Below are 48,821 nucleotides of genomic sequence, written 5' to 3' on the forward strand. Positions count from 1 at the left end.
GAGGTGGTCGGCAAGCATCGCACCGGAAAGTTAACAGCCCGGCGCTCCGTTTACAACCACTTCTCACCCCATAAACAAAAATGCCGTTCAGCGCTAACTGAACGGCATTACCGCACGAGGCGGGGCAAACATCCTTGAGAGACGTAGCAAGGACAGAGACAACCTTCGCTACGCCAGAGAGAATAAGCCGCGACACGCATCGACCAAATCAGACCGGTCCGAATACTGTTGCCTTGTGTCAATTATCAACCGATCCCTCACGTGTTCTACGGCGACTCCACCGCGATGCAGCAGGCCGACACCCTGGCCCCCGCTTTCAGAAGAGCAGTTAGTTCGAGCCGTCTTTCGGACACTTCAGATTGCAGCCGTTGGGATCGCCCTCGTCGCCCCGGCGGCGCATCGCCGATTTCCCCTTTTGATACTTATCCGAAGGCTCTGAGGCCGCGAACTGCATCTGCGGATGCTCATTGAAGCGGAACTGGTCTTGCAGGACGCCGCCCGGCAGGCCCGGCGAATTCTGGGCAAAGGCGACAGGAACCAGATACGCCGCGCCAGCGATCAGCGCGGCGGAGGAACAGACGAGCAACGAAAGTTTCATGGCGGTATATCGCGCGAAGAGATTACGCGCAGAGCAGAGAAGTCGACAGCAAAGCGTTAGGTTATCCCAATTCGCCCCCGACGGCAGTTTTACGCCCGCCCCGCTCTCTTACCGCGCGTTTCCGAAATTCCTCACGCGCTCACTTCAGCCGCGCAAGCCGTCGTCGATATCGACGAGCAAGCCGCAGTGCGCCGGATCGTACCCTTCCAGATGAGCGACGCTGTCCGTGAAGCCCGCGCTGCGCAAGATACGCAACACAGAAGCAAGCCGCGCCTCGTCGAGCCGCGCGCGTTCGCACGCGAAAAAGTAGTCCTCGTCGATGATCGGTATGAAATCGAGTGCGAAATGCTGCGCCGCGGGCTGCACGCCGAAGCCCAGGTCGGCCATGCCACTGGCGACGAATGCGGCGATCGCCGAATGCGTGAGTTCAGTCGTCGCGTATCCATTGATCTGGTCCGGATCGACACCCACGCGACGCAACGACAAATCGAGCAGCATGCGCGTGCCCGAGCCTGCCTGACGATTGACGAAGCGCACGTCGCTGCGCGCGAGATCACGCAAGCCGCAAATACCCTTCGGATTGCCTTTGGGCAGAAAAAGGCCCTGCGTGCGACGCGTGAGCCGGATCAACTGATGCTTGTTCCGGTCCAGAAACGGCCGGTAAATCTCCGCGCAAGTCGAGCGAAACTCGCCGATCGGCAAGTGAAACCCCGCCAGTTCGCACTCGCCGCGTGCGAGCGCGCTCACCGCTTCGGCGCTCTCCCGATACTTGATGTCGACCGGCACGCGCTGATCGCCGAGCGCGCGCACGAGCGTCGCGACTGCATAACCGTGCGACGCGTGAATCCGCACCTGCGTGATGCCGCCCGCGAGACGCCGGTTCAGTTCCACGGCGACATCGTTCGCCACCGCCTGCAGAGGCGCTTCGAGCCGTTCGCCGCACACACGTTGCGCGCGCAGAACCGATTCGCCCAGTTCGGAAAGCACCGAGCCCCGCCCGCGCGATTTCGTGATCAGCGCGCCGCCGAGACGTGCTTCGATTTCGCGCAACAAACCCCACGCGTGCCGATAGGACAAACCCTTAGCGCTCGCGGCGTTCGCGATACTGCCCGTCTGCGCGACGAGTTGTAAAAGCGGCACAACCGCGCTGAGACTGGTTTCCCGGCCATCGGCATCCCGCAGGACCAGTTCGGCGCGGCATTCGACGTCCACCATATGCAATCCTCCATCCTATTGCCAAGATATATCACGGCGCCTATTGTTCTTATTCAGGCTCGGCACCCGTAATTATATCGACGCAAATATGTACCGACAAAACATATGCCGAGTGTTGGAGGAGCCCCATGACACATCCGCAGCTATCCGCCGCTGCATCCGCTGAACTCGTGCGTCGCCACGCGGTACAAGAGGCGACGTTGATGACCATTCTTCACGCCATCCAGGACGAGGTCGGCTATGTGCCTGACACGGCCATCGCGCCGCTCGCGCAGGCGCTTTCGCTGTCGCGTGCGGAAGTGCACGGTGTGATCACCTACTACCATCACTTCCGCTCCGCCCCGCCGGCGCGCGTGACCGTGCAGCTTTGCCGCGCGGAAGCGTGCCGCAGCATGGGCACGGAAGCGTTGAAGGACCATATCGAAGGGCACACGGGTTGCCGCTTCGACAGCGGTCATGCCGAAGACACCGAGCTGGAATCCGTGTTTTGTCTCGGTCAATGCGCGCTCTCTCCGTCGATGATGATCAACGGCGAATTGCACGCGCGCGTGACCCCGGCGAAGTTCGACCGCCTGTACGCCGCGGCGCAAACGAAGGTGGCGGAGGTGACGGCATGACGCGCATTTACGTTCCCATCGATTCCGCTGCGCTCGCGCTGGGCGCGGACGCCGTCGCTCGGGCCATCGAAGGCGAAGCACAGAAACGCGGCGTGGACGTGCAACTCGTGCGCAACGGTTCGCGCGGGCTCTTCTATCTCGAACCGCTCGTCGAAGTCGAGACGGCGGAGGGGCGCATCGGCTATTCGAATGTCGAAGCCGACGATGTCGCCGCGCTCTTCGATGCCGGTTTTCACGAGGGCAAGGCGCACGACAAGAACGTCGGCATCGTGGATGAGATTCCTTATCTCAAGAACCAGCAGCGCCTGACGTTCGCGCGCATCGGCATCACGGACCCGCTGTCGATCGACGATTACACCGCGCTCGGCGGCCTTCAGGGATTACGCCAGGTGCTCGACATGAACGGCGACGCAGTCTGTGAAGCGCTGCTCGATTCCGGCCTGCGTGGACGCGGCGGCGCGGCATTCCCCGCGGGCATCAAGTGGAAGACGGTGCGCGCGGCGCACGCCGATCAGAAGTACATCGTCTGCAATGCGGACGAAGGCGATTCCGGCACCTTCTCCGACCGTCTCGTCATGGAAAGCGATCCGTACATGCTGATCGAAGGCATGATCATCGCGGGCGTGGCGGTGGGCGCGACCAAGGGCTACATCTACGTGCGCAGCGAGTATCCGCATTCGATCGCCACGCTGAACCGCGCGATCGACAAGGCACGCGATGCCGGCTGGCTCGGCGCGAGCGTGCTCGGCACGTCGCATGCGTTCGAGTTGTATGTGGCGAAGGGCGCGGGCGCGTATGTGTGCGGCGAGGAAACCGCGCTGCTCGAATCGCTCGAAGGCAAGCGCGGCATCGTGCGCGCGAAACCGCCTGTGCCGGCGCTCACCGGACTGTACGGGAAACCCACGGTCATCAACAACGTCATCACGCTCGCGACCGTACCGATCATCTTCGCGAAGGGCGCGGCCTTCTATCGCGACTTCGGCATGGGCCGCTCACGCGGCACGCTGCCGTTCCAGATCGCGGGCAATGTGAAGCAGGGCGGACTCGTCGAACTGGCGTTCGGCGTGACGCTGCGCGAACTGCTCTACACCTACGGCGGCGGCACCGCGAGCGGCCGTCCGGCGCGCGCGGTGCAAGTGGGCGGGCCGCTCGGCACTTATCTGCCGGAAAGCCAGTGGGACATTCCGCTCGACTACGAGGAATACGCGAAGGTCGGCGCGGTGGTCGGTCACGGCGGGCTCGTGGTTCACGACGACACCTCGAACCTCGCCGAACTCGCGCAATACGCGATGCACTTCTGCGCGCTCGAATCGTGCGGCAAGTGCACGCCCTGCCGCATCGGCTCGACGCGCGGCGAGGAAGTCATCGCGAAGATCCGTGAAGGCGATACATCGGTGAAGCAGATCACGCTGTTGCGCGAGTTGTGCGACACCATGGTGTCGGGCTCGCTCTGCGCGATGGGCGGCATGACGCCGTTCCCGGTGATGTCCGCGCTCGATCACTTCCCCGAGGACTTCGGGCTGCCCCGCACGCCCGCACAGAAAGCGGCATAGAACAAGGAGACGACAATGTCCAACACCATCAACGGCTGCGGCTCCGGCAACTGCGCGTGCAAGAGCGCGGCGTCCGTGCAGCGCCGCGATCCGCTCGATGAAACCGACTACGGCACGCCGCTGCGTCACGCCGATATCGACGTGACGCTCGAAATCGACGGTGAATCCGTCACCGTGCCCGCGGGCACGTCTGTCATGCGCGCCGCCATCGAAGCCGGCGTCAACGTGCCGAAACTCTGCGCGACGGATTCGCTCGAGCCGTGGGGTTCGTGCCGCTTGTGCCTCGTCGAGATCGAGGGCAAGCGCGGCTATCCGGCGTCGTGCACGACGCCCGTCGAAGCGGGCATGAAAGTGCGCACGCAAACCGACAAGCTGCAATCGCTGCGCCGCAACGTGATGGAGCTGTATATATCCGATCACCCGCTCGACTGCCTCACCTGCCCGGCCAACGGCGACTGCGAATTGCAGGACATGGCGGGCGTCGTCGGCTTGCGTGAAGTGCGCTACGGCTATGAAGGCGCGAACCATCTGAAGGACAAGAAGGACGAGTCGAATCCGTACTTCACTTACGATCCGTCGAAGTGCATCGTCTGCAATCGATGCGTGCGGGCATGCGAGGAAACGCAGGGCACGTTCGCGCTGACCATCGCCGGACGCGGCTTCGAATCGCGCGTCGCGGCGAGCGAGAACGTGCCGTTCATGGAATCGGAATGCGTGTCGTGTGGCGCATGCGTCGCCGCGTGCCCGACCGCGACGCTGCAGGAAAAGACCGTCATCATGCTCGGCCAGGCCGAGCATTCGGCCATCACGACGTGCGCGTACTGCGGCGTCGGCTGCTCGCTGAAGGCGGAGATGAAGGGCAACACAGTCGTGCGCATGACGCCGAACAAGAACGGCCAGGCGAACGAAGGCCACGCGTGCGTGAAGGGCCGCTTCGCGTGGGGTTACGCGACGCACAAGGATCGCATCAAGAAGCCGATGATCCGCGCGAAGATCACCGATCCGTGGCGCGAAGTGTCGTGGGACGAAGCGATCGACTACGCGGCGAGCGAGTTCCGCCGCATCCAGGACAAGTACGGCCGCGACTCGATCGGCGGCATCACGTCGTCGCGCTGCACGAACGAAGAGACGTATCTCGTGCAGAAACTCGTGCGCGCGGCGTTCGGCAACAACAACGTCGATACCTGCGCGCGCGTCTGCCACTCGCCGACTGGCTACGGCCTCAAGACGACGCTCGGCGAATCGGCGGGCACGCAGACCTTCGCATCGGTCGAGCAATCGGATGTGATCATCGTGATGGGCGCGAATCCGACCGACGGCCATCCGGTCTTCGGCTCGCGTTTGAAGCGCCGCGTGCGTGAAGGCGCGAAGCTGATCGTGATCGATCCGCGCCGCATCGATATCGTCGATACGCCGCACGTGAAGGCGCAGTATCACCTGCAATTGCGCCCCGGCACGAATGTGGCGATGGTCAATTCGCTCGCGCACGTCATCGTCACCGAAGGCTTGCTGAAGGAAGATTTCATCGCTGAACGCTGCGAGGCGCGCGCCTTCGGGCAATGGCGCGATTTCGTCGCGAAGGAAGAAAACTCGCCCGAAGCCATGGAAGCCATCACCGGCGTGCCCGCGCAACAGGTCCGCGAAGCCGCGCGCGTCTACGCGCTGGGCGGCAACGGCGCGATCTATTACGGCCTCGGCGTGACCGAGCATGCGCAAGGCTCGACCGCCGTCATGGGCATCGCGAATCTCGCGATGGCGACAGGCAACGTCGGCCGCGAAGGCGTCGGCGTGAATCCGCTGCGCGGCCAGAACAACGTGCAGGGCTCGTGCGACATGGGCTCGTTCCCGCACGAGTTGCCGGGCTATCGCCATATCGGCGATGCGGCCGTGCGCTCGCTCTTCGAGGAAGCATGGGACGTGAAGCTCCAGCCGGAGCCGGGCCTGCGCATCCCGAACATGTTCGATGCCGCGATGCACGGCACGTTCATGGGCCTCTACTGCCAGGGCGAGGACATCGTCCAGTCGGACCCGAACACGCAGCACGTGGCGGACGCGTTGTCGTCGATGGAATGCATCGTCGTGCAGGACATCTTCCTGAACGAAACGGCGAAGTACGCGCACGTCCTCTTGCCCGGCTCGACCTTCCTCGAAAAGGACGGCACCTTCACCAACGCCGAGCGCCGCATCTCGCGCGTGCGCAAGGTGATGCCGCCGCTCGCGGGCTACTCCGACTGGGAAGTGACGATCAAGCTCTCGCGCGCGCTCGGCTATGAGATGAACTACGCGAACCCGTCCGAAATCATGGACGAGATCGCGCGCCTCACGCCGACTTTCCACGGCGTCTCGTACGACCGGCTCGACGAGCTCGGCAGCATTCAGTGGCCTTGCAACGAGAAGGCGCCGGACGGCACGCCGACCATGCACATCGACGAATTCGTGCGCGGCAAGGGACGTTTCGTCATCACGAAGTTCATCGCGACGCCGGAGAAGGTCACGCGCAAGTATCCGCTGCTGCTCACGACCGGGCGCATTCTGTCGCAATACAACGTCGGCGCGCAGACGCGCCGCACCGAGAACTCGCAATGGCACGACGAGGATCGTCTGGAAATTCATCCGGTCGATGCGCAAGATCGCGGCATCAAGATGGACGACTGGGTCGGCATCGAGTCGCGCGCCGGACAGACGGTGTTGCGCGCGAAGATCTCCGAGCGCATGCAGCCGGGCGTCGTGTATACGACGTTCCACTTCCCGGAATCGGGCGCGAACGTCATCACGACGGACTCATCCGACTGGGCGACCAACTGTCCGGAGTACAAGGTGACGGCGGTGCAGGTGATGCCGGTGGAGCAGCCGTCGCAATGGCAGAAGGACTACTCGCGCTTCAACACGCAGCAGCTCGAGCTACTCAACCTCGCCACGACCACTTCTTCAGGAAAATAACGAATGGATGTCGATAACCTGATCGAGATGGCGAACCGCATCGGACAGTTTTTCGATTCGATGCCCGACCGCGCCGAAGCCGTCGACAGCGTCGCGGATCATATCCGCCGCTTCTGGGAGCCGCGCATGCGGCTCGCGATTCTCGCCGCGCTCGACAATCCGGAAGCGAGCGCGTCGATGGAGCCGATCGTGCGCGAGGCGCTCAGTCTGCACAAGGCCGATTTGCAGCCGAAGACGGCGCCCGCCTGACGTCGTTCACGACTCAAGCGCGGATCACACCAGGCCCTGCAATGCAGGGCTTTTTTCAGTCTTCGCGGTATTCGCGTTCCGCCTGTCGCTCGGCGTTCGCGTCCTGTGCGCCGAACCAGATTTCGCAGTGACGCAGGAGCGCATGCACATCCGACGGCGCGCGACCGCGCGCGGCGATATAGCCATCGGGACGCACGAGATAGAACGCGGGACGCGTGCGGCCGTAGTTGTCGGTGAGCGAATTCGCGCCCTCGCCGCGCGTATCGGTGATGCGCCAGACGCGCACCGCGTTCGGCATGATGTTGTCGAGCGCTTTCACGAAGCCGTCGAGGTCCGGATCGCGCATCGCGTGCGCGATGGTGATCGTCGCGGGCGCAAGCGCGATGTCGTCCTCGCCGGACGGGTTCAGGAGCAGGAAAAGCGAGAAGCAGCCGGGATCGTGCAAATCGTAAAGACAGCCGACGCCGGGAAGCCGCCCGAGCGGCCCGTCGACGACATGCACGCGCGCATCGGGCGCGCGCTCGCCCGCGCGCGGGCCGCCGTCGAGCAGACGCTCAAGCGTGAGCGGGCTCTTGCGATAGTTGATCGACAGTTCGCTCACCGTGCGCCGCATCGCGTCGCGCAGCGGGCCGATCGCGGCGAGCGCGGGCATTACGTGATCGCGCATCAGTTTCATCGGGCCGTGCTCGGCGCCTGCCATCTGCGTAAGCATGCTCGTCTGGCGCAGCACGTCGCGTTCGATCGGATGCCGCTCCGTGTGATAGCTGTCGAGCAGCCGCTCGGGCGCGCCGCCCGCGAGCATCCGCGCGATCTTCCAGCCGAGATTGAACGCCTCCTGAATGCCCGTGTTCATGCCCTGCGCGCCGGCCGGACTATGCACGTGCGCCGAATCGCCCGCGAGGAACACGCGCTCGACACGCAGCCTGTCGACCATGCGGCTGTTCAGGTGAAAGTACGACGACCACGTCAGGTTCGACAGCGCGATCTTGTGATGCACGCGACGCTCGATGAGCGCACGGCATTCATCGAGCGTCGGGCCGGTTTTCGCTTCGGCCGCGTTGACGGCGCTCGCCACCGGCGCCGGCAGATCCGCGATCAGGCGCGCGCGGTCGCCGCCCATCGGGAAAAGCGCGGCGAGGCCCTCGCCCGACGCGAAGATGTGGAATTCGTCATCGGGCCAGTCGGAGTCCGCCTGGAGATCGGCGAGCAGATACGTTTGATCGAAAGTCTTGCCATCGAAACCGATGCCGAGCCGATGCCGCACGAAACTATGCGCGCCGTCCGCCGCGATCAGATACGAAGGCCGCAACAGTTCATCACGTCCGTTCGGATGGCGCAGCGTCGCCTGCAAGCCTGCCGAACCCTGCGAGAAATCGACCACTTCGACGCCGCGCTCGACATCGACGTGATAGCCCTTCAGATGCTGCGCGAGCACGCGTTCGGTCTGCGATTGCTCGAGAAAGAGCAGATACGGATAACGCGTCTGCAGCGGATCGAAGTCGAGGCGAGCGAGGCGCTGCCCGTTCGAATAGAGATTCGCGACGCGCGCGCGATGGCCGAGTTCGAGAAACGGCTTGACCACGCGATGCTGCTCGAAGAGTTCCAGCGTGCGCGCCTGAATGCCGATCGCGCGTGAATGCGGCGACGGCTCGCGCGCCTTGTCGACGAGCCTGACCGGGACGTGCGCGCGCGCGAGGCTCATCGCGGCGGCGAGGCCCGTTGGACCGGCGCCTACGATCAGAACGGGCGCCACATCCAGCTTGTCGTTCGGATTCAGCTTTGGCGCGAACATGCAGTCCTCTCCCAAACGTCACGGCGTCTAGTGTACGCCCGTACCCTCCGCTTTTAGCACGTGCGCCGGCCGCATCGGACTCAGTGCGCGTGCCCGCGCTCGCTCAGCACGCACGCGTGGCAGGCCTCGCCGAACTCCACCTGCACGGTCGCATGATGCATCGAATATTCGCGGCGCAGCGTCGTGACGACGCCCTGCACGAAGTCATCGCCGGGGTGGCCCTGAGGCATCACGAGATGGACCGTGAGCGCGTTTTCGGTCGTCGAGAGCGCCCACACGTGCAGGTCGTGCACGTCGCGCACGCCGGGAAGCTGCTTCAGATATTGCTCGACGCGCGGCATGTCGACCGAGGACGGGACCGCGGCCATCGCGAGGCGCATCGCGTCGCGCCCGAGTCCCCACGTGCCGTAGACGATGACCGAGACGACGATCAGGCTCATCAGCGGATCGAGCCAGCTCGCGCCCGTGAACAGGATGACGAGACCGCTGACCGCGACGGCGGCGGAGATGGCGGCATCGGCGGCCATGTGCAGGAAGGCGCCGCGCACGTTGAGGTCCTCCTTGCTGCCGCGCATGAAGAGCCACGCGGAGAAACCGTTCACGATCATGCCGAGCGTCGCGACGATGAACACGTCGAGCCCCGCGACGGGCGCCGGATTGAGCAGACGCTGAATCGCTTCGAGCACGATCGCGCCGCATGCGAAGAGCAGCAGCGCCGCATTGGCGAGCGAAGCAAGAATCGACGAGCTGCCGAGGCCGAAGGTATAGCGCGAACTCGGCTGGCGCTTGCCGAGCCACACGGCGCCCCATGCGAGCAGGAGGCCGAGCACGTCGGAGAGATTGTGGCCGGCATCGGCGAGCAGCGCGGTCGAATGGGCGAGAAAGCCATAGACGGCCTGCACGATCACGATCAGCACGTTCAGGCCGACCGCGAGCGCGAACGTTCGGCCCTGCCCTTCCTGCGGCGCGCCGTGATGGTGATGGCCATGCCCGCCGTGTCCGTGCGAATGCCCATGCTCGTGGCCGTGTGCGTGGCCGTCGTGATGTTCGTGTTCTTCGTGCTGATGCGTGCTCATGGGAGGTACTCGTGTTCCGGTAGCTGTCATTCGATGTCTGTGGCGTCGGCCTGCGGCTCCGCGATGTGCTCCAGCAACTCGCCCAGCATCGCGCTGATGTGGCGATCCGCCGCCACGTAGAACACCTGCTTGCCCTGGCGCTCGGCCCGCACGATCCGCGCCGCGCGCAAGAGCCGCAAGTGGTGGCTCACGAGCGACGCCGACAGCCCGAGCAACTCGGCGATCGCCCCGACCGCGCGCCGCTGTTCGACACACGCGAGCACGATGCGCAGGCGCGTCGGGTCGCCGAGCAGGCGAAACAGATCGGCGAGCGGGACGACGCGGTCGTCGGACGTGCTCGTGCTGGCAGTGGTGGACGGATCGGAAGCCACAGTCATCGCTAACATATGAATAGGTGTTCACATGTTAAGTGCCATCGCCGCAACATGTCAACGCGCTTCTCCGGAAGCGCGGCGACGGTGTGGGAAAATGCGGGGTTTGCTTTTCCCGGCCAGAAGTCTTCCCCGTCATGGACACCGTATTCGCCCGCGGTTTCGCGGCCCATCGCGATGGCCGCCTGACCGACGCGGAGCGCGACTACCAGGCCGCGCTCGCCGCCGAACCCCGACACGTCGACGCACTGCATTACCTCGGCGTGCTGCGCCATCAACAGGGCCAGCACGCGGAGGCGGCCGAGCTCGTGCGCCGCGCCGTCGAGCTGCGCCCGACCGACGCCGGCCTGCAGCTCAACCTCGGCAACGCGCTGAAAGCGCTCGGCCGCCTCGACGACGCGATCGAACGCTTTCGCAACGCACTGACGCTCGCGCCGGGTTTTCCGCTCGCGCAGTACAACCTCGGCAACGCCTACACGGCAGCCGGTCGACACGAAGACGCCGCCGATGCCTTCGAAAAGGCCTTGCGCCTGCGGCCCGACGATCCGGCCGCATGGAACAACTTCGGCAATGCGCTCTCCGCGCTGCGCCGTTTCAAGGACGCCGCGCACGCGTTCAAGCGCACGCTCGCGCTGCGCCCGCGCCATGCCGGCGCGCACAACAATCTCGGCATGGCGCTGAACGCGCTCGGCGATACGCTCGGCGCGATCGCGCATTTTCGCGCCGCGCTCGATGCCGAGCCGAATTACGTCGCCGCGCATTTCAATCTCGGCAATCTGCTCGACACGAACGGCCACCCCGAAGATGCGCTGCCGGTGCTGCGAAAGGCCGTCGCGTTGCAGCCGCACTTCGCACCAGGGTATTTCGGGCTGGGACACGCGCTCGCGAAGCTCGGGCGCCACGAAGAAGCCGTGCCGCATTTCGAGCGGGCGATAGGTCTCGATCCGAAATATGGCGTCGCATGGCTCTGCCTCGGCAACGCGCATCTCGCGCTCGGCGCACATCGCGCGGCGCTGCGCGCGTTCGACGAGGCATTGCGCATCGATCCCTCGATGCCCGCCGCGCATCTGAACCGCGCGCTCGCCCTGCTCACGACCGGCGATTACGCGCGCGGACTGCCCGCCTACGAATGGCGTTTGCAGACGCCCGGCAGCGAACCCTCGCCGCGCTTGCCGCGCTGGAATGGCGAGCCGATGCCGGGCCGCACGCTGCTCGTGCGCGCCGAGCAGGGCTTCGGCGACACCTTGCAGTTCGCGCGCTTCGTGCCTTTTGCGGCGAAGCTCGTCGGCAAGCTGGTGCTGGAAGTGCAGCCCGCGCTCGTGCCACTGCTCGCGCCGGCCGCGCATGCCGCGCGCGTCGAATTGAAGAGCAAGTCGGATGGCGCCCCGGCGCACGCGGACGCTTTCTGCCCGCTGCTCAGCCTGCCGCTCGCGCTCGGCATGACCTCGCCCGATGCAATTCCGGCCCGCGCCCCCTATCTCGTCGTGCCCGCCGATTACCGGCGCAAGTGGCGCGGCTCGATCGGCGGCCAGGCGCGGCGCAAGATCGGCATTGCGTGGTCCGGGCGGATGCAGCCAGGCGAGACGCGCGCGGTGCCGGTCGGCGAGCTCGCGCCGCTCTTTGCGCTCGAGGGCATCGACTGGGTCGTGCTCCAACCGTTCGTGACAGGCCGCGAGCATGACGTGCTGAACGCGCATCCGAACGCGAAGTCGATTCACACGCTCGAAGGCCGTCTCGAGAACTTCGCCGACACCGGCGCGATCGTCGATCGGCTGGACGGCGTCGTATCCGTGGATACGTCCGTCGCGCACCTCGCGGGCGCGCTCGGCAAGCCGCTCTGGGTGATGCTGCCTTTCGCCGCCGACTGGCGCTGGGGTATCGGCGCCGCCGACAACCCGTGGTATCCGGAGGCGCATCTCGTGCGCCAGCACGCGCCGGGCCGATGGCGCGAAGTGATCGAGGCGACGACGGCCGCGCTGGCGTTGCTGCCTGCATAAGAAGACCCCGCCGGAGCGGGGATCTTTTCGACGTTCGCGAATGCGTCAGGCCGTCTTGTACTGATTGCGCGCCTCGGGCGAGCGATACAGCACGAGCGTCGCGATCAGCCCGCAAATGGCGGCAAGGCCCATCCACAGTCCGGGCGCGGCCTTGTTTCCGGTGACATGGATCAGATACGTCGAGATCGCCGGCGTGAATCCGCCGATGGTCGTCGCGAGGCTATAGGCCATCGAGAATCCGGTCGTGCGCACATCGACGGGCATCACTTCGGTCAGCGCGACCACCATCGCCCCGTTGTAGCTGCCGTACAGGAACGACAGCCACAGTTCGCACATGAGCAGGCGCGCGAACGACGGCTCCGCGACGAGCCATTGCACCACCGGATACGACGTCAGAATGGTCAGGATCGTGAACACGAGCAGCACCGGACGGCGCCCCACCCGATCCGACACCGCGCCCATCACCGGCAGCCAGACCAGGTTGGAGATGCCGACGCACACCGTGACCACGAGCGCATCGATGGCGGAGAGCTTCAGCACTTCCTTGCCGAAGGTCGGCGTATAGGCGGTGATCATGTAGAACGACACGGTCGTCATGATGACCATGCCCATCCCGGCAAGCACGATGCCCCAGTTCTGCGCGATCGAGCGCGCGATCTCGCTCATGCTCGGGCGATGCTTCCTCGCCAGGAACTCGTCGGTTTCACGCAGCGAGCGGCGGATGATGAAGAGGAACGGCACGATCAGGCAGCCGATCAGGAACGGCACGCGCCAGCCCCAGGCGGTCATCTGCTCAGGCGGCAAGAGGCGGTTCATGATCACGCCGATTAGCGCCGCGAACACGACGGCGACTTGCTGGCTGCCGGACTGCCATGAACAATAAAAGCCCTTGTTGCCCCGCGTCGCGATCTCGGACAGATACACCGACACGCCACCCAGTTCCACGCCGGCCGAGAAGCCCTGCAGCAGCCGCCCGCCCAGCACGATGATCGGCGCGAGCGCACCGATGGTCGCGTAGCCCGGCACCAGCGCGACGCACGCGGTGCCGACCGCCATCAGCCCGAGCGTGAGGATAAGGCCCTTGCGCCGCCCGTGGTGGTCGATGTACGCGCCGAGCACGATGGCGCCGACCGGCCGCATCAGGAAGCCCGCGCCGAATACGGACAGCGCGAGCATCAGCGAGGCGAACTCGTCGCCGCTCGGAAAATAGGTCTTGGCGATCGCCGAAGCGTAATAGCCGTAGACCATGAAGTCGTACATTTCCAGGAAGTTTCCGCTGACGACGCGAAATACCGTCTTGAATTTGGATTCGTTGGCAGGTGCTATATGGGTCGTGGACATGACTTTCTCGGGAGCTGTGGGCCGCACTTCGGTTCTGCGCGATCGCAAAACCGTACACGGCCGTCCGGACGTGACCGGCCGCAAGACTGAGGCGGATTCTGTTTCGGTTCTTGTAAATGCGAACGCCCTCGATCTTAACGCCGCGCCACCGATGACTGCACGCAACTTCGCTCAATTTCACGCAAACAATATTAAAATACGGTTACGTACGCCTAACTTAAACATTACAAGCAGCCCATTCATGAATACGGAAATCTCGCTACGCGTCGCTACGACGAACGACACGGCGCTCATCGCCTCGATGCACGCCCGCAGTTGGGCGTCGGCATATCGCGGCATCCTGCCGGACACGTATCTCGATCGCGATCTTCAGGCCGAGCGCGTCGCGCACTGGGACGCGCGCATGAAGGATGTCGCGGCCGGCACGGCGAGCGTGTTCATCGCGGAGCATGCAGGCGAACCGGTCGGCTTCATTTGTCTCGTCGAGCCGGACGAGACAGGCAGCGTGCTCGTCGACAATCTGCACGCGCTGCCCGGGCATCGCGGCCTCGGCACAGGCACCGTGATGCTCGACGAAGCGGCGCGCTGGGCTCGCTCGCGAGGCGCACGGCAACTGTATCTCTCCGTGCTGGAGCAGAACGCTGCGGCAATCGGCTTCTATGAATCGCGCGGCTGGACGTTCGCCGAACGCGAAGCGGATCACATGGCAGGCATCGACGTCTTCTCACTGCGCTATGTGTTTGCGCTCGACTGAGCATAAGGAAATCACACCTGTCAATAAGCATTCCTGTCAAAAACAGACAATAGGAATCTTCTGGTCGTCGGGCACGTAACCGTTTCGTATGATCGCGGGTCAAATTTCGGCCATCCTCGCGCCGAACCCGCGGTGCTATCTCCTTGCGCCCCGAAGGTCCGGGCGGACCGTCTCGTTTGCCCGCGCCCGGGCGCATGCATGTGGAAACTTCATGTCCGAACCCTTGATCGTAGTGGAAGGCAATCTGCGTCTGCCGACGACGCGCTCGCCGGCGGATCCGTCCTTGAGCTTCGGTTTCGAATGGTCACCTATGCGCTCGCGCCCGGTTCAGTCGCAGTCCGAAACTGCGCTTTTCGCGGCACGCTTCGTCACCGCCTATGTGCCGGCCCTCAGTCTGTCCGACATCCACTCGCCTTACCGCGCCACGAGCCTCTGGGGCGTCTTCTCCAAGGAAGAGATTCCGCGCGCGATGCTGCACCTGACCGAAGGCTCGGACACTCCAGACCAGGCCGGCGAAACCCGCGCCGCTCCCGTTCATCTCGCGGTCAACGCGCCGTCGGACGCCGGCAAGCATGGCTTCAGCAAGCCGATCGTCGCTACTATCGCTGCGGCTTGCGGCGTGCTCATCGTATGGTTGCTGTTCAGTCACGCACCGGTCTCGCGAAGCACTATGCGCACCGCGCCGGCCGAAGAAGTCAGGATTCGCACGCAGCCGGGCCAGCCCGCAGCCGCTACGGCAGCGCTCACGGCCACTGCGGCACCCACGCGCGGCCAGATCGCGCAACCATCGGAAGCGCTGGCTTCATCGGCAGTCGCCGCGCCGGTGAGCGCGGACAGCCGCACCATCGCAGCCGTGGACCCGGCCGCGACTGACACGAAAGCTGCGCCTGCCGCGACGACGCCGGAAAAGACACGCGTGCGTTTCATCGCGCCAACGGAGGACCGCAAGCACAACGTTCGCGTGAGAGCCGTGCTGACGCCGCACACGAAGCGCGCGGCATTGCGTGCTCACACGGTTGGCGAGCGCGTCGTGAAGCAAGAGGCGCCGCGGCGCGCGCACGCGACATCGGTCGAAAGAGTCGCAAGCCAGCCGACGAAGGTTGCCGTGTCGATGGACCCGACCACGCTCTATTCGATGCTCCAGCATTCACCGACCCTCGACAGCAACGCGGCCTCCTACGGCCGCGGCGCTGCGAACGGCGCGCGTTAGCCGCGCTACATGCACCGCCAGCCCGATCAACCATTCCGGCCCCGACGCCAACATGATGCAACTACGTTATCTCCGTTACGCGACGCTCACGCTCGCCTTATCCCTCTGTGGCCTCCTCGCGCCGTTCACGAGCACGTTCGCGGCACCCGCGACGGCAAAAGCCGCCGCGACGACGGCTCAAGTTGCGGCTCCCGCAAACGAGCCCGCACAGTCCGCACTCATGGATCTGTCCGATCTGAACGCCGATTCGAACGCGCCGCGCGTCGAAGGCAACATCGCTGAATTGCAGAATCTCGCGCAGGCGGGCAGCCTCACGGAACTGCGCGCGACGCACAACGGCAGCTACGGCGCGAAGCTCTTCTTCCTCGCGCAAGAGATGCTGTACTACGTCGCGCTCTCGCAGGACGCGCGCTGGTGGCGCGTCGTCAAGACACAGGACGCTGCCCGCGCCGAATCGATCTATGCGCAGTTCTCGCGCAAGAGCTTCGAACTCGCCGATGGCGAAATCCGCCGCACGCAATTGCAGGCGCAGAAGGCGTTGCTCGAGCGCGTGATCGCGAAATCGGCTGACCGTGCGAACCGGCTCACCGCCGACCTCCAACTCGCGCAGCAGCAGGATTCGCAAGTGTCGCAGCGTCAGCAGCAATTGCAGGCCGAATCCGCCGTGCTGCAGACGGACAAGCTGGAAGCCGAACGCAAGCTGCGCGCGCTGCAATTGCAGGTCGAACAGCTTCAGAAGCAGACGGAAGCGGGACTCGCACCGGTGAGCGTGACGCCATCGCGGTGAGATCGGCTGCACGCATCTGAAAACGAAGAAGGTCCGCTCGAATCGAGGGGGCCTTCTCGTTTTGCGACATGCCGAAACGCGAATTCGGCTCAGAAATTCGGCTCAAAAGCGCGTTTCGCGGGCGACGCGCAGGAACGTATCGAGCAGCGGCGTGCAATCGAGCAGTTCCGCGCCGCCCGCCCGATGAAACTCCGGATGCCATTGCACGCCGACGACGAACGGAGCCTTCCGATAACGCACCGCCTCGATGATCCCGTCCGCCGCCGACACCGCCTCGATGTTCAGATCGCGCCCGATCGACTTCACCGCCTGATGGTGGATCGAGTTGACGATCGCCTCGCGCTGGTTCGGGAACATGTTGGCGAGCGTGGAACCATCGGGGAAGCGAATCGAATGGCGATGCTGGTCGTAGTGTTCGTTGACGTGGATGCCGGCCGTCGGCACATCGGTGGCGATGTCGCCGTAGAGCGTGCCGCCGAACGCCACGTTGATCAGCTGACAGCCACGGCACACGCCGAGCACGGGCTTGCCCGACTCAACGAACTCATGCAGTAGTTCCAGCTCATACATGTCGCGCACGCGGTCGCCCGGCCATTCGGGACGCGTCGTCGCTTCCTCGTAGGACTGCGGAGAAACGTCGGCGCCGCCCTGGAGCAGCAGGCCGTCGAGATGCTTCGCATAGTCACGCAGACGGATGTTGCTCGGATGCAGCATCCCTTGATGGCCGACCGTCGGAATCATGAACACGAGCACGTCGCGCGACATGACCCAGTGCGCGATCGACTCCTCGAGATATTGCAGCGTCTTGCCGCGCAGCCCTTTCGCCCCCGGCTCGGGATGAAAGATGCGCGCCGATACGCCGATACGCAACGTACGTTGCGTGATGCGCTGGCCCGCGCGGTCGAAAATCTGACGCGCACGCGCGGCGATGATCCGGCCGAACACGGACCACGCCGAATCCGAGTGCTTGAGATATGCGGGCTGTGCCGGCGCTGCCGCCTCTTCGGACAACGGCAGCGGCGGCGGATTGAGCTTGCTGAAGTCCGGCGCCTCCGTCAATTCGGGCGGCAGGACGGTCGCGCGGCCGGTCGGCGAATCGGACGCCGCGGAGTGCGCACTGGCCGTGCTCGCGGCTTCCGCTTCGGTCGCGGCTTCGAAATTCTCGGCGAGACTCGCCTTGGGCTTGCCGGATGCGCGCGGTGTTTCGCGCACCGTGGCTTCCTGCGCCGCAGCCGCGCTCGCCGCCGATGCGCGCGCGTCGCGGGCGGCCTGCTGCGCTTCGTCGCGGCGGGCCTGCGCCGTGTCGACCGGTTCGACGTTCGATGCGCTGGAAGGCGCATCCGTCGCTGCCCGCTCGGTCGCGCTCGCCTTCAGGCCGGGCGCCGAGGCCGCTGCCGCCGCTTCGGGCGGCGCCGTGGGATTCGCGCTGTGCGGAGCGGCTTGAGAGTCGGCGGCGCTTGCGCGCGCGGCGGTGCTGCTTGCGTCGTTGGACGTTTTGTTATCGCTCATTCCGGATTCAGGCGCTCGAACGCCATAAGGAGAATGCACAGACTCCGATTATCCGCCTCAGACCGGCACGGGGCAAACCAGCAAACATTTGGTCACATCGGCTCACATTATCGCGGGGAACCCTTCAGCCGCTGTAAGGGCAATCCCGTGAAGAAAGCCGTCAATGGTCGCGCGGTTCCTCGAAAGTCTCGCGCAAGGCGATCTGCATCGTCGCGTGGATTTTCACGCACCAGCGCCACAACACCGTCAGCAGGAGCGCCGCGCACAGCAGCACGCCGACCATCAGGCCGAACGGCGGCAGGATGCCGCCCGACAGCGCCGCGACGAGCAGAAAGACGCCGAACATCGCGACGATCGGAATGAGCCCGGAGATCGCCGAGCGGATCGCGCGCGTGAAGCGCCCCGCTTTCGCGGGCTGCACGCTCACTTCGGCGAGCAGCAGCGCGAGCGATTCGAGCTTGCGATACACCGCGACCAGAAACGGCAGCGCGATCACGAGCGCCGCGCTCCACAGCACGACGCGCCGCGCGTTGTCGGTGTCGAGCCAGCGCGCCAGATAGCCCGACGCGAAAGGCGCCGAATACGACGCGCCGAGGAAAATCGCCGCGACGAGCGCGAGATTCACCGCGATCTGCAGGACGATGCGCCGCGTCATCGAGAAGAGCGTCGGGCCGCCGGAGACGGGCGTGAGGCTCGCGAGCCACTGCGAATAGAGTCCGAAGGTATGCGCGAGCGGCGCGGGCATCGCACGGGCGAGGCGCATCGTGAGCGGATCGGCGGCGCGGATCAGATACGGCGTGAAGAGCGTCGTGAGCGCGGACACGGCCACCGCGATCGGATAGAGAAAGCTGCTCGTGACCTTGAGCGACAGCCCGAGCGAGGCGATGATGAAAGAGAACTCGCCGATCTGCGAGACGCTCATGCCGACACGCATCGACGTGCGCCCGTCCTTGCCCGCGAGGAACGTGCCGAGCCCGCACGAGACGATCTTGCCGAGCACCACGGCGAAGGTGATGACTGCGATTGGCCACGCGTAATCGACGAGCACGGACGGATTCAGCAGCAGGCCGATGGTCACGAAGAAGATCGCCGAAAACATGTCGCGCACGGGCGCGATCAGATGCTCGATGCGCGCGAGATGCTTCGATTCCGCCATGATCGCGCCGATCAGGAACGCGCCGAGCGCAATCGAATAGTCGAGCTTCACGACGAGCAGGCAGAAGCCGAAGCAGAAGCCGAGCACGGTGACGAGCAGCATCTCGTCGCTCTTCGCGCGCGCCACGTAATTGAGCGCGCGCGGCACCGTCAGAATGCCCACGACGAGCGAAACCGTCATGAAGAGCAACAGCTTGCCGAGCGTGACGACGGCGACGCCCGCGCTCACCGAGCCCGTCTGCGCGATCCCGGAGAGCAGCACGAGCATCGCGATAGCGAGGATATCCTCGACGATCAGAATGCCGAACACGATCTGCGCGAAGTGCTCGCCCTTCATGCCGAGTTCGGAGAGCGCCTTTACGATGATCGTCGTCGACGAGATCGCGAGCATCGCGCCGAGAAAGAGCGAGTCCATCGCGGTCCAGCCGAACCATCGCCCGATCTCGTAGCCGACCCAGATCATCAGCACGATCTCCGAGAGCGCCGCGACGAACGCCGTCGCGCCGACCTCGAAGAGCTTGCGCAGGCTGAATTCGAGCCCGAGCGAGAACATCAGGAACACGACACCGAGTTCGCCGAGCGTCTGGATCGTCGCTTCGTCGTGAATGAGATTGAACGGCGGGGTGTACGGCCCGATGATCACGCCCGCGGCGATATAGCCCAGGACGACCGGCTGCCGCAGACGGTGGAACAGCACTGTCACGACGCCCGCGATAGCCATGATCACCGCGAGATCCTGAATGAAGCCTATCGCGTGATGCATCAAACAATTCCTTACAAAAATATAACCAGGAATTCGATGTTACAGCACGGATGGGACAATCCTGCGCCCAGGCAATAATGCCGGCTCAAAAAAGTCCGGAGCGAGGAGGCGCATCGCGCTGGTGCATGCACGAAGCGAAAGAAGAAAAAGAAAGCCCGCGCGAACGGCGGGCCGGGATGGCGCGATCGACGTGACGAAACGCGGCGCTCAGACCGCCGCTTCGTTTTCCTCGCCGGTGCGGATACGGATCACGCGCTCGACATCGGCGACGAAGATCTTGCCGTCGCCGATCTTGCCGGTGCGCGCAGCGCCGATGATTGCGTCGATGACCTGATCTGTTTGATCGTTTGCGACGACGACTTCGATCTTCACCTTCGGCAGAAAATCGACGACATACTCTGCACCACGATAAAGCTCGGTGTGCCCTTTCTGGCGGCCAAAGCCCTTCACTTCCGTGACCGTGAGGCCCGTGAGACCCACTTCGGCGAGCGCTTCGCGGACTTCGTCGAGCTTGAACGGTTTGATGATGGCGGTGATGCGTTTCATGGCGTGCCTCGCGTAAAGATCGATTCAAGGGTTCGAAAAAAACGTCGTGCCCCGCGTGGGGCAGATGGTTTCGATTCTAGCCGCGTTTCATCGAGCAAGCCGTCCGGAAAATCGCGAGGTGGCCATGTAATGACGGAATTTCGCGCGCCATCACTCTTTCGCAGGAACGCGTTCGAGGTCCTTGAGCCATACCGTTGCCTGTGCGTCGCTCGGCGCACGCCAGTCGCCGCGCGGAGAAAGCGAGCCGCCCGAGCCGACCTTCGGCGCGTTCGGTATGCATGACCGCTTGAACTGGCTCGTGCGGAAGAACCGATCGAGAAATATCCGCAGATTCTTGCGGATCTCGCCGAGGTCGTACTGATTCCGCGCGACTGTCGGACCTTCCGGCCACGCGCCCGCATCGCGGTTGCGCCATGCATGCAGCGCGAGGAACGCGACCTTCGTTGGTGCAAATCCGAAGCGCAACGTGTAGTAGAGGTTGAAGTCCTGCAGTTCGTACGGACCGATGACGCTCTCCGTCTTCTGCTCGACCACGCCGCTCGTCTTGCCGGGAATGAGTTCCGGACTGATGTCGGTGCTCAGGATGTTTTCGAGCACATCGGTTCCGGCGCCGCCGATCTGCCCCGACTCCGCGACCCAGCGCACCAGATGCGTGATCAAGGTCTTCGGCACGCTCGCGTTGACGTTGTAGTGGGACATGTGATCGCCCACGCCGTAGGTGCACCAGCCGAGTGCGAGCTCGCTCAGGTCGCCCGTGCCGATGACGATCGCGTTGTTCAGATTCGCGAGCCTGAACAGATGGCTCGTGCGCTCGCCGGCCTGAACGTTTTCATACGTGATGTCGTACTGCTCTGCGCCCGAACTGTGCGGATGGCCGATGTCCGAGAGCATCTGCACGCAACTCGGCCGGATGTCGATCTCGCTTGCCGTGCAGCCGACGACTTCCATCAGCTCGCGCGCCTGCCGCAGCGTGCGATCGCTCGTTGCGAAGCCCGGCATCGTGTAGGCGAGGATATTGGCGCGCGGCAAGCCGAGACGGTCCATCGCCTTCGCGCACACGAGCAGTGCATGCGTCGAGTCGAGCCCGCCCGAAATGCCGATGACGACCTTCGACATGCCCGACGACTGAAGCCGCTGCAACAGCGCCTGCACCTGAATGTTGTACACCTCGTTGCATCGCTCGTCGCGGCGCGCGGCGTCGGCGGGTACGTAGGGAAAGCGCGCGACGCGACGTTCGAGCGGCAGCTTCTCGTCGGCCGGCACCGCCAGCGGAAATTCGACGACATCGAATTGTTCGACTTCGTGTGCGTGCCGGTGCGTCGAGCGGCCGAACGTGGTTTGTCTCATGCGTTCGCGCGAGAGCCGTTCGAGATCGACATCCGCGAAGATCAGATGTGACTGATCCGAGAAGCGCTCGGACTCCGCGAGCAGTTCGCCGTTCTCGTAGATGAGGCCCTGCCCGTCCCAGGCCAGATCGGTGGACGATTCGCCATTGCCCGCCGAGGTGTACAGATACGCCGCGACGCAACGCGCGGACTGCTGCCCGACGAGCTGATGCCGATACGCCGACTTGCCCACGACGATATTCGACGCCGACAGATTCACGAGCACGGTGGCGCCGGCGAGCGCCGCGAACGACGACGGCGGAATCGGCACCCACACGTCCTCGCAAATCTCGACGTGAAATCTGAAGAGCGGAAGATCCTTGATCTGAAACAGCAGCGATGCGCCGAACGGCACGTCCTGACCGCAGAGCGTGAGCGTGTTCGTCGCCGCGGCATCGGCGGGGCTGAACTGACGCGCCTCGTAAAACTCGCCGTAGTTCGGCAGATAACTCTTCGGCACGACGCCGCGAATGAATCCGTCGGCGATGACGATCGCGCAATTGAAGAGCTTGTGCTCCGCCTTGATCGGCGCGCCGACGATCATCGCGATATTCAGTCCCTTCGACGCGTCCAGAATGCTTTGCAGTGCGTCTTCGCAGGCATCGAGCAACGCGCGCTGATGGAAGAGATCGTCGCACGTGTAGGCGGAAATGCCGAGCTCGGGAAACGCGACGAGCACCGCGCCGCGCGCGGCGGCCTCTCTCGCCAGCTCGATCGTCTGCGCCGCATTGAACGCCGGATCGGCCACTTTGCAGGCCGCAACGCCGACCGCGACGCGCGCGAAGTCGTGGCTGTACAGGTTGAAGAAGTTTCTGTTCATGGTCGACATGGATGTGCGCGTATTGCAACGAAAGGTCCCGTCGATTATCGCATCACGTCTTCTTCCTGAACGGCGTATGCGCTTCGAGTTCCTCGATATGCTGATCCATTGCCTGCGTCTCGGCATCGAGAAACTCGGCGATCGCGTGCGCGAAACGCTGGTCGGCGATCCAGTGAGCGGACCATGTCGGCGTCGGCAGGAGACCGCGCGACATCTTGTGCACGCCCTGCGCGCCGCCCTCGAAGCGCGCGAGCCCGTGCTCGATGCAATACGCGATGCCCTGCATGTAGCACGTCTCGAAGTGCAGCCCCGAGATGAATTCGCGGGTGCCCCAGTAACGGCCGTACATCGTGTCGCCGCCGATCATGTTGAGCGCGCACGCGAGCCGCTCGCCGTCTGCTTCGGCGATCACGAGCAGCATGCTGTCGGGCGCGCTGGCGTGAATCTGGCCGAAGAATTCGCGCGACAGATATGGCGCGTTCCAGTGCTCGCGATACGTGTTGTCGTAGCAATCGTAGAAGAAGTCGAGCGCGCTTTCGTCGATCTGCGCGCCGCGCAGCCACGTGTACGTCACGCCCGCTTGCGTCACGCGCCGGCGGTCCTGCTTCACTTTCTTGCGCTTGTCGTGGCTCATCGTCGCGAGAAAGGCGTCGAAGTTCGCGTAGCCGTCGCCGGGCAGGTTTTCCCAGTGAAACTGCACGCCTTCGCGCAGCATGTAGCCCGCGTCGGTCAGCGCCTCGACGTCCTGCGCGTGCGGAAACAGCACATGCAGCGACGACAGTTCGAGACGCCGCGTCAATTCGATGGCGCCACGCGCGAGCAACACGCGATCCTCGTGATGCGCGGCGATGAGGCGCGGCCCCGTCACCGGCGAAAACGGCACGGCGGACAGCGCCTTCGGGTAATAGCGCAAGCCGTGGCGCTCGAAGGCGTCGGCCCAGGCGTGATCGAACACATACTCGCCGCGCGAATGCGATTTCAGATAGAGCGGCATTGCGCCGGCGAATTCGCCGCCGCGCTTCAATATCAGATGATGCGCGCGCCAGCCGGTGCGCTTGACGGCGCAGCCCGTTTCCTGCAACGCCGAGAGAAACGCGTGACGCACGAACGGGTTATCGCCGGCGAGCCGGTTCCAGTCGTCGGCCGGAATTTCGTCCAGCGCATCGACTACATGAATTTCGACCTCGCGATTCAACAGGCTACCTCGCTGAAATATCGATGAGCGCGAGCCGTGCAAAAGCGGCGCCCGAAAGCGGCTATTCTCGCGCAAGTCGAAGCAGCACGCCGAAGCGGACAAAAGCGCCCCGACGCGGTGCTTTCGGCGATAATGCGCGGCAAATCATTCATCGAGCGCCGGCCCAACGCAATGCCGTGGTTCCTCTATCTGATCGAATGCGCCGACGGCAGCCTCTATACGGGGATCGCGACGGACGTCGAAGCGCGCTTCTGCGCGCATGCGAGCGGCAAGGGCGCGCGCTATACGCGTGCAAGGAAACCTCTCCGAGTGCTGGCGTCGTTCGAATTGGCAGGGAGATCGGAGGCGTTGCGCGCCGAATATCGTGTGAAGCGTCTGAGCGTGCAGCAGAAGCGCGCGTTGATCGCGGGAGAGCGGACGCTCGAATCGTTGCTGCCCCAGACCGAAGCAAGCGAAGAAGAATAAAAAACGCCGCCGCGTTTCGGCAACGCGGCGGCGTTTCGTCAAAAAGCGCGCTTACTTCTTGAAGTTCGCGACGCCTTCAGAGATTTCCTTGTGCGCGGCGTCGATGCCCGCCCAGCCTTCGACCTTCACCCACTTGCCCTTTTCGAGCGCCTTGTAGTTCTCGAAGAAGTGCTTGATCTGGTCCTTCAGGTATTCGGGCACGTCGTCGATCGACTTGATGTTCGCCGTCATCGGGCAGATCTTGTCGTGCGGCACCGCGACGAGCTTCGCATCCACGCCGGATTCATCGGTCATCTGCAGCATGCCGAGCGCACGCGCGCGCACGACCGAACCTGCGAGCAGCGGAAACGGCGTGATGACGAGCACGTCGACCGGGTCGCCGTCACCGGAGAGCGTTTGCGGAATGAAGCCATAGTTGGCCGGATAGCGCATGCCGGTGCCGATGAAGCGGTCGACGACGAGCAGGCCCATGTCCTTGTCCGCTTCGTATTTGACCGGATCGCTTTGCGCGGGAATCTCGATGATGACGTTGAAATCCTGGGGGAGATCACGGCCGGGAGGTACGTTGTTGAAGCTCATGAGCACTCTCTGGAGAAGTTGAGGTCGGAGATGGAATCGCACGGGCGGACGGTCCCTGGACGAACCGCGCAACCCTCGCGCGTGTGGATGCTTGATTGCGTCATTATAGCCAATCGGTTTGCGCGTCCTTTGCACGCACGGCGCGCGCCGGGCGTTGGCGCGATAATCGGATTCAGCATCGAATTCCAGCAGCAGAAACCCGATTTCAGGAGACGTGCATGGAAGACGCGAAGCATTTCATCAACAACCGATGGGTCGCGCCATCGGGCAGGGAGACGATCCCCGTCGTCGATCCGTCGGACGGGCAGATCTTCGCGCAGATCGCGCGCGGCTCGGCGGCCGACATCGACCTCGCCGTCGCCGCCGCCCGCGCCGCGTTCGAAGGCGACTGGGGCGCGATGAGCGCCGCCGAGCGCGGACGCATCCTCGCGCGCCTGTCGATGCTGATTGGCGCGTGCCACGAGGAAATCGCGCAGATCGAGGCGCGCGACACCGGCAAGCCGCTCAGACAGGCGCGCGCCGACGCCACCGGCATCGCGCGCTACTTCGAGTTCTACGCGGGCGCCGCCGACAAGCTGCACGGCGAAACCCTGCCCTATCAATCCGGCTATACCGTGCTCACGATCCGCGAGCCGCACGGCGTGACGGGCCATATCGTGCCGTGGAACTATCCGCTGCAGATTTTCGGGCGCAGCGTCGGCGCCGCGCTCGCAACCGGCAATGCGTGCGTCGCGAAGCCGGCCGAAGACGCGTGCCTGTCGCTGTTGCGCATCGCCGAACTGGCGGCGGAAGCGGGCCTGCCCGACGGCGCGCTCAATATCGTCACCGGCTACGGGCACGAAGCGGGAGCGGCGCTCGCGCGGCATCCGGGCATCGACCACATCTCGTTTACGGGTTCGCCCGCGACGGGCGCGGCCGTCACCAAGATGGCCGCCGATAACCACGTCCCCGTGACACTCGAACTGGGCGGCAAGTCGCCGCAGATCGTGTTCGCCGATGCCGATTTCGACGCCGCGCTGCCCGTGCTCGTCGCCGCGATCGTGCAGAACGCGGGGCAGACATGCTCGGCGGGCAGCCGCGTGCTGATCGAACGCGCGGCCTACGAGCCGCTGCTCGAGCGGCTGTCGCAGGCGTTCGCGGCGCTGAAGGTCGGTCCGAGCAAGCTCGATCTCGACTGCGGCCCGCTCATCAGCGCGAAGCAGCAGCAGCGCGTGTGGGACTTTCTATCCGATGCGCAGCACGACGGCATCCCGATGGCCGCGCACGGCGAAGTCGTGGGCGATGCGCCCGAAGCGGGCTTCTATCAGGCGCCCACGTTGCTGCGCGACGTCCCGCCGACGCACCGTCTCGCGCGCGAGGAAGTGTTCGGCCCGGTGCTCGCCGCGATGCCCTTCGACGACGAAGCCGATGCGCTGAAACTCGCCAATGGCACCGACTACGGCCTCGTAGCCGGAATCTGGACACGCGACGGCGCGCGGCAGATGCGCCTCGCGCGCCGCGTGCGCTCGGGGCAGGTGTTCATCAACAACTACGGCGCGGGCGGCGGCATCGAATTGCCGTTCGGCGGCGTGAAGCATTCCGGGCATGGACGCGAGAAAGGTTTCGAAGCGCTGTACGGCTTCACGACGCTGAAGACCATCGCCATCAAACATGGGTAAATAACGGAGACAGGCATGCGACTGCAAGGCAAAACCGTGATCGTGACGGGCGGCGGCTCGGGCTTCGGCGAAGGCATCGCGAAGACCTTCGCGCGCGAGGGGGCGAACGTCGTCGTCAACGATCTCAACGGCCCGGCGGCCGAACGTGTGGCGAGCGAAATCGCGCTCGCGTCGTCGCCGGAAGTGAAGCACGGCCGCGCGATCGCCGTGGCGGGCGACGTCACCCGGCGCGCCGACTGGCAAACGCTCTTCGACGCGGCCATCCAGGACTTCGGCAGCGTGCAGGTCGTCGTCAACAACGCGGGCACGACGCATCGCAACAAGCCCGTACTCGACGTGACCGAAGCCGAATTCGACCGCGTCTATGCGGTGAACGTGAAGAGCATCTACTGGAGCGTCGAGCAGTTCGTGCCGTACTTCCGCGAGCAGGGCGGCGGCGCGTTCATCAATATCGCGTCGACGGCGGGCGTGCGGCCGCGCCCGGGACTCGTCTGGTACAACGGCAGCAAGGCGGCGGTGATCATCGCGAGCAAGGCGCTCGCGGTGGAGCTGGGCCCGGATCGCATCCGCGTGAACTGCATCAATCCGGTGATGGGCGAAACCGCCCTGCTCTCCGAGTTCATGGGCATGGAAGACACGCCCGAGAACCGCCGCAAGTTCCTCGCGACGATTCCGCTCGGCCGCTTCTCGACGCCGCAGGACATCGCCAACGCGGCGCTCTACCTCGCCTCCGACGACGCCGAGTTCATCACGGGCGTCGCCCTCGAAGTGGACGGCGGCCGCTGCGTCTGAGCGATGCGCGCACGCCGCGCGACGATGCGGCGTGCGCCCGGACATCCGTGCTTTCCCTAGCAATAACAAGCGTTTGGCGTGAATGTCGACGGGCTAGAATCCTTACGCGTCTGTAATCGCGAGCGGGCCCATCCGCTCGACGCCGAACGCTAAAAAACTAGAGGAGACGAGCAACATGGCCAGCACCGCCAACCCCATGCCCCGCCCCGGCGCGGGTGCGCCATCGGCCTTCGAGGAGGCCACGTATCGCAAGGTCGCGTGGCGGCTCTCGCCGCTTTTGCTGATCTGCTACGTGGTCGCGTATCTGGACCGCGTGAATGTCGGCTTCGCGAAACTGCAGATGGCCGCAGACCTGCAGCTCTCGGACGCCGTGTACGGCTTCGGCGCGGGCATCTTCTTCTTCGGCTACTTCATCTTCGAGATACCGAGCAACGTGATCCTGCATCGCGTGGGTGCGCGGGTGTGGATCGCGCGGATCATGATTTCGTGGGGCATCATTTCCGCGCTCACGATGTTCATCACGACGCCGATGATGTTCTACGTGATGCGCTTCCTGCTCGGCGCGGCGGAAGCGGGCTTCTTCCCCGGCATCATTCTTTATCTGACGTACTGGTTTCCGGCGCGCAGGCGCGGGCGCATGACGACGCTTTTCATGACGGCCATCGCGTTGTCCGGTCTGATCGGCGGTCCGATCAGCGGCTGGATCATGAAGAGTTTCGACGGCGTGCATGGCTGGCACGGCTGGCAATGGCTGCTCTTGCTCGAAGGCATCCCGTCGGTCGTGGTCGGTCTTGTCGTGCTCGCGATGCTCGACGACCGCATCGCGAAAGCGAAGTGGCTCACGCAGGAAGAACGCGAACTGCTCGAGCGCAATATCGCGGCGGATAACGTCGAGAAGGAAGATCTGCCGCTCGGCAAGATCCTGTCGAGCCCGAAGGTCTGGCTGATGAGCCTCATCTACTTCTCGTTCGTGATGGGTCTTTACGGCGTGAGCTTCTGGCTGCCGACGATCATCAAGTCGATGGGCGTCTCCGATGCATTGCAGGTCGGCCTGCTGTCCGCGATTCCGTATGGCGCGGCGGTGATCGGCATGCTGTACGCGGCGCGCAGCGCGGACCGGACCGGCGAGCGCCGCTGGCATATCGCGATTCCGGCGTTCATCGGCGCGATCGGGCTGGTGCTGTCGGTGGTGTGGGCGTCGAACACGACGCTCGCGATGATCGGCCTCACGCTTGCGACGATGGGCATTCTCACTACGTTGCCTTTGTTCTGGAGTCTGCCGACGGCGTTTCTCGCTGGGACGGGCGCGGCGGCGGGGATTGCGATGATCAATTCTTTGGGTAACCTGGCCGGGTTTTTGAGTCCCTATCTCGTCGGGTGGCTCAAGCAGGTGACCGCTTCTACTGCGAGCGGCATGTATATGCTTGCGGGGTTTCTCGTGCTTGGCGCGGTGCTCGCGTTGAGCGTGCCGGCGCGAATGGTTAATCGGTAGGGTTTTTTGATTGGGGCTTTGTGCTATTAGCTTTCGTGGAATCCTGATTTCGCGTCGGTCTATTAGCACTGCCCCTGTGCGGGGCTGCAGTCACTTTCTTTGCTGCTGCAAAGAAAGCAGCTCGTCTAGGCCCGCGGCCACACGCAGTTTGACCATGCTTGCCAACCGCGAGTGGCACCCGCCTAAGTATCGCCCTTGTAGGCCCAACCAAGCTTGGCTCGCGCACGGTCTGCCACCTCGCGCCGCTTGCTTCACTGGTTCAGCGCCAAATGGCTCCGGCCCGCTTCGCGGCCGACGGGTCAATCGGTCGGCGTGCAGCCCCCTCAGTTGTACACATCCCAGCTTCGGAATAACTCACTAGCACGGCTTGGTGACGCGCTGCCATTCGAGTATCAGCCGGATTCATTGGTTGACAATGCGACCGAATTGGCCGCGCGTGGAGTCAGCGAGGCAGAAGAGGCTGTGGAAGAATGCCAAGTCGCGCGAGCGACGTTTCAAGATTCATGCACTTACCTACTATATAAGGAACGAGCTTTTGAGAACTACCAGCGATGCCGAGGGTATTGAGATGAAAGACCGCCGCCGAGCCTGTTCATCGAGACGCCGTGCAATCAGCCATTGCAGAGCGAGCGGCCGCAGGATTCGTTTTCAACGTGCCTCCCTGATCGCGCCGATCAATGCGGCGAACCAGTGACGAACGAACACGCACGACTTATCGGATGTATGGCAATTCTTAGTCAGGCGCAAGCGCATCCAGAACTTCGCCCTCGTTTGCAAATCACTACTGCAAACTCGATGAATTGGGAACCGATCGAACGTCCCGATCAATAGCAGGGAGACATGGTTGGCACATGTGCGAAGAAAGCGACAGCCGCCCCGGGGAGAGGCAGTGCCAATAGACCGACACGATAACGGGATCGCGCAATAAGCAAAAACAAAGCGCACCCGCACCGCAACGATGCACGCAACCTCCGATGTGCACCAAAACCCCGCCCCACAACATGACCACGCAGCAGTAAAACCTTCCACGAACCACCCGCAAACCCAAGCGATCCGGGCATTCCACCCTCATTGGCATAACCCTTGCAGAACGATGCGAGCAATCGTCATTGCTCAAACAAACACATCGGCAAGGGGAACATTCATCATGAAACGACGCAGTCTGCTGAAGTTCGGCTCCATGTCGGGGGCGCTCGCCCTCGCGGGTCAGCTTCCGTTCACGAAGGCCCAGGCCGCCGATACGGGTCCGATCAAGGTCGGCGTCCTGCATTCGCTGTCGGGCACGATGGCGATCTCCGAGACGTCGCTGAAGGACACGGCGCTCATGACCATCGCCGATATAAACAAGAGCGGCGGCGTCATGGGCCGACAGCTCGAACCCGTCGTCGTCGATCCGGCTTCGAACTGGCCGCTCTTCGCCGAGAAAGCGCGTCAGCTTCTCACGCAGGACAAGTGCGCCGTCGTGTTCGGCTGCTGGACGTCCGTCTCGCGCAAGTCCGTGCTGCCGGTCTTCGAGGAACTCAACGGCCTGCTGTTCTACCCCGTGCAGTACGAAGGCGAAGAGATGTCGCGCAACGTGTTCTATACGGGCGCGGCGCCGAATCAGCAGGCAATCCCCGCCGTCGAATATCTGATGGGTCCGGAAGGCGGCAGCGCCAAGCGCTTCTTCCTGCTCGGCACCGACTACGTGTATCCGCGCACGACCAACAAGATCCTGCGCGCGTTCCTACATTCCAAGGGCGTCAAGGATGCGGACATACAAGAGGTCTACACACCATTCGGACATAGCGACTATCAAACCATCGTCGCGAACATCAAGACCTTTGCCCAAGGGGGAAAGACAACTGTCATCTCTACGATCAACGGCGATTCCAACGTACCGTTCTACAAGGAGCTCGGCAACCAGGGCCTGAAAGCGACCGACGTGCCCGTCGTCGCATTCTCGGTCGGTGAAGAAGAATTGCGCGGCATCGATACGAAGCCGCTCGTCGGCCATCTCGCCGCATGGAACTACTTCATGTCGGTAAAGAACACGAACAACTCGAAGTTCGAGAAGCAATTCTTCGAGTACGTGAAAGCGCAAAACCTGCCGGGCGGCGACAAGCGCGTGACGAACGATCCGATGGAAGCGACCTTTGTCGGCATCCACATGTGGAAGCAGGCCGTCGAAAAAGCCAAGAGCGCCGACGTCGACAAGGTGCGCACCGCGATGATCGGCCAGACCTTCGCCGCACCCTCGGGATTCACGCTGTCGATGGACGGCAATCACCATCTGCACAAGCCGGTGATGATCGGCGAAATTCGCGGCGACGGGCAGTTCAACGTCGTGTGGAAGACGAAGACGGCGGTGCGCGCGCAGCCGTGGAGTCCGTATATCGCTGGCAATCAGGGCAAGCCGGATATCGTCAGCTCCATTCCCGCGTTCCTGCGCCGTCAGCGCGTGCGTGTCGCGTGATGCCGTGATGGTTTGAAGCAGTGAGGCCGCGCGCGCCTTCCTGATTCGCGCGGCCGTCCATGTCTCATCAGAAAGGCCATCATGACCGGTTCCTTCATGCGCGTATTGCTCGCGCTCTTCATCGCGATCGCGCCGCTCAGCGCCCGCGCACTCACCAGCGACGACCTCGCCCCGCTCGCCGGAGACGACTTCGAAGCCAGATCCGCCGCCATCGACAAGCTCATCGCCAACGCCGATTCGCCATCGGTCGCCGTGCTGACCGCGCTGTCCGATGGCTCGCTCGTCGCGACCGACAACGGCCACGTCTACATTCAGACCGACGACGGCACGAAGGACCCGATCACCGGCAAGACCGTCGAAGCACCCGATGCGCAGCAGATCACGTTGAGCAACATCCTGCGCACGAAGGTCGCCGGCGCGTTGTCGGGCCTGCAGCTCGCCTCCGCCGATACCGCCAAACGCCGCGAAGCGATCGCAGCGCTCCTCAAGAACCCCGACGCCTCGATGAAGCCGTTGATCGACCGCGCGCGCGCCATCGAGAAAGATCCCGAACTGAAGAAGCGCCTCGACACGCTCTGGGCGATGACCGCCCTTCACGATCCCGACGTCGGCAAGCGCCTTGAAGCGGCGCAACTCGTCGCGGCGCGGCACGATCTGGACATGTACGAGCTGCTGCGCCCCATCGTCGCGAAGAAAGCCGACGGCTCCTTCGACGAACCCGATGAACGCGTGCGCAACGCGGCGCAGGAAGGCCTCTACGCGCTCGATTCGATTCAGCGCCGCAGCGAGATCTTCGGCACGATCTTCGCGGGCCTCTCGCTCGGCAGCGTGCTGTTGCTCGCGGCGCTCGGCCTCGCGATCACGTATGGCCTGATCGGCGTCATCAACATGGCGCACGGCGAGTTCCTGATGATCGGCGCGTACGCGACATATGTCGTGCAGAACCTCGTGCAGCATTACGCGCCCGCCGCGTTCAACTGGTATCCGCTGTTCGCGGTGCCCGCATCGTTCATCGCGGCGGCGCTGGTCGGCATCGTGCTGGAAAGGCTCGTGCTCAAACATCTCTATGGACGTCCGCTCGAAACACTGCTGACGACCTTCGGCATCAGCCTGATCCTGATTCAGGCGACGCGCACGCTCTTCGGCGCGCAGAACGTGCAGGTGACGAATCCTTCGTGGATGAGCGGCGGCGTCACGGTGATGCAGAACCTCATCCTGCCGTACAACCGTCTGACGATCCTCGCGTTCTCGCTCGCGGTGGTCGCGATCGCGTGGGGCGTGCTCACGAAGACGCGTCTTGGCCTCTTCGTGCGCGCGGTGACGCAGAACCGCCGCATGGCCGCGTGCGTCGGCGTGAAGACCGCGCGCGTCGATTCGTATGCGTTTGCGTTCGGTGCGGGCATCGCAGGACTCGGCGGCTGCGCGCTCTCGCAGATCGGCAACGTCGGGCCGGATCTCGGCCAGAGCTACATCATCGATTCGTTCATGGCGGTGGTGCTCGGCGGCGTCGGCCAGCTTGCGGGCACGGTGATCGGCGGCTTCGGGCTCGGGCTCGTGAGCAAGGCCGTCGAGCCGTTCTGGGGCGCGGTGCTCGCGAAGATCGCGGTGCTCGTGCTCATCGTGTTGTTCATTCAGAAGCGTCCGCAGGGCATGTTCGCCCTGAAGGGCCGCAGCGCGGAGGCCTGAGCCATGACCGCCTCGACCAACATCGGCGCGAATCTCGACGTCGCGCCGCAACCCGATGCGGGCGCCGCGCGCGCGGGGTTCGCGCTCGGCCTGCCGCCGCGCGCCGCGCTCCTGCCGCGTAACGGATGGCTCGCGCTGATCGCGCTCATCATCGCGATGTGCATCTTCGTGCCGGTCAGCGCGCTCGTGCTGCCCGAGACGAGCACGTTCCATCTGTCCGCCTATGCGATGACGCTCATCGGCAAGCTCATGTGCTATGCGATCGGCGCGCTCGCGCTCGATCTCGTGTGGGGTTACTGCGGCATCCTGAGCCTCGGCCATGCGCTCTTTTTCGCGCTCGGCGGCTACGCGATGGGCATGTACCTGATGCGCTCGATCGGCCGCGAAGGCACGTATCAGAGCGACCTGCCCGACTTCATGGTGTTCCTCGACTGGCACAAGCTGCCGTGGTACTGGGAAGGCACGGAGCATCTCTGGTACGCGTTGCTGCTCGTCGTGCTCGTGCCCGGCGTGCTCGCGTGGCTGTTCGGTTTCTTCACGTTCCGCTCGCGCGTGAAAGGCGTCTATCTGTCGATCATCACGCAGGCCATGACCTTCGCCGCGATGCTGCTCTTCTATCGCAATGAAACGGGCTTCGGCGGCAACAACGGCTTCACGGATTTCAAGCGCATCGCGGGCTTCTCCGTCACGCATCCGGGTACGCGCACGGCGTTGTTTCTCATCACGTTCGCCGTGCTCGTGCTCGCGTTTCTCGCGGCGCGCTGGATCGTCACGTCGAAGCTCGGGCGCGTCGTCACCGGCGTGCGCGACGGCGAAGCGCGTCTGATGTTTCTCGGCTACAGCCCGCTCGCGTACAAGCTCTTCATCTGGACCGTGTCGGCCGTGCTGTGCGGCATCGCGGGGGCGTTGTACGTGCCGCAGGTCGGCATCATCAATCCGAGCGAGATGTCGCCGGCAAATTCGATAGAAATGGCCATCTGGGTAGCGGTCGGCGGACGCGGCACGTTGATCGGCCCGATCATCGGCGCGTTTGCGGTGAACGGCGCGAAGAGCTTTTTCACCGCATACTTCGCGGAATACTGGCTGTTCTTCCTCGGCCTCATCTTCACGCTCGTGCCCTTGCTTTTGCCGAACGGCATCATGGGTCTCATCGATCTCGCGCGCCGCAAGAAGACCGCTGGAGATTGCGCAGAATGACCGCACACCATGCTTTGATCGTCGACCTTCCGCCGATTCCGCCCGCGCCGGATTCGCCCGAATCGAATCACAAGAACATCAACGTCATCTCGGGGCTGGGCCATGTGCTCGCGCCCGGTGAGATCGACGTATCGCACGGCACGATTCTCTATCTCGAGGACGTCACCGTGAGCTTCGATGGCTTTCGCGCATTGAACAAGCTGGCGTTGTCCATCGACGTGGGCGAGTTGCGCTGCGTGATCGGCCCGAACGGCGCGGGCAAGACGACGATGATGGACGTCATCACCGGCAAGACGCGCCCCGATGACGGCAAGGTCTTTCTCGGCCAGACGCTCGATCTCACGCGCATGTCGGAGCCGGTGATCGCTCGCACGGGCATCGGCCGCAAATTCCAGAAGCCGACTGTGTTCGAGAACCATCCCGTGTGGGAAAACCTCGAACTCGCGATGAAGACCGACAAGCGCTGGTTTGCATCTCTGCGCGCGCGGCTGGATCGGCAGGCACAGGCGCGCATCGAGGAAACACTGGAGCTGATTCGATTGCAGCATCAGGCGACGCGGCTCGCGGGGGAGCTTTCGCATGGACAGAAGCAGCGGCTCGAAATCGGCATGTTGCTGATGCAGCAGCCTGCTCTTTTGCTCCTCGATGAGCCTGCCGCAGGCATGACCGATCACGAGACGATGGAACTCGCCGAGCTTCTGAACAAGCTGCGGGGATCGTGTTCGATGATGGTCGTCGAGCATGATATGGAGTTCGTTGCTGCGCTTGCTGGCGACAGTGGCAAGGTCACTGTGATGGCTGAAGGACGGGTTCTCGCTGAAGGAACGTTGGATGATGTCAAGCGGGACGAGGCCGTTATTGAGTCTTATCTCGGGCGGTGATTTGTTTGTTGCCGCGGGCTTTCGTTTCGCGCAAGCCCGGGACGCTAACGGGATCCGGCGCAACGAAACCCCAACAGAAAGCAGGCCAAAATGCTAGAAGTCGAAAACCTGAACCAGTACTACGGCGGCAGCCACATCCTCCGCGATGTGAAGATGACCGTGCCCGACGGCGAGCTCACGGTGCTGCTCGGCCGCAACGGCGTCGGCAAGACGACACTGCTGCGCTGTCTGATGGGCGTCGTGCCGACCAAAAGCGGCACCATCAACTGGCGCGGCAACAAGATCTCGTCGATGCCAACTCACGCGCGTGTCGCGAACGGCCTCGCCTACGTGCCGCAGGGACGCGACATCTTCGGGCGTCTCACCGTGGAAGAGAACCTGCTGGTCGGCGCAGCGAGCCGAAAAGCGCCATCGAAGATTCCTGATCGCATCTACGATCTCTTCCCCGTCCTCAGAGACATGAAAAACCGCAGAGGCGGCGATCTCTCGGGCGGTCAGCAACAACAGCTCGCAATCGGCCGCGCGCTGATGAGCGAGCCGCAACTGCTCATCCTCGATGAACCGACCGAGGGCATCCAGCCGTCTATCATCCGCGACATCGGCCGCACGCTGCGACAGCTCGTCGATGAAATGGGCATGACCGTGCTGCTCGTCGAGCAGTATTACGACTTCGCACGCGAGCTCGCCGATCGCTACTGGGTGATGAGTCGCGGCGAAATCGTCGCGGGCGGCGCGGGCTCCGAGATGGACGAGCATGGAGTGCGCGAGCTGATCGCCGTATGATGACGATTCCCTCTCCATCGCGCATATCGCTTCTTTTTCATGCTTCATGAATCGCACGCGACGCTCGTCGATCCGAACACATGGCGCGGCTCGCTCGAACTCGGCTACGCGCATCAGCATGGCCGCACCGTTTGCGTTCATCGCAAGCACGAAGGACCGTTGAGGCTGCAACGGCCGCTCTATCCCGAAGGCGATATCTGTCACTCGGTGATCGTGCATCCGCCGGGCGGCGTGGCGGGCGGCGACCGCCTGTCCATCGACGTGCGCCTTCAGGAGCACACGCACGCCGTCATCACGACGCCCGGCGCGACCAAATGGTACAAGGCCAACGGCAAGCTCGCGACGCAGCGCATCGATATAGCTCTCGCGGCGCACGCGAAGCTCGACTGGCTACCGCAAAACAACATCGTGTTCGAGTCGTCGAACGTGGAACTCGAATTCAATCTCACACTCGATGAAGGCGCGAGCGCGATCGGCTGGGACGCGATGCTGCTCGGCCGCGCCGCCGCCGGCGAAAAGTGGACGCAAGGACACATCAAGGCGATATCGCGCATTACGCGGCGTGACGGCTCGACGCTCTGGTTCGAGCGCACGCTGCTCGATGCAAACGATCCGCTGCGCGATGCCGCGCAAGGACTCGCCGGCTTTCCCGCCTACGGCACGCTGTGGGCGATCGGCCCCGCTTGCGACGATGCCCTCGCCGAAGCCCTCACCGCGCAACTGCCCTTCGACGATGAACTGCGCGCCGGCGCATCGTGCGTCGGACCGGGCGTCTTGATCGTGCGCGCGATCAGCCGCTCGATGGAGCCGCTCCAGAACACGCTCACCGATTGCTGGACGCGCCTTCGTCCCGTCGTGCATGGCGTCGATGCGCGGCCTTTGCGTTTGTGGACTACCTAGTACGCACCAGCGCAGCGCATCGGATTGCACACCCGTTGTGCGCGACGACAGGCTTGCAACCGGCAAACGCAGGCGATACAACGAATAGACATCGATGGCACGACTCTCGCTTTAAGCCTCGGCTCGAGAGCCGCGCCTTCCAATGCGGCCGTTCAAGACCGAAGGATCATCGATGCTCACCACGTTTTCCCGCGCGCGACGCACCGCACTCGTCGCGTTGCTGCTTTCCCTCGCGCCCTTCGCCGCGCACGCCGACGCCCTCGACACCATCGCCAGGAACGGCACATTGCGCGTCGCCGTGCCCGAGGACTATCCGCCTTTCGGCTCGGTCGGCGCGGACATGAAGCCGCAAGGCTACGACGTCGACATGGCCGCGTTGCTCGCCAAATCGATGAACGTGAAGCTCGAGCTCGTGCCCGTGAACAGCGCGAACCGCATTCCGTATCTCACGACCAACAAGGTCGATCTCGTGATCTCGTCGCTCGGCAAGACGCCGGAACGCGAGAAGGTGCTCGATTTCTCCACCCCTTATGCGCCCTACTTCCAGGGCGTGTTCGGCCCCGCCGACATCAAGGTGAGCAGCCCCGCCGATCTCACCGGCAAGACCGTCGGCGCGACGCGCGGCGCGCTGGAAGAAATCGCGCTGTCGCAGATGGCACCGAACGCGACCATCAAGCGCTTCGAGGACAACAACGCGACCATCTCCGCGTTTCTCTCGGGACAGGTGCAACTGATCGCGGCGGGCAACATCGTCGCGGCCGCGATCCTTGCGAAGAATCCGCCGCGCCGGCCGGAAGCGAAGTTCATCATCAAGGATTCGCCCTGCTTCGTCGGCATGAACAAGAACGAGCCGCGCCTGATGACCAAGGTCGACGACACCATCGCGCAGGCAAAAAAGGACGGCACGCTCAACACGATGTCGAAGAAGTGGTTCAACCAGCCGCTGCCCGCGAGCCTTTGATCAAGAGCGCGGCAACGTATGGCCTATGAACTTCAATTCGCCGATCTCGCGCAGTACGCGGGCATGTTCGCGAGCGGCGCGGCGACGACGCTCGCATTGACCGCCGTGTCGACGGCGCTCGGCGTGTCGGTCGGCGTGCTCGGTGCCGCCGCGCGCGACAGCCGGCAAGCGTGGCTCGCCGCGATCGTCGGCGGTTATGTCGAGGCGGTGCGCAATACGCCGTTCATCGTGCAACTGTTCTTCGTGTTCTTCGGCCTGCCCGCGCTCGGCATTCACCTGAGCGAATACGTCGCGGCCATTCTTGCGATGACGCTCAATCTCGGCGCGTACTCGATCGAAATCATCCGCGCAGGCATCGCGGCCGTGCCGAAGGGGCATCACGAAGCGGCGGCGTCGCTGGCGATGTCGCGCGGCGAGACGTTTCGCCATGTCGTGCTGCCGCAGGCGCTCGCGAAGGTGTTTCCCGCGCTCACCAGCCAGATCGTCATCACGATGCTCGGCTCCGCCGTGGTATCGCAGATCTCGGTGCCGGACCTCACCTACGCCGCGAGCTATATTCAGTCACGCAACTTCCGCGCCTTCGAAACGTGCTTCTTCATTACGGCTGCGTATCTCGTGATGGCGCTCGTGTTGCGCACCGCGTTGAACGCGGCGGGCAAGCGCTTTCTGATGAGCAACCGGAGCGCAGCGCGATGATCGAGTTCACCCTCGCGCAAATTGTCGAGAACCTGTTGCTCGCGGCGCGCTGGACCGTCGTGCTGTCGATCGTGTCGTTCGTGCTGGGCGGCATCGTCGGCTTCGCGCTGCTCGTGATGCGCGTCTCGGGTTCGCACCTGCTGCGCACGCTCGTCAAGGCGTATATCCAGATCTTTCAGGGCACGCCCCTGCTGATGCAACTGTTCCTCGTGTTCTTCGGCCTGCCGCTGCTCGGCATCGAGGTTTCGCCGTGGCTCGCCGCGACGGTCGGTCTCACGCTCTTCACGAGCGCCTATCTCGCGGAAATCTGGCGCGGCGCGGTCGAAGCGGTGCCGAAGGGACAATGGGAAGCGTCATCCAGTCTCGCGATGAGCTACTTCGAGCAGCTTCGACACGTGGTCCTGCCGCAGGCGACACGCATCGCGGTCGGTCCGACGGTCGGCTTCGCGGTGCAGGCGGTGAAGGACACGGCGCTCGTATCGATCATCGGCTTCACGGAACTCACGAAGGCCGGCACGATGATTTCGAACGCGACTTTCCGGCCGTTCCTCGTCTATGGGCTCGTCGCCATCATCTACTTCGTGCTTTGCTATCCGTTGACGCGCTATGCGCGCACGCTCGAAAGGAAATGGAATGCCGCTCGTTGAAACCCGCAATCTTCACAAGCAGTTCGGCGCGAATCAGGTGCTGAAGGGAATCGACTTTGCCGTCGAGCGCGGTCAGGTCGTGTCGATCATCGGGCGCAGCGGCTCGGGAAAGAGCACGCTGTTGCGCACGTTGAACGGGCTCGAAAGCATCGACGAAGGTTCGATCGAAATCGACGGCGAGCATATCGATGCGCGTCATGCCGACCTGCGCGCGCTGCGTCTGAAGGTCGGCATGGTGTTTCAGCAATACAACCTCTTTCCGCATCTGACCGCGGGAGAGAACGTGATGCTCGCGCAGACCGTGGTCAGGAAGATCCACAAGGCGAAGGCGCGCGCGACCGCGCATACTGTGCTCGAGCGCGTCGGTCTCGGCGACAAGTTCGACGCCTATCCCGATCAGCTTTCCGGCGGCCAGCAGCAGCGCGTGGCGATCGCGCGCGCGCTCGCGATGAAGCCGACCGTCCTGCTCTGCGACGAGATCACGTCGGCGCTCGATCCGGAACTCGTCGGCGAAGTGCTCGCGGTCGTCGAAGATCTCGCGCGCGACGGCATGACGCTCATCATGGTCACGCACGAGATGCGCTTCGCACGCAAGGTGAGCGACAAGGTCGTGTTCATGCATCAGGGACGCGTGTGGGAATCGGGGGCGCCGGAAGCCATTTTCGAAAAGCCCTCGAGCGTCGAGCTGCAGCGCTTCATCCAGTGACATGCAAGCTCTCCGAAAGCCCGTCCGATGCTAGCATTGCAAGGCCCGAAACGCCTTTCTCCGTAAAAGAAGCTCATGAAACTCACGCCCCGAGAAAAGGACAAGCTGCTGATCTTCACCGCAGCATTGCTCGCCGAACGCCGCCGCGCGCGCGGCCTCAAGCTCAATCATCCGGAAGCGGTCGCATTCATTTCGGCCGCATTGATGGAAGCCGCGCGCGACGGCAGGACGGTCGCCGAAGTCATGCACTACGGCACCACGCTTCTCACGCGCGACGACGTGATGGAAGGGGTGCCGGAGATGATTCCCGACATCCAGATCGAAGCGACTTTCCCCGATGGCACGAAGCTCGTGACGGTTCATCATCCGATCCCTTAAGAACATGATCCCCGGCGAATACTTCATCGACGATGGCGAGCACGAACTCAACGCGGGACGCGAGACCGTGACGGTCGTCGTCGCGAATCATGGCGACCGTCCCGTGCAGGTCGGCTCGCATTTTCACTTCTACGAAGTCAACGCGGCACTGAAGTTCGAACGCGAGAAGGCGCGCGGCTTTCGGCTGAACATCGCGGCGGGCACGGCCGTGCGCTTCGAGCCGGGACAGGAGCGCACCGTCGAGCTCGTCGCGCTCGCAGGCGACCGGCACGTCTACGGCTTCAATGGCCTCGTGATGGGCCCACTCTGAACAGGACATCGAAAACATGACGCTACGCATCGGCCGCCGCGCTTATGCTGAAATGTTCGGCCCGACCACCGGCGACCGCGTGCGCCTCGCCGACACCGATCTCATCATCGAAGTCGAGCGCGACTTCACCACCTACGGCGAAGAAGTGAAATTCGGCGGCGGCAAGGTGATTCGCGACGGCATGGGCCAGTCGCAACGCCCCGCCGCCGAGGTCGTCGATACGGTCGTGACGAACGCGCTGATCCTCGATCACTGGGGCATCGTGAAAGCCGATATCGGCATCAAGGGCGGACGCGTCTTCGCGATCGGCAAGGCGGGCAATCCCGACATCCAGCCGAACGTGAGCATCGCGATCGGCGCGGCGACCGAAGTGATCGCGGGCGAAGGCATGATCGTCACCGCGGGCGGCGTCGATACGCATATCCACTTCATCAGCCCGCAGCAGATCGACGAAGCGCTCGCGAGCGGCGTGACGACGATGCTCGGCGGGGGCACCGGACCCGCGACCGGCACCAACGCGACGACCTGCACGCCGGGCCCCTGGCACATGGAGCGCATGCTGCAGGCCGCCGATGGCTGGCCGGTCAATCTAGGCTTTCTCGGCAAGGGCAACGCGAGCCTGCCCGGGCCGCTGATCGAACAGGTGAAAGCGGGCGCGATCGGCCTGAAGCTGCACGAGGACTGGGGCACGACGCCCGCCGCGATCGACAATTGCCTGTCGGTGGCCGACGACACCGACACGCAAGTCGCCATCCACACCGACACGCTCAACGAAGCGGGCTTCGTCGAGACGACCATCGCCGCGTTCAAGGGCCGCACGATCCACACGTATCACACCGAAGGCGCGGGCGGCGGCCATGCGCCGGACATCATCAAGGTGGCGGGCGAATCGAACGTGCTGCCCTCTTCCACCAATCCGACCCGCCCCTACACCGTCAACACGCTCGACGAGCATCTCGACATGCTGATGGTGTGCCATCACCTCGATCCGTCGATCGCGGAGGACATCGCGTTCGCGGAATCGCGCATTCGCCGCGAGACGATCGCGGCCGAAGACATCCTGCACGATCTCGGCGCGTTGTCGATGCTGTCGTCCGATTCGCAGGCGATGGGCCGCGTCGGCGAAGTCATCATTCGCACCTGGCAGACGGCGCACAAGATGAAGGTGCAGCGCGGCGCGCTCGCCGAAGACAATGCGCGCAACGACAATTTCCGCGCGAAGCGATATGTGGCGAAGTACACGATCAATCCGGCGATCACGCATGGCATCGCGCATGAAGTCGGTTCCATCGAGCCGGGCAAATGGGCCGATCTCGTATTCTGGGAGCCCGCGTTCTTCGGCGTGAAGCCCGCGATGATCGTCAAGGGCGGCATGATCGCGGTCGCGCAGATGGGCGACCCGAACGCGTCCATTCCGACGCCGCAGCCGGTGCATTACCGCGAGATGTTCGCGACGCGCGGCGGCGCGCTCGGCAAGACGTCGCTGACCTTCGTGTCGCAGCTCGCGGCGGAATCGCGCATCGCGGATCGTTACGGCCTCAACAAGCAGATCGTCGCGGTGAAGAACTGCCGCAATGTGACCAAGGCCGACATGATTCACAATGCATGGCAGCCGTCCATCAGCGTCGATCCGCAGACCTATCAGGTGATCGCCGATGGGCAATTGCTCACATGCGATCCCGCCACCGTTCTGCCGATGGCGCAGCGCTATTTTCTGTTCTGAGTCTTCATGCGTACCATCGACAAACGTCTGACCGCCAAGCTCGCGCCCGTGCTCGTCAAGCGCGCGCCTACCCTCACCCTGCCTTTCGATGCGCGCGGCAAGAGCCGTCTCGCCGCCACGCTCGACAACGGCGAGGAAGTCGCCCTCGTGATGCCGCGCGGCACCGTGCTCGCGGACGGCGACATGCTCGTCGCGGATGACGGCGGCTTCGTGCGCGTGGTCGCGGCAACGCAGGACGTGCTCGTCGTGCGCGCGCCGAGCGTGCGGCTATTGACGCGTGCCGCTTATCACCTCGGCAATCGCCATACGCCAGTGGAAGTCGGCGCGGACTATCTCAAGCTCGAAGCGGATCCCGTGCTCGAAGACATGCTGAAGCGCCTGGGCGTGCTCGTCGCGCATGAATCGCAGCCGTTCCAGCCCGAAACCGGCGCATACGGCGGCGGTCACAAGCACGGCCATGACGAGACGTTCAGCGAAGACTACGCGCTCGCGCAAAAGGTCTTCGACGAGCATCACGGGCATGATCATTCGCACGATCACGACCATGCTCACGATCACTCGTCGTGCGGTCACGATCATCACCATCATCACGGTCATGCGCATCGCTGAACTCACGGCGCTTATGCATCTCGCGTCGCCGGCGCTGCCGATCGGTGCGTTCAGCTATTCGCAGGGACTCGAAGCGGCGATCGAGCACGGCCTGGTCCACGACGGCGACAGCGCGCGCGACTGGATCGCGAGCGGCTTGAGCACCGTGCTCGCGCGTGGCGAACTGCCGTTGCTCGCGCATCAGATCGAGCATTGGCGTTCGCACGACGAAGCCGCGTTGAGAGCGGCGAACGATGAATACATCGCGAGCCGCGAATCGGCGGAACTGAGACGCGAAACCGAGCAGATGGGCTGGTCGCTCGCGCAGTTGTGCGCATCGCTCGAATGGGGCGACGCATCGCGCCGCGCGACGCTCGCCGCGATCAAACCCATCGCGCAACCGAGCGCGTTCGCCTTCGCCGCGTTCGCGCACGATGCGGCGGCGGAAGCAGCGCTCGCCGCCTACGCGTTCAGCTGGGTCGAGAATCAGGCGGCCGCCGCGCTCAAGGCCGTGCCGCTCGGCCAGCTCGCGGGGCAGCGCATCATCGTCGCGTTGCGCGAGCCGATCGACGCCGCCGTGCGCCGCGCGCTCGATACATCGCCCGAACGGGTCAACACCTTCGCGCCGCAACTCGGCATCTTGTCCGCGCGGCATGAATCGCAATACTCGCGGCTCTTCCGCTCCTGAACCGGTATTTTCATGAACACTCCCGCTTATTCTTCCGCCGCCCGCCGAACCAAGAAACTGCCGCCGTTGCGCGTCGGCGTCGGCGGCCCGGTCGGTTCCGGCAAGACCACGCTGCTCGAAATGCTCTGCAAGGCGATGCGCGACAACTACGATCTCGTCGCCATCACCAACGATATCTATACGAAGGAAGATCAGCGCCTGCTCACGATCGCGGGCGCGCTGCCGGCCGAGCGCATCATGGGCGTCGAGACGGGCGGCTGTCCGCATACGGCGATCCGCGAGGATGCGTCGATCAATCTCGAGGCCGTCGATCGCATGGTGTCGAAGTTTCCGGACGCCGATATCGTGTTCATCGAATCCGGCGGCGACAACCTCGCGGCGACCTTCAGCCCGGAACTCTCCGACCTGACCATCTATGTGATCGATGTGGCGGGCGGCGAGAAGATTCCGCGCAAGGGCGGCCCTGGCATCACGAAGTCGGATCTGCTCGTGATCAACAAGACCGACCTCGCGCCTCATGTCGGCGCGAATCTCGACATCATGGCGAGCGACGCGAGGAAGATGCGCGGCGAGCGGCCCTTCGTCATGTGCAATCTGAAGGCGCTCGACGGGCTCGATGAAGTCGTCGGCTTCATCGAGAAGAAGGGACTGCTGCTCGCGTAAGACGCGCTAGGCCAGCGCAATCGAGTTCGATATCGAGACCGTGTTCTCACCCACCTGCACGAAATCGCGCTTCATCTCGACGTGCCATTTGAGGAAGTTGCGGCTGTTCGATTCGCCGGGAAGCATCCAGTCGTGCAACTCGATCACGACGACCGGGAACATGTTCAGGGCATCGCAATGGCGCGAAAACAGGTCCGATTCCGCGCCTTCGATATCGATCTTGAGAATGAACGGCGTCACGCCGGATGCCGGCATCACGTCTTCGAGCGTCAGCGCGTCGACGGCATACCCATTTTCCATGGGCCGGTCGGCCGTGCGGAAGGCCCATTCACCCGCGCCCGGATCGTTGAGATAGAGCGTGCCGCGCGTGGCCGCGATCGCGGCGTTCAGCGGCGTGATCGCAGGAAAGGCCTCCGCGTTTTTCTTGAGCAGCGCAAAATTCGATACATCCGGCTCGATGGCGACGATCTTTGCCTTTGGATACGTGAGCGCGTACCACACCGCAGCGGCGCCGATATTGGCGCCCGCATCGACGATCAGCGGATTTTCGCAAGCCTCATAGAACGCCGCGATCTCCTTCGCGCGGCTGAGATGATCCGTGGCGTACTGGCGCAGAAAGAAGATCTGCTTGCAAACCGAGCGATCCGCGAGGCAAGGCCGATATTCGAAGCGCCTGTTGCCCGGGAGCACGAGACCGTGCGTGCCGTATCGGACGCTGCCCCATGCATCGGTTGCTGTGTGGCGGGGCCGCAGCAGGCGCAAGAGGCCTGGCGGAATCATGTCTTTGACGACGGACCTGATGAAATCTTGCATGCGCGTCCTCGAAAGAAGCTTGGCAGCATGTTCGCAGGCGTCCGGCCTATGGATGTGCGTTCGACGCGGCCGGGTGGAGGTTCAGTATCCCTCTAACCTTTCCGGCGTTCAACCCTCGAATTGTCAGCGGAATAAGGGTTAAGGTCAGATGATTGACCGAAGAACCGCAGGTCAAGGCACCACTGACGCGATGACGAAATCACTTCGCCGCGTCGCTTTCCTCTTCGAGCAATGCGCTCAGCACGCTCACCGTTCGCTGCGTCGCGCCGCGATGCCGCGCCGCGAAGGCTGACGCGGCCGCGCTCATCGAAAGCCGCCTTGCCTTGTCGCCGAAAATCTCGCGCAGCCCGCGCGCGAGTTCCTGCGGGTCCTGCACACGCAGTGCGGCGCCTGCCGCGATTGCATCGTTGGTCGCCTGCGTGAAATTGAACGTATGCGGCCCGATCAGCACCGGCACGCCCGCCGCGCACGCTTCAATCAGATTCTGCCCGCCGAGCGGCAACAGGCTCCCGCCGATGAACGCGAGATCCGCCGCGGCGTAATACGCGCCGAGTTCGCCCATCGAATCGCCGAGCAGGACCTGCACGCTTTCCGGCAGCGGTTCGGGCACATCCGCGCCCGATCCCGCCGCCGCAGGCTTCGGCGCCCACACCGAACGGCGCGCGCTCGTCAGACCCAGGCTCGCGATCAGCGCCGACACTTCATCGAACCGCTGCGGGTGACGCGGCACCAGAATCAGCAACGCATTGGGCACATTGAGCGCCGCGAACGCGCGCAGCACGAGCGTCTCCTCGCCCTCGCGCGTGCTCGCCGCGACCCACACCGGCCGCTCGCCGATCGCCGAGCGCCACGCCTGACCGCGCGCGACCAGTTCGGGCGGCGCGGTCATATCGAACTTCAGATTGCCGAGCACCGCGACATTGCGCGCGCCGAGCGCGGTGAGCCGCTCGGCGTCGGACGGCGTCTGCGCGAGCACGCGCGAAAAGCCGCCGAACACTTCGCGCACCGCGCGCCCGAACTTCGCCGCGCGCCGATACGACCGCTCCGACATGCGCGCGTTCGTCAACACGAGCGGCACGTCGCCGCGCTTGCATTCGTCGATGAGCGTCGGCCAGACTTCCGTCTCCATCACGATGCCGAGCGACGGACGCCATGCGCGCAGGAAGCGCCGCACGAGAACGGGCAAATCGTAGGGGAGATAGCTGCGCGACACGCGATCGCCGAACAGTTCGAGGCCCGTCGCGCGGCCGCTCGGCGTCATGTGCGTGAGCAGCACGCGGGCTTCGGGATGCGCCTTCATCAATGCGTCGATGAGCGGTTGCGCCGCGCGCGTCTCGCCGACCGATACCGCATGCACCCAGATGAGCGGCGCGAGATCGTCGGCGCGGCGGGCAGGGATATGTCCGAACCGCTCGCCGATATGCTCGCGGTAACCGCGCTCCTTGCGCGAGCGGATGTAGAGCCGCAGCACCGCGAGCGGCGCGACGATCCACCAGAGCGCCCGGTAGACGAGCCTCAGGACGGCAGCCGATGCGCCCGCGGAAGCGGCGCCGCTCAAACGAGCGCCCTGCCCTTCAGGCGCTCGAGAATGCCGAGCGGCGCGCATTCGGGGCGCACCATCGCCTTGACGGGCAAAAAGAAGGTCTGCTCCATCATGAACTGGCCGGACATCACCGCGTGCGATGTGTGATCGGAGAAGCAGACCCACACCGAGCCGGGCGGAAATGGCATCGTCTCCTGCGGCGCAGTCTTCTGATAGTCGAGATCGGCCTTCATCGCGTCATGCAGATGCAGCATCAGATGGTCGTATTCGCTACGCGGCGACTTCGTGATGTGCAGCAGATTCATGAGCCACGCCGAACCGGGCATCTGCGTCTTGATGCCGGGCAGGAAGCGCTTGGCCATGTCCTCGAACGGTTCGCCGACACGCCACACGCGCGGCGATCCGTTCGGGTTGACATTCGTGAACACGCGCAGGATGCGCTCGCCGTAGTTCGGGCGCGACGGAAAAGCATCGACGTGCAGGCGGCTGTCGTCCTTGCGCCAGGATGTCTCGCGCGTTTCGACCTGATGCAGCCGCAGGCTCGTGGGCGCGACGCGCAGCTTGCCGTCGTATTCGGGAAAGAGGCCGTCGACGAGCGAGCGCGCATGATCCTGATAACGCTTGATGAGCGAGCGCACCGCCGATTGCATCACGCTATCGCCGAGCACGCCGTTCAACGCGCCGCCGTTGGGCGCGAGACTGATGTTCTTGCGTTTGGGGTCCGCGATCTTCGGATCGAGCAGCGCGAGTTCGCCGCCTTCGATCGGAAAACGCAGATTGGGGAAATACAGCACCTTGCCGTTTTCGACGCCGGCCAGGAGCGTCTCGCGCGGCACGGAGAGATTCTTTCCCTGCCAATCGCCAGACGCGACTTCGATAATTTGAGATTCCGTCATGTGTCTACGACCTTGAGTTGCAAGCGCACGGCGCAGCGCACGATGAAAACGCCACAGCACGCTACAGCAGGCCGAAGCCCGCGAGCGCGGTCTTGACTTCGGAAAGCGTCGGATGCCGGCTCGCGTCGCCGAGATTGACCACCTGCGGCGACCAGTAGCCGCCGGTGCGCCATGCGGTCGAGAAATTGTACAACTCGACGGTCGGGCGCTTCAGCGCCGCGGCAATATGCACCAAGCCCGTATCGACGCCGACGGTCGCGGCGGCGCCGTCGATCAGTCCGACCACCGCGGGCAGCGAGAGCTTCGGCGGCACGATCGCGGCCGCCCCGAATTCCTTCGCGAGCTTTTCGCTCGTCGCGCGTTCGGCCTCGCTGCCCCACGGCAACACGATCGATGCGCCGCGCGTGACGAGCGCCTGCCCGAGCTCGATCCATGCGGCTTCGGGCCATTGCTTGTCGGCGCGCGACGTGGCGTGCACGAACACGACATACGGCACCGGCAGATTCAGCCCGAGCTCGGAGACGGCGAGCGTCGCGCGCCGCGTGTCGAGGCCGAAGTCGATGTCGTCGGTCATCTGCGGCTTCGGCAGATCGAGCGCGGCCGCCACGAGTTGCCGCGTGCGCTCGACGACGTGGGTGCGCGGCTCGATCGGCACGCGGCGGTCGTAGAAGAAACGCACGGGCCATTCGTAGCCGGCGCCGTCGGTGCGATTGCCGAGCCCGACGAGCGGCCCGCGCGCCCAGCTCGCGACCCACGCGGTCTTGATAAGGCCCTGGCAGTCGATCACGAGATCGTATTTTTCGGCGGCGAGCTCGCGCTTGAACTTGCCGATCTCGCGCCAGTTCGCGGGCGACGTGAACGCCTTGCGCCAGCGCCTGAGCGAGAACGGGATCGCGCGACGGACGCCGTGCACCAGTTCGACGAGACCCGCGAAACTTTCCTCGACGAGCCAGTCGATCCGTGCATCGGGATAGCGGCGGCGGATGTCGGCGATAGCCGGCATGTTGTGAACGACGTCGCCGAGCGACGACACGCGGACGATCAGGATCTTTTGCACGCTGTGGAGGGAAAGGCGCGGACGGCGCGGCGCAGTGAGCAGGAAAGGGGAGATTTTAGAGCGTGTCGGGGGAGTTTGGCTAAGAAATGCTTGGCCGCTGGGGGCGGCGTGCGGGGGGACTGGGCTCTTCCGCCGGATCCCGTTTTGTTGTTGGTTTATTAGCGTTGCCCCTATGCGGGGCGGCAGTCACTTTCTTTGCTGCTGCAAAGAAAGTAACCAAAGAAAGCAGCTTGTTAGGCCCGCGGTCACACGCAGTTTGGCCATGCGTGCCAGCCGATCGTGGGCTGCCTAAGTGTCGCCCTCATAGGCCCGACCGGGCTTGGATCGCGCACGGTCTGACAAGCTAGTACTCAAAAGACGCTGGTTCAGCACCAAATAGCGCCGGCACAGC

44 protein-coding genes are annotated in these 48,821 nt (G+C 64.1%); 28 read left to right on the forward strand and 16 right to left on the reverse strand.

The window, feature by feature from the left end:
• Positions 1-328: 328 nt before the first annotated feature.
• Together NCR38_RS09910 and NCR38_RS09915 are read right to left on the reverse strand one after the other, a co-directional pair.
• Entirely contained in the window at positions 329-598 is a 270-nt protein-coding gene (locus tag NCR38_RS09910; protein WP_250476933.1) for a hypothetical protein, read from the reverse strand.
• Between the two features lie 144 nt (positions 599-742).
• Entirely contained in the window at positions 743-1,813 is a 1,071-nt protein-coding gene (locus tag NCR38_RS09915) for a substrate-binding domain-containing protein (RefSeq protein ID WP_250476934.1), read from the reverse strand.
• 128 nt (positions 1,814-1,941) lie between these two features.
• On the opposite strand from NCR38_RS09915, the gene NCR38_RS09920 reads away from it, so the two are divergent.
• From NCR38_RS09920 to NCR38_RS09935, 4 genes are read left to right on the forward strand one after another with little or no spacing between them, the layout of a single operon-like run.
• The gene (locus tag NCR38_RS09920) at positions 1,942-2,430 is read left to right on the forward strand and encodes an NAD(P)H-dependent oxidoreductase subunit E (RefSeq protein WP_250476935.1); all 489 of its coding nucleotides are present in this window, start codon (positions 1,942-1,944) and stop codon (positions 2,428-2,430) included.
• On the forward strand, positions 2,427-3,983 hold the full coding sequence (locus NCR38_RS09925) for an NADH-quinone oxidoreductase subunit NuoF (RefSeq protein WP_061121156.1): 1,557 nt from the start codon (positions 2,427-2,429) through the stop codon (positions 3,981-3,983). The genes NCR38_RS09920 and NCR38_RS09925 overlap by 4 nt, the downstream gene beginning before the upstream one ends.
• Positions 3,984-3,998: 15 nt before the next feature.
• The gene (gene fdhF / locus NCR38_RS09930) at positions 3,999-6,923 is read left to right on the forward strand and encodes a formate dehydrogenase subunit alpha (protein ID WP_250476936.1); all 2,925 of its coding nucleotides are present in this window, start codon (positions 3,999-4,001) and stop codon (positions 6,921-6,923) included.
• 3 nt (positions 6,924-6,926) lie between these two features.
• Entirely contained in the window at positions 6,927-7,172 is a 246-nt protein-coding gene (locus tag NCR38_RS09935) for a formate dehydrogenase subunit delta (RefSeq protein ID WP_061121154.1), read from the forward strand.
• A 55-nt stretch (positions 7,173-7,227) separates the two neighbouring features.
• Here the strand turns inward: NCR38_RS09935 and NCR38_RS09940 are convergent, their stop codons facing one another.
• From NCR38_RS09940 to NCR38_RS09950, 3 genes are all read right to left on the reverse strand, one after another.
• Positions 7,228-8,964, reverse strand: coding sequence for an FAD-dependent monooxygenase (locus tag NCR38_RS09940; protein WP_061121153.1), 1,737 nt, complete (start codon positions 8,962-8,964; stop codon positions 7,228-7,230).
• Positions 8,965-9,044: 80 nt separating this feature from the next.
• Entirely contained in the window at positions 9,045-10,040 is a 996-nt protein-coding gene (locus NCR38_RS09945; protein ID WP_061121152.1) for a cation diffusion facilitator family transporter, read from the reverse strand.
• A 26-nt stretch (positions 10,041-10,066) separates the two neighbouring features.
• Complete coding sequence (locus NCR38_RS09950) at positions 10,067-10,426, reverse strand: metalloregulator ArsR/SmtB family transcription factor (protein ID WP_061121151.1); 360 nt, start codon at positions 10,424-10,426, stop codon at positions 10,067-10,069.
• 122 nt (positions 10,427-10,548) lie between these two features.
• On the opposite strand from NCR38_RS09950, the gene NCR38_RS09955 reads away from it, so the two are divergent.
• Entirely contained in the window at positions 10,549-12,408 is a 1,860-nt protein-coding gene (locus NCR38_RS09955; RefSeq protein WP_250476938.1) for a tetratricopeptide repeat protein, read from the forward strand.
• A gap of 45 nt (positions 12,409-12,453) precedes the next feature.
• Here NCR38_RS09955 and NCR38_RS09960 read toward each other — a convergent pair whose 3' ends face one another.
• Positions 12,454-13,749, reverse strand: a complete 1,296-nt coding sequence (locus tag NCR38_RS09960) for an MFS transporter (RefSeq protein WP_061121149.1) — start codon at positions 13,747-13,749, stop codon at positions 12,454-12,456.
• A gap of 241 nt (positions 13,750-13,990) precedes the next feature.
• Here NCR38_RS09960 and NCR38_RS09965 point away from each other — a divergent pair, with 241 nt between their 5' ends.
• The 3 genes from NCR38_RS09965 (at position 13,991) to NCR38_RS09975 (ending at position 16,500) form a co-directional block, all read left to right on the forward strand.
• A complete protein-coding gene (locus NCR38_RS09965) occupies positions 13,991-14,503 on the forward strand; it encodes a GNAT family N-acetyltransferase (protein ID WP_061121148.1) in 513 nt (170 codons plus the stop codon).
• 211 nt (positions 14,504-14,714) lie between these two features.
• Positions 14,715-15,713 (forward strand): hypothetical protein, encoded by a 999-nt coding sequence (locus NCR38_RS09970; RefSeq protein WP_143756432.1) that lies wholly within the window; start codon positions 14,715-14,717, stop codon positions 15,711-15,713.
• A 52-nt stretch (positions 15,714-15,765) separates the two neighbouring features.
• Positions 15,766-16,500: a DUF2968 domain-containing protein gene (locus tag NCR38_RS09975; RefSeq protein WP_061121146.1), complete on the forward strand. Its 735-nt coding sequence runs from the start codon at positions 15,766-15,768 to the stop codon at positions 16,498-16,500.
• Between the two features lie 102 nt (positions 16,501-16,602).
• Here NCR38_RS09975 and NCR38_RS09980 read toward each other — a convergent pair whose 3' ends face one another.
• The 5 genes from NCR38_RS09980 to NCR38_RS10000 all read right to left on the reverse strand — a co-directional run bounded on the left by NCR38_RS09980 (position 16,603) and on the right by NCR38_RS10000 (position 23,873).
• Positions 16,603-18,009, reverse strand: coding sequence for a gamma-glutamyl-gamma-aminobutyrate hydrolase family protein (locus NCR38_RS09980; RefSeq protein WP_250476939.1), 1,407 nt, complete (start codon positions 18,007-18,009; stop codon positions 16,603-16,605).
• A gap of 160 nt (positions 18,010-18,169) precedes the next feature.
• Positions 18,170-19,927, reverse strand: a complete 1,758-nt coding sequence (locus tag NCR38_RS09985) for a cation:proton antiporter (protein ID WP_250476940.1) — start codon at positions 19,925-19,927, stop codon at positions 18,170-18,172.
• Between the two features lie 207 nt (positions 19,928-20,134).
• Entirely contained in the window at positions 20,135-20,473 is a 339-nt protein-coding gene (glnK, locus tag NCR38_RS09990; RefSeq protein ID WP_008342452.1) for a P-II family nitrogen regulator, read from the reverse strand.
• Positions 20,474-20,623: 150 nt separating this feature from the next.
• Entirely contained in the window at positions 20,624-22,678 is a 2,055-nt protein-coding gene (locus tag NCR38_RS09995; RefSeq protein ID WP_250476954.1) for an NAD(+) synthase, read from the reverse strand.
• Between the two features lie 52 nt (positions 22,679-22,730).
• Positions 22,731-23,873 (reverse strand): GNAT family N-acetyltransferase, encoded by a 1,143-nt coding sequence (locus NCR38_RS10000; RefSeq protein ID WP_061121143.1) that lies wholly within the window; start codon positions 23,871-23,873, stop codon positions 22,731-22,733.
• Between the two features lie 171 nt (positions 23,874-24,044).
• Between NCR38_RS10000 and NCR38_RS10005 the strand changes: the two genes are divergently transcribed.
• Positions 24,045-24,338, forward strand: coding sequence for a GIY-YIG nuclease family protein (locus tag NCR38_RS10005; protein ID WP_061121178.1), 294 nt, complete (start codon positions 24,045-24,047; stop codon positions 24,336-24,338).
• A gap of 51 nt (positions 24,339-24,389) precedes the next feature.
• Here the strand turns inward: NCR38_RS10005 and ppa are convergent, their stop codons facing one another.
• Positions 24,390-24,917: an inorganic diphosphatase gene (gene ppa, locus NCR38_RS10010; RefSeq protein WP_061121142.1), complete on the reverse strand. Its 528-nt coding sequence runs from the start codon at positions 24,915-24,917 to the stop codon at positions 24,390-24,392.
• A gap of 218 nt (positions 24,918-25,135) precedes the next feature.
• Between ppa and NCR38_RS10015 the strand changes: the two genes are divergently transcribed.
• From NCR38_RS10015 to ureG, 19 genes are all read left to right on the forward strand, one after another.
• The gene (locus NCR38_RS10015; RefSeq protein ID WP_061121141.1) at positions 25,136-26,575 is read left to right on the forward strand and encodes an aldehyde dehydrogenase family protein; all 1,440 of its coding nucleotides are present in this window, start codon (positions 25,136-25,138) and stop codon (positions 26,573-26,575) included.
• Positions 26,576-26,590: 15 nt separating this feature from the next.
• Positions 26,591-27,367, forward strand: coding sequence for an SDR family oxidoreductase (locus NCR38_RS10020; RefSeq protein WP_061121140.1), 777 nt, complete (start codon positions 26,591-26,593; stop codon positions 27,365-27,367).
• A gap of 175 nt (positions 27,368-27,542) precedes the next feature.
• Entirely contained in the window at positions 27,543-28,859 is a 1,317-nt protein-coding gene (locus NCR38_RS10025) for an MFS transporter (RefSeq protein ID WP_061121139.1), read from the forward strand.
• 1,147 nt (positions 28,860-30,006) lie between these two features.
• Positions 30,007-31,314 (forward strand): urea ABC transporter substrate-binding protein, encoded by a 1,308-nt coding sequence (gene urtA, locus NCR38_RS10030; protein ID WP_250476941.1) that lies wholly within the window; start codon positions 30,007-30,009, stop codon positions 31,312-31,314.
• Between the two features lie 81 nt (positions 31,315-31,395).
• A complete protein-coding gene (urtB, locus tag NCR38_RS10035) occupies positions 31,396-33,000 on the forward strand; it encodes an urea ABC transporter permease subunit UrtB (RefSeq protein ID WP_250476942.1) in 1,605 nt (534 codons plus the stop codon).
• Between the two features lie 3 nt (positions 33,001-33,003).
• The gene (urtC, locus tag NCR38_RS10040) at positions 33,004-34,197 is read left to right on the forward strand and encodes an urea ABC transporter permease subunit UrtC (protein WP_250476943.1); all 1,194 of its coding nucleotides are present in this window, start codon (positions 33,004-33,006) and stop codon (positions 34,195-34,197) included.
• Positions 34,194-35,078, forward strand: a complete 885-nt coding sequence (gene urtD, locus NCR38_RS10045; protein ID WP_250476944.1) for an urea ABC transporter ATP-binding protein UrtD — start codon at positions 34,194-34,196, stop codon at positions 35,076-35,078. Before urtC ends, urtD begins: the two co-directional genes overlap by 4 nt.
• Before the next feature lie 90 nt (positions 35,079-35,168).
• A complete protein-coding gene (gene urtE / locus NCR38_RS10050; protein WP_061121135.1) occupies positions 35,169-35,861 on the forward strand; it encodes an urea ABC transporter ATP-binding subunit UrtE in 693 nt (230 codons plus the stop codon).
• A 39-nt stretch (positions 35,862-35,900) separates the two neighbouring features.
• Positions 35,901-36,761, forward strand: coding sequence for an urease accessory protein UreD (locus NCR38_RS10055; protein WP_250476945.1), 861 nt, complete (start codon positions 35,901-35,903; stop codon positions 36,759-36,761).
• Between the two features lie 172 nt (positions 36,762-36,933).
• Positions 36,934-37,722: a transporter substrate-binding domain-containing protein gene (locus NCR38_RS10060; RefSeq protein WP_061121176.1), complete on the forward strand. Its 789-nt coding sequence runs from the start codon at positions 36,934-36,936 to the stop codon at positions 37,720-37,722.
• An 18-nt stretch (positions 37,723-37,740) separates the two neighbouring features.
• Positions 37,741-38,418, forward strand: coding sequence for an amino acid ABC transporter permease (locus NCR38_RS10065; protein ID WP_250476946.1), 678 nt, complete (start codon positions 37,741-37,743; stop codon positions 38,416-38,418).
• On the forward strand, positions 38,415-39,065 hold the full coding sequence (locus NCR38_RS10070; protein ID WP_061121132.1) for an amino acid ABC transporter permease: 651 nt from the start codon (positions 38,415-38,417) through the stop codon (positions 39,063-39,065). Before NCR38_RS10065 ends, NCR38_RS10070 begins: the two co-directional genes overlap by 4 nt.
• Complete coding sequence (locus tag NCR38_RS10075) at positions 39,052-39,771, forward strand: amino acid ABC transporter ATP-binding protein (protein WP_250476947.1); 720 nt, start codon at positions 39,052-39,054, stop codon at positions 39,769-39,771. Before NCR38_RS10070 ends, NCR38_RS10075 begins: the two co-directional genes overlap by 14 nt.
• Positions 39,772-39,846: 75 nt before the next feature.
• Positions 39,847-40,149 (forward strand): urease subunit gamma, encoded by a 303-nt coding sequence (locus NCR38_RS10080; protein ID WP_014192076.1) that lies wholly within the window; start codon positions 39,847-39,849, stop codon positions 40,147-40,149.
• 4 nt (positions 40,150-40,153) lie between these two features.
• Positions 40,154-40,459 (forward strand): urease subunit beta, encoded by a 306-nt coding sequence (locus tag NCR38_RS10085; RefSeq protein WP_061121130.1) that lies wholly within the window; start codon positions 40,154-40,156, stop codon positions 40,457-40,459.
• A 16-nt stretch (positions 40,460-40,475) separates the two neighbouring features.
• The gene (gene ureC, locus NCR38_RS10090; protein WP_061121129.1) at positions 40,476-42,182 is read left to right on the forward strand and encodes an urease subunit alpha; all 1,707 of its coding nucleotides are present in this window, start codon (positions 40,476-40,478) and stop codon (positions 42,180-42,182) included.
• A gap of 6 nt (positions 42,183-42,188) precedes the next feature.
• Positions 42,189-42,791 carry an urease accessory protein UreE gene (gene ureE, locus NCR38_RS10095; RefSeq protein WP_250476948.1) on the forward strand — a complete coding sequence of 201 codons (603 nt, stop codon included), beginning with the start codon at positions 42,189-42,191 and terminating at the stop codon, positions 42,789-42,791.
• Positions 42,778-43,458, forward strand: coding sequence for an urease accessory protein UreF (locus NCR38_RS10100; protein ID WP_250476955.1), 681 nt, complete (start codon positions 42,778-42,780; stop codon positions 43,456-43,458). Before ureE ends, NCR38_RS10100 begins: the two co-directional genes overlap by 14 nt.
• A gap of 12 nt (positions 43,459-43,470) precedes the next feature.
• Positions 43,471-44,121, forward strand: coding sequence for an urease accessory protein UreG (gene ureG, locus NCR38_RS10105; protein WP_250476949.1), 651 nt, complete (start codon positions 43,471-43,473; stop codon positions 44,119-44,121).
• A gap of 6 nt (positions 44,122-44,127) precedes the next feature.
• Here ureG and NCR38_RS10110 read toward each other — a convergent pair whose 3' ends face one another.
• From NCR38_RS10110 to waaC, 4 genes are all read right to left on the reverse strand, one after another.
• The gene (locus NCR38_RS10110; RefSeq protein ID WP_250476950.1) at positions 44,128-44,934 is read right to left on the reverse strand and encodes an FkbM family methyltransferase; all 807 of its coding nucleotides are present in this window, start codon (positions 44,932-44,934) and stop codon (positions 44,128-44,130) included.
• Positions 44,935-45,133: 199 nt separating this feature from the next.
• Complete coding sequence (gene waaA, locus NCR38_RS10115; protein ID WP_250476951.1) at positions 45,134-46,492, reverse strand: lipid IV(A) 3-deoxy-D-manno-octulosonic acid transferase; 1,359 nt, start codon at positions 46,490-46,492, stop codon at positions 45,134-45,136.
• Entirely contained in the window at positions 46,489-47,373 is an 885-nt protein-coding gene (locus tag NCR38_RS10120; RefSeq protein WP_250476952.1) for a Kdo hydroxylase family protein, read from the reverse strand. Before NCR38_RS10120 ends, waaA begins: the two co-directional genes overlap by 4 nt.
• Before the next feature lie 61 nt (positions 47,374-47,434).
• A complete protein-coding gene (gene waaC / locus NCR38_RS10125) occupies positions 47,435-48,376 on the reverse strand; it encodes a lipopolysaccharide heptosyltransferase I (RefSeq protein ID WP_284503687.1) in 942 nt (313 codons plus the stop codon).
• Positions 48,377-48,821 lie beyond the last annotated feature (445 nt).

This window comes from Caballeronia sp. INML1 (assembly GCF_023631085.1).
In the GTDB taxonomy this organism is placed as follows: Bacteria; Pseudomonadota; Gammaproteobacteria; order Burkholderiales; family Burkholderiaceae; genus Caballeronia; species Caballeronia turbans.

Coding starts and splice junctions, on each gene's coding strand:
- ureG (WP_250476949.1), top strand. CDS start 43,471: ATGAACACTCCCGCTTATTCTTCCGCCGCCCGCCGAACCAAGAAACTG.
- NCR38_RS10110 (WP_250476950.1), bottom strand. CDS start 44,934: ATGCAAGATTTCATCAGGTCCGTCGTCAAAGACATGATTCCGCCAGGC.
- NCR38_RS10100 (WP_250476955.1), top strand. CDS start 42,778: ATGCGCATCGCTGAACTCACGGCGCTTATGCATCTCGCGTCGCCGGCG.
- glnK (WP_008342452.1), bottom strand. CDS start 20,473: ATGAAACGCATCACCGCCATCATCAAACCGTTCAAGCTCGACGAAGTC.
- NCR38_RS10015 (WP_061121141.1), top strand. CDS start 25,136: ATGGAAGACGCGAAGCATTTCATCAACAACCGATGGGTCGCGCCATCG.
- urtB (WP_250476942.1), top strand. CDS start 31,396: ATGACCGGTTCCTTCATGCGCGTATTGCTCGCGCTCTTCATCGCGATC.
- NCR38_RS09955 (WP_250476938.1), top strand. CDS start 10,549: ATGGACACCGTATTCGCCCGCGGTTTCGCGGCCCATCGCGATGGCCGC.
- waaC (WP_284503687.1), bottom strand. CDS start 48,376: ATGCCGGCTATCGCCGACATCCGCCGCCGCTATCCCGATGCACGGATC.
- fdhF (WP_250476936.1), top strand. CDS start 3,999: ATGTCCAACACCATCAACGGCTGCGGCTCCGGCAACTGCGCGTGCAAG.
- NCR38_RS09910 (WP_250476933.1), bottom strand. CDS start 598: ATGAAACTTTCGTTGCTCGTCTGTTCCTCCGCCGCGCTGATCGCTGGC.
- urtA (WP_250476941.1), top strand. CDS start 30,007: ATGAAACGACGCAGTCTGCTGAAGTTCGGCTCCATGTCGGGGGCGCTC.
- NCR38_RS09945 (WP_061121152.1), bottom strand. CDS start 10,040: ATGAGCACGCATCAGCACGAAGAACACGAACATCACGACGGCCACGCA.
- ureC (WP_061121129.1), top strand. CDS start 40,476: ATGACGCTACGCATCGGCCGCCGCGCTTATGCTGAAATGTTCGGCCCG.
- NCR38_RS09950 (WP_061121151.1), bottom strand. CDS start 10,426: ATGTTAGCGATGACTGTGGCTTCCGATCCGTCCACCACTGCCAGCACG.
- NCR38_RS10085 (WP_061121130.1), top strand. CDS start 40,154: ATGATCCCCGGCGAATACTTCATCGACGATGGCGAGCACGAACTCAAC.
- NCR38_RS10055 (WP_250476945.1), top strand. CDS start 35,901: ATGCTTCATGAATCGCACGCGACGCTCGTCGATCCGAACACATGGCGC.
- NCR38_RS10020 (WP_061121140.1), top strand. CDS start 26,591: ATGCGACTGCAAGGCAAAACCGTGATCGTGACGGGCGGCGGCTCGGGC.
- NCR38_RS09975 (WP_061121146.1), top strand. CDS start 15,766: ATGATGCAACTACGTTATCTCCGTTACGCGACGCTCACGCTCGCCTTA.
- NCR38_RS10065 (WP_250476946.1), top strand. CDS start 37,741: ATGGCCTATGAACTTCAATTCGCCGATCTCGCGCAGTACGCGGGCATG.
- urtC (WP_250476943.1), top strand. CDS start 33,004: ATGACCGCCTCGACCAACATCGGCGCGAATCTCGACGTCGCGCCGCAA.
- NCR38_RS09995 (WP_250476954.1), bottom strand. CDS start 22,678: ATGAACAGAAACTTCTTCAACCTGTACAGCCACGACTTCGCGCGCGTC.
- NCR38_RS09915 (WP_250476934.1), bottom strand. CDS start 1,813: ATGGTGGACGTCGAATGCCGCGCCGAACTGGTCCTGCGGGATGCCGAT.
- NCR38_RS10075 (WP_250476947.1), top strand. CDS start 39,052: ATGCCGCTCGTTGAAACCCGCAATCTTCACAAGCAGTTCGGCGCGAAT.
- NCR38_RS09970 (WP_143756432.1), top strand. CDS start 14,715: ATGTCCGAACCCTTGATCGTAGTGGAAGGCAATCTGCGTCTGCCGACG.
- NCR38_RS09985 (WP_250476940.1), bottom strand. CDS start 19,927: ATGCATCACGCGATAGGCTTCATTCAGGATCTCGCGGTGATCATGGCT.
- ureE (WP_250476948.1), top strand. CDS start 42,189: ATGCGTACCATCGACAAACGTCTGACCGCCAAGCTCGCGCCCGTGCTC.
- NCR38_RS10080 (WP_014192076.1), top strand. CDS start 39,847: ATGAAACTCACGCCCCGAGAAAAGGACAAGCTGCTGATCTTCACCGCA.
- ppa (WP_061121142.1), bottom strand. CDS start 24,917: ATGAGCTTCAACAACGTACCTCCCGGCCGTGATCTCCCCCAGGATTTC.
- NCR38_RS10120 (WP_250476952.1), bottom strand. CDS start 47,373: ATGACGGAATCTCAAATTATCGAAGTCGCGTCTGGCGATTGGCAGGGA.
- NCR38_RS09980 (WP_250476939.1), bottom strand. CDS start 18,009: ATGAGCGATAACAAAACGTCCAACGACGCAAGCAGCACCGCCGCGCGC.
- NCR38_RS09920 (WP_250476935.1), top strand. CDS start 1,942: ATGACACATCCGCAGCTATCCGCCGCTGCATCCGCTGAACTCGTGCGT.
- NCR38_RS09925 (WP_061121156.1), top strand. CDS start 2,427: ATGACGCGCATTTACGTTCCCATCGATTCCGCTGCGCTCGCGCTGGGC.
- urtD (WP_250476944.1), top strand. CDS start 34,194: ATGACCGCACACCATGCTTTGATCGTCGACCTTCCGCCGATTCCGCCC.
- NCR38_RS09960 (WP_061121149.1), bottom strand. CDS start 13,749: ATGTCCACGACCCATATAGCACCTGCCAACGAATCCAAATTCAAGACG.
- NCR38_RS09965 (WP_061121148.1), top strand. CDS start 13,991: ATGAATACGGAAATCTCGCTACGCGTCGCTACGACGAACGACACGGCG.
- NCR38_RS10025 (WP_061121139.1), top strand. CDS start 27,543: ATGGCCAGCACCGCCAACCCCATGCCCCGCCCCGGCGCGGGTGCGCCA.
- NCR38_RS09940 (WP_061121153.1), bottom strand. CDS start 8,964: ATGTTCGCGCCAAAGCTGAATCCGAACGACAAGCTGGATGTGGCGCCC.
- NCR38_RS09935 (WP_061121154.1), top strand. CDS start 6,927: ATGGATGTCGATAACCTGATCGAGATGGCGAACCGCATCGGACAGTTT.
- NCR38_RS10005 (WP_061121178.1), top strand. CDS start 24,045: ATGCCGTGGTTCCTCTATCTGATCGAATGCGCCGACGGCAGCCTCTAT.
- NCR38_RS10060 (WP_061121176.1), top strand. CDS start 36,934: ATGCTCACCACGTTTTCCCGCGCGCGACGCACCGCACTCGTCGCGTTG.
- urtE (WP_061121135.1), top strand. CDS start 35,169: ATGCTAGAAGTCGAAAACCTGAACCAGTACTACGGCGGCAGCCACATC.
- NCR38_RS10070 (WP_061121132.1), top strand. CDS start 38,415: ATGATCGAGTTCACCCTCGCGCAAATTGTCGAGAACCTGTTGCTCGCG.